The 57671-nt window shown below is 67.9% G+C and carries 41 protein-coding genes, 1 tRNA gene and 2 pseudogenes (2 of these 44 only partly in view); 13 read left to right on the top strand and 31 right to left on the bottom strand.

Annotated features, from left to right (window positions below):
• The 3 genes in view from ACN26Z_RS05040 to ACN26Z_RS05030 are tightly spaced (each overlapping or abutting the next) and all read right to left on the bottom strand, a layout consistent with a single transcriptional unit that may run on beyond the window.
• Nucleotides 1-1962 carry the 5' portion of a pPIWI_RE module domain-containing protein gene (locus ACN26Z_RS05040; RefSeq protein ID WP_421460077.1) on the bottom strand. 639 nt of this gene lie to the left of the window's left edge, so 1962 of the gene's 2601 nt are visible here — the first part of the coding sequence; the start codon lies at nt 1960-1962; the stop codon falls past the left edge of the window.
• Nucleotides 1963-5304, bottom strand: coding sequence for a transposase (locus ACN26Z_RS05035; RefSeq protein WP_421460076.1), 3342 nt, complete (start codon nt 5302-5304; stop codon nt 1963-1965).
• A complete protein-coding gene (locus ACN26Z_RS05030) occupies nt 5301-6419 on the bottom strand; it encodes a hypothetical protein (RefSeq protein ID WP_421460074.1) in 1119 nt (372 codons plus the stop codon). Before ACN26Z_RS05030 ends, ACN26Z_RS05035 begins: the two co-directional genes overlap by 4 nt.
• A gap of 245 nt (nt 6420-6664) precedes the next feature.
• On the opposite strand from ACN26Z_RS05030, the gene ACN26Z_RS05025 reads away from it, so the two are divergent.
• From ACN26Z_RS05025 to ACN26Z_RS05000, 6 genes are all read left to right on the top strand, one after another.
• A complete protein-coding gene (locus ACN26Z_RS05025; protein ID WP_421460073.1) occupies nt 6665-8560 on the top strand; it encodes a hypothetical protein in 1896 nt (631 codons plus the stop codon).
• 2 nt (nt 8561-8562) lie between these two features.
• Complete coding sequence (locus ACN26Z_RS05020; protein WP_421460072.1) at nt 8563-10185, top strand: type I restriction-modification system subunit M; 1623 nt, start codon at nt 8563-8565, stop codon at nt 10183-10185.
• Complete coding sequence (locus ACN26Z_RS05015; protein ID WP_421460070.1) at nt 10182-11408, top strand: restriction endonuclease subunit S; 1227 nt, start codon at nt 10182-10184, stop codon at nt 11406-11408. Before ACN26Z_RS05020 ends, ACN26Z_RS05015 begins: the two co-directional genes overlap by 4 nt.
• On the top strand, nt 11409-14624 hold the full coding sequence (locus tag ACN26Z_RS05010) for a type I restriction endonuclease subunit R (protein ID WP_421460069.1): 3216 nt from the start codon (nt 11409-11411) through the stop codon (nt 14622-14624).
• Nucleotides 14625-14844: 220 nt separating this feature from the next.
• Nucleotides 14845-15528, top strand: coding sequence for a hypothetical protein (locus ACN26Z_RS05005; protein ID WP_421460068.1), 684 nt, complete (start codon nt 14845-14847; stop codon nt 15526-15528).
• 31 nt (nt 15529-15559) lie between these two features.
• Nucleotides 15560-16234, top strand: a complete 675-nt coding sequence (locus tag ACN26Z_RS05000) for a hypothetical protein (protein WP_421460067.1) — start codon at nt 15560-15562, stop codon at nt 16232-16234.
• A gap of 134 nt (nt 16235-16368) precedes the next feature.
• Here the strand turns inward: ACN26Z_RS05000 and ACN26Z_RS04995 are convergent.
• From ACN26Z_RS04995 to ACN26Z_RS04925, 15 genes and pseudogenes are all read right to left on the bottom strand, one after another.
• Nucleotides 16369-16441: transfer RNA gene (locus ACN26Z_RS04995), tRNA-Arg, on the bottom strand.
• A 419-nt stretch (nt 16442-16860) separates the two neighbouring features.
• Nucleotides 16861-17318, bottom strand: a pseudogene (locus tag ACN26Z_RS04990) (SitI3 family protein).
• A 160-nt stretch (nt 17319-17478) separates the two neighbouring features.
• Nucleotides 17479-17928, bottom strand: coding sequence for a SitI3 family protein (locus tag ACN26Z_RS04985; RefSeq protein WP_421460066.1), 450 nt, complete (start codon nt 17926-17928; stop codon nt 17479-17481).
• 13 nt (nt 17929-17941) lie between these two features.
• Entirely contained in the window at nt 17942-18328 is a 387-nt protein-coding gene (locus ACN26Z_RS04980) for a hypothetical protein (protein ID WP_421464529.1), read from the bottom strand.
• 209 nt (nt 18329-18537) lie between these two features.
• Nucleotides 18538-19065 carry a DUF6244 family protein gene (locus ACN26Z_RS04975; protein WP_421460065.1) on the bottom strand — a complete coding sequence of 176 codons (528 nt, stop codon included), beginning with the start codon at nt 19063-19065 and terminating at the stop codon, nt 18538-18540.
• Nucleotides 19066-19178: 113 nt separating this feature from the next.
• Nucleotides 19179-19856: a histidine phosphatase family protein gene (locus tag ACN26Z_RS04970; protein WP_421460064.1), complete on the bottom strand. Its 678-nt coding sequence runs from the start codon at nt 19854-19856 to the stop codon at nt 19179-19181.
• A gap of 17 nt (nt 19857-19873) precedes the next feature.
• Nucleotides 19874-20986: a glycosyltransferase family 4 protein gene (locus ACN26Z_RS04965; protein WP_421460063.1), complete on the bottom strand. Its 1113-nt coding sequence runs from the start codon at nt 20984-20986 to the stop codon at nt 19874-19876.
• A gap of 3 nt (nt 20987-20989) precedes the next feature.
• The gene (locus tag ACN26Z_RS04960) at nt 20990-22078 is read right to left on the bottom strand and encodes a glycosyltransferase family 4 protein (protein ID WP_421460061.1); all 1089 of its coding nucleotides are present in this window, start codon (nt 22076-22078) and stop codon (nt 20990-20992) included.
• Nucleotides 22079-22113: 35 nt separating this feature from the next.
• Nucleotides 22114-23016, bottom strand: coding sequence for a phosphotransferase family protein (locus ACN26Z_RS04955; protein WP_421460060.1), 903 nt, complete (start codon nt 23014-23016; stop codon nt 22114-22116).
• Nucleotides 22997-23938, bottom strand: a complete 942-nt coding sequence (locus ACN26Z_RS04950) for a glycosyltransferase family 2 protein (protein ID WP_421460058.1) — start codon at nt 23936-23938, stop codon at nt 22997-22999. The genes ACN26Z_RS04955 and ACN26Z_RS04950 overlap by 20 nt, the downstream gene beginning before the upstream one ends.
• Nucleotides 23935-24942 (bottom strand): hypothetical protein, encoded by a 1008-nt coding sequence (locus tag ACN26Z_RS04945; RefSeq protein ID WP_421460056.1) that lies wholly within the window; start codon nt 24940-24942, stop codon nt 23935-23937. Before ACN26Z_RS04945 ends, ACN26Z_RS04950 begins: the two co-directional genes overlap by 4 nt.
• Complete coding sequence (locus ACN26Z_RS04940) at nt 24884-25627, bottom strand: hypothetical protein (protein WP_421460054.1); 744 nt, start codon at nt 25625-25627, stop codon at nt 24884-24886. The genes ACN26Z_RS04945 and ACN26Z_RS04940 overlap by 59 nt, the downstream gene beginning before the upstream one ends.
• A complete protein-coding gene (locus ACN26Z_RS04935; protein WP_421460053.1) occupies nt 25581-26252 on the bottom strand; it encodes a hypothetical protein in 672 nt (223 codons plus the stop codon). The genes ACN26Z_RS04940 and ACN26Z_RS04935 overlap by 47 nt, the downstream gene beginning before the upstream one ends.
• Complete coding sequence (locus tag ACN26Z_RS04930; protein WP_421460052.1) at nt 26239-27045, bottom strand: hypothetical protein; 807 nt, start codon at nt 27043-27045, stop codon at nt 26239-26241. Before ACN26Z_RS04930 ends, ACN26Z_RS04935 begins: the two co-directional genes overlap by 14 nt.
• Nucleotides 27042-28241 (bottom strand): hypothetical protein, encoded by a 1200-nt coding sequence (locus ACN26Z_RS04925; RefSeq protein WP_421460051.1) that lies wholly within the window; start codon nt 28239-28241, stop codon nt 27042-27044. The genes ACN26Z_RS04930 and ACN26Z_RS04925 overlap by 4 nt, the downstream gene beginning before the upstream one ends.
• A gap of 221 nt (nt 28242-28462) precedes the next feature.
• Between ACN26Z_RS04925 and ACN26Z_RS04920 the strand changes: the two genes are divergently transcribed.
• Complete coding sequence (locus ACN26Z_RS04920; protein WP_421460050.1) at nt 28463-29125, top strand: hypothetical protein; 663 nt, start codon at nt 28463-28465, stop codon at nt 29123-29125.
• A 23-nt stretch (nt 29126-29148) separates the two neighbouring features.
• Complete coding sequence (locus ACN26Z_RS04915; protein WP_421460048.1) at nt 29149-34485, top strand: sacsin N-terminal ATP-binding-like domain-containing protein; 5337 nt, start codon at nt 29149-29151, stop codon at nt 34483-34485.
• 173 nt (nt 34486-34658) lie between these two features.
• Here ACN26Z_RS04915 and ACN26Z_RS04910 read toward each other — a convergent pair whose 3' ends face one another.
• The 7 genes from ACN26Z_RS04910 to ACN26Z_RS04880 all read right to left on the bottom strand — a co-directional run bounded on the left by ACN26Z_RS04910 (nt 34659) and on the right by ACN26Z_RS04880 (nt 43694).
• Nucleotides 34659-35588, bottom strand: a complete 930-nt coding sequence (locus ACN26Z_RS04910) for a hypothetical protein (protein ID WP_421460047.1) — start codon at nt 35586-35588, stop codon at nt 34659-34661.
• Between the two features lie 138 nt (nt 35589-35726).
• Entirely contained in the window at nt 35727-37259 is a 1533-nt protein-coding gene (locus ACN26Z_RS04905; RefSeq protein ID WP_421460045.1) for a hypothetical protein, read from the bottom strand.
• A gap of 187 nt (nt 37260-37446) precedes the next feature.
• Nucleotides 37447-38670 carry a hypothetical protein gene (locus tag ACN26Z_RS04900; protein ID WP_421460043.1) on the bottom strand — a complete coding sequence of 408 codons (1224 nt, stop codon included), beginning with the start codon at nt 38668-38670 and terminating at the stop codon, nt 37447-37449.
• Nucleotides 38671-38834: 164 nt separating this feature from the next.
• Nucleotides 38835-39578: a TatD family hydrolase gene (locus ACN26Z_RS04895; RefSeq protein WP_421460041.1), complete on the bottom strand. Its 744-nt coding sequence runs from the start codon at nt 39576-39578 to the stop codon at nt 38835-38837.
• 5 nt (nt 39579-39583) lie between these two features.
• Nucleotides 39584-40942: a Qat anti-phage system QueC-like protein QatC gene (gene qatC, locus ACN26Z_RS04890; RefSeq protein WP_421460039.1), complete on the bottom strand. Its 1359-nt coding sequence runs from the start codon at nt 40940-40942 to the stop codon at nt 39584-39586.
• A complete protein-coding gene (locus ACN26Z_RS04885; protein ID WP_421460038.1) occupies nt 40939-41667 on the bottom strand; it encodes a hypothetical protein in 729 nt (242 codons plus the stop codon). The genes qatC and ACN26Z_RS04885 overlap by 4 nt, the downstream gene beginning before the upstream one ends.
• Nucleotides 41667-43694, bottom strand: a complete 2028-nt coding sequence (locus tag ACN26Z_RS04880; protein WP_421460036.1) for a P-loop NTPase fold protein — start codon at nt 43692-43694, stop codon at nt 41667-41669. The genes ACN26Z_RS04885 and ACN26Z_RS04880 overlap by 1 nt, the downstream gene beginning before the upstream one ends.
• 600 nt (nt 43695-44294) lie before the next feature.
• On the opposite strand from ACN26Z_RS04880, the gene ACN26Z_RS04875 reads away from it, so the two are divergent.
• On the top strand, nt 44295-44855 hold the full coding sequence (locus ACN26Z_RS04875) for a hypothetical protein (protein WP_282240148.1): 561 nt from the start codon (nt 44295-44297) through the stop codon (nt 44853-44855).
• Between the two features lie 65 nt (nt 44856-44920).
• Nucleotides 44921-45156: pseudogene (locus ACN26Z_RS04870) on the top strand (hypothetical protein); the annotation flags it as partial.
• A gap of 452 nt (nt 45157-45608) precedes the next feature.
• On the opposite strand, the gene ACN26Z_RS04865 reads toward ACN26Z_RS04870, so the two are convergent.
• The 4 genes from ACN26Z_RS04865 to ACN26Z_RS04850 all read right to left on the bottom strand — a co-directional run bounded on the left by ACN26Z_RS04865 (nt 45609) and on the right by ACN26Z_RS04850 (nt 48739).
• On the bottom strand, nt 45609-46358 hold the full coding sequence (locus ACN26Z_RS04865) for an ABC transporter permease (protein ID WP_093408418.1): 750 nt from the start codon (nt 46356-46358) through the stop codon (nt 45609-45611).
• A complete protein-coding gene (locus ACN26Z_RS04860; protein WP_282240149.1) occupies nt 46355-47296 on the bottom strand; it encodes an ATP-binding cassette domain-containing protein in 942 nt (313 codons plus the stop codon). The genes ACN26Z_RS04865 and ACN26Z_RS04860 overlap by 4 nt, the downstream gene beginning before the upstream one ends.
• Nucleotides 47293-47727, bottom strand: coding sequence for a hypothetical protein (locus tag ACN26Z_RS04855; protein ID WP_210941493.1), 435 nt, complete (start codon nt 47725-47727; stop codon nt 47293-47295). Before ACN26Z_RS04855 ends, ACN26Z_RS04860 begins: the two co-directional genes overlap by 4 nt.
• 211 nt (nt 47728-47938) lie before the next feature.
• A complete protein-coding gene (locus ACN26Z_RS04850; RefSeq protein WP_421460033.1) occupies nt 47939-48739 on the bottom strand; it encodes a GNAT family N-acetyltransferase in 801 nt (266 codons plus the stop codon).
• A gap of 189 nt (nt 48740-48928) precedes the next feature.
• On the opposite strand from ACN26Z_RS04850, the gene ACN26Z_RS04845 reads away from it, so the two are divergent.
• The gene (locus tag ACN26Z_RS04845; RefSeq protein ID WP_093408428.1) at nt 48929-49816 is read left to right on the top strand and encodes a LysR family transcriptional regulator; all 888 of its coding nucleotides are present in this window, start codon (nt 48929-48931) and stop codon (nt 49814-49816) included.
• A 61-nt stretch (nt 49817-49877) separates the two neighbouring features.
• Here the strand turns inward: ACN26Z_RS04845 and ACN26Z_RS04840 are convergent, their stop codons facing one another.
• Entirely contained in the window at nt 49878-50849 is a 972-nt protein-coding gene (locus ACN26Z_RS04840) for a helix-turn-helix domain-containing protein (RefSeq protein WP_421460031.1), read from the bottom strand.
• 123 nt (nt 50850-50972) lie between these two features.
• On the opposite strand from ACN26Z_RS04840, the gene ACN26Z_RS04835 reads away from it, so the two are divergent.
• On the top strand, nt 50973-56543 hold the full coding sequence (locus ACN26Z_RS04835; protein ID WP_421460030.1) for a fibronectin type III domain-containing protein: 5571 nt from the start codon (nt 50973-50975) through the stop codon (nt 56541-56543).
• Between the two features lie 101 nt (nt 56544-56644).
• On the opposite strand, the gene ACN26Z_RS04830 is transcribed toward ACN26Z_RS04835, so the two are convergent.
• Nucleotides 56645-57472 carry a bacteriorhodopsin gene (locus tag ACN26Z_RS04830; RefSeq protein ID WP_282240154.1) on the bottom strand — a complete coding sequence of 276 codons (828 nt, stop codon included), beginning with the start codon at nt 57470-57472 and terminating at the stop codon, nt 56645-56647.
• Between the two features lie 174 nt (nt 57473-57646).
• Here ACN26Z_RS04830 and ACN26Z_RS04825 point away from each other — a divergent pair, with 174 nt between their 5' ends.
• Nucleotides 57647-57671, top strand: partial view of a bacteriorhodopsin gene (locus ACN26Z_RS04825; protein ID WP_421460028.1) — the start only. The gene runs 671 nt beyond the window's last position; the window shows 25 of its 696 coding nt (coding positions 1-25); the start codon lies at nt 57647-57649; its stop codon lies beyond the right edge, outside the window.

Raw genomic sequence — 57671 nt, 5'->3', positions numbered from 1 at the left:
CTTGATGAAACGCACGACGTCATCGGGTCCGCATTTGAGGTCGGCGTTGACGTACCGCTTGCCGATTTCGATCAGGCCGGTGTACAGCGGCTGCCAGGGGACCTGCGGCGCGCGGATCTGGACGTGTTGGCCGGTGGGGTCAGCGAAGACGGCGACGGGTACCTGCCGCTGAATGCCCCACACCCGTCCCTTGTTCTGACGGATCATCCACAGGGCCAGCAGTGCCGGCTGCCCGTCGAGGGTGCCCTTGGTCGGCTTGGGCAGCGGTGACGGACGTACACCGAGTTGGCGGAAGAGGTCGTCGACGGCGGCGGCAAACCGCTCCCGGTTCGCATCGGACGGCTCCTTGCCCTCCCGGACCCGCGGAGGACGTTTCGGCTCGGCGACCGGCGTGACGAACTGACTGAGGCGGCCGGTGCGCACGAGGCCATGACGGATCGCGAACTTGGGGTCATCGCCGCGGCGAGCACCCTCATACGTCTTCGGGTGAGCGATCTCAACCAGGGTCACCGTCGGGTGGACGGCTTGGCCGAGCATCTGGGCAATGTGCTCCACTCGGGCTTCCACTGCCGCCTGCGTGCGGCGGCCCGTGCGCTCAAGGTCGGCGCGGACCGTTGGAGCCGCGTGATGCCTGATTCCTACCTCGACCGCATCGAGATGGACCCGGACCTCTCGGCCGACAAGTTCGGCGGCACTGGGTAGTGGGACGCCGAGGCGCGAAGCGAGCCGGTCGAGGGCGTACTGCGTAGCGGCGGTTGTGTCGGTGAGCAGCTCGATGTCGAGCCTGGGACCGACCACCTCGCGGAGGTACGTGGCGGGAATCGCACCCTCGCTGATGCCGGCAAGCTTCTTGTAGACCGCCCCCTTCTGCCGTGGCAGAGGATCAGTGGGCCGCAGATACGGTGCCAGCTCGGCAACGATCCACCGCATGATCGGCTCCCGGTCGGCGATCGACAGCCCGGCGCTGACCTTCTCGGAGGTCAGCATGCCGGTCTTGTACACCAGCGCGGCGGCGTCACCGTGTCGCTGCAGGTAGTCCAGCGGCTTGTCGGTCAGTTGCTGTGGATCAGGCAGCCGGTCGAGGCAGCCGGCCTCGGCGAGAACCAGCGCGAGTCTGTCGTCCCATCGCGGCGCGTACCGGTTCGTGCCGTCGGCGTCGGTCACCCGCATCCTTTTGATCCGGGCGATCCCGAAGTGGCGAGAGTTCTCCAGGCCGGTGAGGTAAGGCACCGTCGGTGCCAGGTAGACGGAGTGACCGTGGTCGGAGGCGAGCTTGCCACGGGCAGGAAGCCAGCGTCGGACTCCGAAGGACAGGTACACCAGCACCTCGTCGCTGGTAGGGAGCGTCTGCGCGGTAATGCCAATCTTGACCGAGAACGGGGTCTGGTCCTCCAGGCGTTCCGGCGACCATGACATGAGTTCGGCGCCGTCGTCGCTCGGGCAACGGAGAAAACGCAGGCCGCCGTGCGGGCACTGGGCGTCGGGGCGGGACAGCACGGCAGCGATTTCCATGGGCAGCAGCCGCATGGCGCGTGCCCGCTGATCGGTGGCGGCCAAGTTGATCTGGACAGGCGACCAGCTGAGGTCGGCTGCGTTGAGCTGGGACAGCGTGAGGGCGATCTGTTCGGCGGTCGCCTTCTGGGAACGGATCCACGCGGCTACCAGGTTGAAGATCGCCTTCGGGTTTACTTCGCGGTAGGCGAGCAACCAGTCCTGGTCGTTGTCGCCCTTGCCGGCATAGGGCAGGGTGACCACACAGTCGGGCACGAGTGCGGTGATCGCGTCGTTGAGAGAGGCAATGGGGATGCTGGCCACCTCGCCGCCGCGCTGGGCCTTGGCCAGCCTGCGCAGCGGTTCCTTCCACCGGCCGGGGAACCGCATGAGGTGGTAGTCGCGGGTGATGGGCGCGGCGGGATCGAGGCGCAGGACGGTAACGGCGAGTTCGTCATACTGCGGTGCCATTCAGCGGTCTCCCATAGTGGTGAGGGCTTGGTGCAGGGGCTTGTAGAGCGCCCGCACCAGGTGGCGGTCCGGATCGGTGCTGGTGGAGGTGAAGTACGGGTTGAGCACGTCGCGCATGCCGTAGAGCAAGCTGGTGCTGGCGTCGTCGAGGCCGGCATCGACGTCGCCCCGCCGGGCGGTGTGCGGTGCGAACGCCGCGTCACAGAAGTAGACCTTGGCGGATTGGCCGCCGCGCAGCAGCCGGCCGATCACCTGCCAGATGGTGACCAGCTGGGTCCAGGCGACGCGGTTGCGTTCATCGTCGCGGAGCTGGCTGTAGGCGACCATGGCGTGTAGCAGGCGTCGCCACTGGCGCTGCGCGGACCGGCGGCGCTGCCTGCCCGCCGTCAGGAGGCGTTCGTGATCGGCGCAGTCCTCGTCGATCGGTCGCGGCCCCAGCTGCTCCAACGCATACTGGTTGATCCGCTGGGTGACGTAGCTGAGGTCCTTGGGACGGGGATGCGGGCGTACCAGGAAGAAGGCGGCGCCGATTGCGGCCACGCCCTCGACGTTGAGGATGTTGTGCCCCCGCTCTACCGCGAGGATTGGAGCAACCAGCAGCCAGGCGTCGTCGGTGCCGAACTCGGAGACGTCGGTGCGTCGCAGCAGGTGGCTGTCGTCCCAGCCGGTCTCCAGCTCGTCATCGCCGACGAGGCAGCGAATCTGACCTTGCCAGGATGCCTTCAGCCGCAGCAGTTCGTCGGTGACGATCCGAGCTTCGGCGTAGCTGCCGACCAGCAGCATGATCTTCTGTCGGCCGGGGGGTAGGGCCGCGCGTTCACGTTCCAGCCGGTTCGGCCGGCCCGGTCCGGCACCCGGTCGGGTCAGCGCCGCGATCATCTGTCGCAGGGCGCTGGTCCGCTCGGCGCCGTACCGGCCAGACACCCAAATGGGGGTACTGCGCTCCCCGGCGTGTTGGATGTCGAGGGCGAACGTCGTCTTGGCGATGGCGTCGAGCTTCTTCTTCGGCGGTCGCAGGATCGCCGTGACCGGCACGTCGATGTGATAGCGGGGTGAGGTGCCGGCCCAGCTGGTTCCGGACAGAAGCAGCACGTTCGGCCCGGGTCCGTCGGCGGGGAAGAGATCTGGGAGTCGGACCAGGAGGGCACGCCCTACTCCGCTGTACCGGAAGAACCGGAACTCGCCCAGCCGTCCGTCCCGCCGGCTGGTCTCGTCCTCGACGTACTGGAACCCGAGCACGTTGCCCATTGGGGATTCAGGGACGGCGACCGCCAGATCGGTTGGGGCGCGCCGCACCTCGGTCGGCAGCGCGTCGTGCATACCGAGCTCGGCCGCCACTTCTGGCCAGAGGGTGAGCATGAGGTCGAGCCGGTGCTCCATCACCGCCACGGCGACCGCCAGCTCCACCCGCCAGACGTTGCGGTCGAGATCCGACAGCGCAATTTTCTGGCCGTCAACGAACTCCCGGGCACTGAGGTCGATCAGCCACTGCCGGACACCAGCCTCCCGCACGTCCTCCTCGGTGTCGGACAGCTGCACCTCGGCCAGCCGAGCCAAACCGGCGGCAATGTCGCCGCTCGCGCCGGTCGGGTCGTCGATAAAGGCGTTGAACTGCTCGCGCAGCAGGAGGAACAGCGGGTTGCTGTCCCAGCCGGCGGCGGGCCTGCCCCGTTCCGACCGGGCGAGCCCGGTCCAGTCCTGTGCCAGGTTGCCGAACAGCGTCCACGCTTTGAAGTAATCGGCGTCGAGCCAGTTCAGCACCGGCTTCCCGGGGCGGGCCCGGTCGCGGTGCAGCAGCTGGTAGATAAGGTCGGCGACGGTACGGGCGTGGCTGAGCGCCAGGGTAAACCGCCGGATCAAGCGAGAACTGGCCGGTGCACGTCCGGTCGCCCGCAGTTTCTCTGATACCCGGGCTCCGATCTCGTCGATCCACGCTTCCTCGCTTGGGCCGAGCAGGACCTGGGCGGTGGCGAACATCTCATCGAGGTTGGCCTGCACCTGGTCGGCCTCATCCACCAGGATGAGATCGCTGCGTCGCCAGGCCGCCTCCAGGTACCGCATCTGTTCGCCGGCGAGAGGACCGGGTACGGGAGTGTGAACCAGGCTCCAAGGGGTGGCGATCCAGACGTTGGCGTTGACCAGCAGGCGCGCGGCCTCGTGCCGCTGGCAGCGGTGCCACAGGGGGCAGGTCCGGCGTGGACGCTCACGCCAGCCCTCCACCGGCGCATCCGGGTCGATGCCGATAAGGTGTTGGCACGGCGACTCGCGTACCTCCAACGGAGCCGCTTCGCCCCGGATACCGTCGAGCGCGCAAGCGGTGCTCAGCAGGTCGAAGCCGTAAGGCTCGATGGGCAACACGCGCCCGGGCGCCGGCGGCTGTAGGCGGTGCAGACGCTCGGTGTGGCGGGATCGGTTACTTCCCATGATCGGAGCCGCGCATACCCCGTCGTACCGGCACAGTTCCTCGACCGCTCGCAGCGCCGCCGAGTTATCACCGACAACGATCGTTACCCGGTGCTCGTGCTGCGCCGCCCAGGTCGCGAGGATCATGACGAGCGTGCTCTTACCGACGCTGACCAGACCAACGAGGTGCAGCATCCGGTCGATGCACAAGATCTCCGAATCCTCGAACGAGTGGTCCACCGCGCGGACCTGCAACGTGACGTCCCGCAACCGCTCCTCCCAACGGTTATCCCGCCCGGCGCGATGGTCGATCTCGTCCATACGCTGGGCGGTCTCCAGGAGCTTCTGCCAACTGACCTCGATCGGTTTCCGGTCGCGAACCATCAGGTCGTGTCGGGCGGGAGCCGAGGCAGCGGGAAGATCGTCGGGGATGTTCACCCCCACTCCACGCGCCGTGGAAGCCATGCGGTGCGGCCCCGGCTCGGCGAACCGGACAGCGGTCGTCCGAAACGGCAGAGGCTCGGTGAGCAACTGCTCGTACCAGTCCCATCGAGCGCCTGCCACGCGGCAGTCCCGGCGTACTGGCCGCCCCAGCGGGTCCAGCTCGTAGCCGCGTACCTGTTCGGGAACGGACAGGTACGCCCGCAGCACGTCGTCCCAGCCGTAGGGACGCTGGGTGCGCCACAGCAGGGTACGCGCGTTGGCCAGCCGTACCGACGCGTCGGCGGGGGCATCGGGTACCGCGTCCCACAGTGACAGGTAGCCATCCAACAGCGCCGGGACGCCCGTCGCTGATTGACCGTTGGCGACCGTCTCCAGCAGGTACAGCGTCAGTTCGGTCTCCAGCAGACGGGTCGGCGATGGTTGGCTGCCGGTGGGGTTGTAGTGGCCGGACATCTGCCGCCGGAACCGCTCGCGGATGGTGTCGATCTGCCTCACGCCGCCGACACCTCCGCCCGCTCGCGCACCGTGCGAACGAACTCCGCCTCCGATACCGCCACGACCCGCTGCCCACGCCGTACCTCTGGGCACGCCTTTCGAAGCCGCTCGAGGTATCTGGGGTGGGCATGCACCTGTTCCTTGCCGATCACGATAAACGCCTTCTCTGCCTCGGCCGGCACGGTGAACAGGCGCTGTCGTAGCCGGTGGGCGAGACGGAGAGGGTTGCGCCACGCCTTGATGTCGGCGACCCAGGGACGTTCGTCGAAGACCGCAATGTCGCAGGCATCGAAGTCGGGCCAGAGCCGGACCGGCACTGTCAACCCGGTCAGCGTGTCCGCGATGCGCAGCTCGGCCCGTCCCGGGGCGGTGATGAAGGTGCGTAGCTCGCGTCGCAGCCACCACACGCCCTCAGCAGCCGGGTGGTCGACGCCGGCGGTTCCTGGGGCGGGGCAGGTCTCGTCCTGGCACACCCAGGTCCGGTCGTCGTCCAGCGGTAGCCGTAGCCCGTTACAGCCGCGGCAGGTACGGACCACCCCGTCGGCGATCGCCTCTGGCGGTGCGGGACGGTAAGCGTCGCGGACCTCGCTGGCCAATAGGGCGAGGTCCGGTTCGGCCAGCCGGGTATCGAGGTCGAGCGCGGTGATCGCCGGGTGCCTGATCAGCAACTCGCGGAAGGCAACGTATGACCCGGGTGCGTCGGCCGCCCGCGCCTTGTCCATCACGGCTCGCATCAACGCGTTCTCGCGGATCTCACCCTCGACGTCACCGCGGAGGCTGCCCAACTCCTCGCAGGTAACCGTGGGCCGGCCGTATGCCAGCAGCGACTCGTCGGGGTCAACGTCGGCCTCGACGAGGTTGATTTTCCAGTCGCCGAACGGCTGTTCGGCGAGCTGGAGCAGGTCGACCACGCCGGTGGGAGCGGGCGCGCCCTGCTGCCAGGCGAGCAGGGTGAGCCGGTCCAGCGACAGCTGAAGATTCGAGGGGTACGGCAGGCGGAACGAGCCACCAGCCGCGATCTGCTGCGCGTAGTCGATGATTCCGCTGGCCAATTGCGCGAGCACGATCTGTTGCCTCGGCAACCAGGACGGCGGTGAGGGTTGAGGGTCAGACATCGGGTACCGCTCCGAGGACTCAGGTCGGAATGCAGAGCTGTTGGTCGCCATCACGGAGTCTCGATGGACGGCTGGCCGGACTCTATCGTCGCCGCAGGGTGCGACATGACTCCGGAGAGTGCCATAGGCAAGGCGGGCTCGGCCATATGAGACGCTGATAAGCCCGCTTATCGGAGATTTAGTGGCAAGGAGGCTAGCTCGACCTACGCTGAGGGGCCACGCAGCGAGACGGGAGGTGTCCGATCATGAACAGCGTCGCCACGCTGACTTTGCGGGACATTGCTCTTCTCGCCGGGGTGAGCCGGTCCGCCGTGAGCATGTGGCGCAATCGCCCCGTCGTGCGCGGCGAGCACCATCCCTTTCCTGCCCCCATCGCGGTCATCGACGGGGTGGAGCAGTTCGGCCGCGATGAGGTCGTGCGGTGGCTGGGGCGCACGAGGCGGGGCCTCAACCCCGACCAGCCGCTGGACGCGCCGACCCTGAGCGTTCCCGACAGCGTGTCGCTGGAAGACCTCGTGACGCTGCTCTGCCTCCAGACGATGTCCGGCCAGGAGCTGACGGACACAACCGCGGCGGAACGGGAACACCTTGCCGTCGAGCTTGACCCGGAGGACCTCTTCCTGCTTCGCGAGGTTCGGACGCTCGACGTGCCCGAGGAGGTCCTCAACTTCATCGACGATCTCACAGAGGCATCGTTCGGCCCCGCTGAGGCGCTCACTCGACTGGAACAGGGGCGTGCCGGGCGCGCCAACGGCGTCCGTGACCTCACCGACGAAGCCGTTGAGCTGCTTCGCGCGGCGGTGCACACCTGTCGTCTGCACGTCGATCCCGAAGGCGCACCGTTGATGATCACCGGCGGGACGGCGCGATTCGCCTTGAGCCTCGCCGGCGACCTCGGTCGGCTCATCGTCCGCCGGGACGGCAGCCATGATCGGGCCACACTTCGACGCGCGAAGATTCGCGACCTGGATGTGGTGAGCGACGCCTCTGCTCCGCGGGTCCGTGTCGTCTCTCTCCTTGGCCGGGAGCTGGACGCTGCTGTCGACGCCCTGGATGAACTGGTTCTCGACCTCGCCAAGGACGACGTCGGCGTGGCAATCGGTCCAGCTAGCGTCCTGTGCGATCGGCTTACTGGTGTTCAAGAGCGCAAACGGGCCCAGACACTGCGATCCAACGCTCTGGCCGTAGCAGTACGTCTCCCCAGAGGGCTGTGGCGTGAGGCGCACCGGCAGGCGTTGGGCCTGTGGATCTGTGTAGGTGACCGGAGCGCTTCTCGACCCTTCGTTTCGGATCTGGCCGCCTTCTTCGATAACGAGCTGTCCAACTCCGACCTGGCAGCGGACGTGGCCGCGTGCCTGATGGGGGATGGCCGCCGGTCGTACCGGTACCTGCGACCTCATGACCTCTCCCGGATCCTCAGCGGCTCAGCCATCGTTCCGCGCGGGGTCCGACCGCCGCGGTGGGGCACGGCGAGCGCCACAGCTCAGCTCGACCGGATCCAGGCTGCGGCTGCGGTGACCGCTGGGTCTGCTCCGGCCTTTGACGTCCTGGTGGTCGCCGCTCCAGGGGCAGTCTTGCTGCGCCAGCGTTCCCTCGCCGAGCTGAAGGACGCCGGCTCACTGAAGATGTGCCGTGGGAAGCGAATTGATGCTCGGCACTCGTCGGACAACGGAACGGTCCCGGTGCTGTCTGCGGACGGAGCCACCGCGGGAATCGCGCTCGATCCGTTCGACGCGGACCGGCTATACGCAACGGCGCGCCGCACCGAGCCTGGCGACGTCGTCTTCCTCGAGAAGCCGCGACCCCGCGCGCTGGTCGACCCGCATGGCGGGGCCCTGGTCGGTGCGCCGTCGAGGATCTTGCGCCTGGCATCGAATGCCGGGATTGGCCCCCACACGCTGGCTGCGATCATCAATCAGCTGCCGGACGGACCGGGCGAGTGGCAGACCTGGAACATCCCCACACTCGACGCTTCCGCAGCCGAACAGTTGGAGGCGACCCTCATCGCGGCAGCCGGGTACCAGTCCGCCCTTGACCAGCGCCTGGCTGCCATCCGAACGCTGGTTTCGGCCTTGATCGACGGTGTCACGGCAGGCACCGTCGCCGTTATCCCACCGACGGTCACACCGGAAGGACGATAGAAATGCCCCCGCGTAAAAAGCAGGAGTCGTCGGCGCCATCGACGATGAAGGAACTAAAAGACACCCTCTGGAAAGCGGCCGACCGGCTTCGCGGTTCCCTGTCCGCGAACCAGTACAAGGACGTCATCCTCGGACTGGTCTTCCTCAAGTACGTGTCCGACGCCTACGACGAGCGGCGTGAGCAGATCCGCGCGGAGTTGGCTGCGGAGGGCATGGACGACGAGCAGATCGCCGACCTCATCGACGACCCGGAGGAGTACCAGGGATACGGCGTGTTCGTCGTGCCTGAGCGCGCCCGCTGGTCATACCTGGCCCGCTACGCCAAGGGCAAGCCGGCCACCGGCGACGAGCCCGAGCGCACCATCGGCTACCTCATCGACGAGGCCATGAGCGCCGTCATGACGGTGAACCCGGCGCTGGGCGGCACCCTTCCCAGGTTGTACAACAAGGACAACATCGACCAGCGACGCCTCGGCGAGTTGATCGACCTGTTCAACAGCGCCCGCTTCAGCCGGCAGGGCCAGCACCGGGCGCGCGACCTCATGGGCGAGGTGTACGAGTACTTCCTCGGCAACTTCGCCCGCGCCGAAGGCAAACGGGGCGGCGAGTTCTTCACCCCGCCCAGCGTCGTCAGGGTCATCGTCGAGGTGCTCGAACCGTCACGCGGGCGCGTTTACGACCCGTGCTGCGGCTCGGGCGGCATGTTCGTGCAGACGGAGAAGTTCATCTACGAACACGACGGCGACCCGAAGGACATCGCCATCTATGGCCAGGAAAGCATCGAGGAGACCTGGCGGATGGCGAAGATGAACCTCGCCATCCACGGCATCGACAACTCCGGTCTGGGAGCACGCTGGGGTGACACGTTCGCCCGCGACCAGCACGCGGACATCCAGATGGACTATGTAATGGCGAACCCGCCGTTCAACATCAAGCACTGGACGCGACGGGAGGACGACCCTCGCTGGGTGTACGGGGTGCCGCCGGCCAACAACGCCAACTACGCCTGGATCCAGCACATCTTGTCCAAGCTCGGTCCGGGCGGCAGTGCCGGTGTCGTGATGGCCAATGGCTCCATGTCGTCGAACTCAAACGGCGAAGGTCAGATCCGCGCCCGCATCGTCGAAGCGGACCTGGTGTCATGCATGGTGGCGCTGCCGACCCAGTTGTTCCGTAGCACCGGCATCCCGGTGTGCCTGTGGTTCTTCACCAGGGACAAACGGGCGGGAAAGCTGGGTTCCGTGGACCGCCGCGGCCAGGTGCTCTTCATCGACGCCCGCGAGCTGGGCTATTTGGTCGATCGGGCCGAACGGGCACTCTCGGATGACGAAATTGTTAGGATCGGTAATACCTATCACGCTTGGCGTGGGACGGATTCGGCGGCTCAGAAGCAGTTGACGTACGCGGACGTCCCCGGTTTCTGCAGGTCGGCTACTCTCGCCGAGATCAAGGACGCGGACTACTCGCTTACTCCTGGACGGTATGTCGGCGCAGTTGAAGCCGAAGATGACGGCGAACCAATGGATGTGAAGATCAGTCGGCTGACGAAAGAAACCTTGGAGGCATTCGACGAATCTGCCCGCTTGGAAGAGGTCGTTCGCCACGAGTTGGAGCGGCTGTCATGAGCGGCGCATGGCCGACCGTTCGCCTTGCGGGATTGGTTGAAAATGGGGACATATCTTACGGCATTGTTCAACCTGGTAGTCCTTGTGACCAAGGTGTGCCGATCGTTCGCGTGAAGGATCTGCGGAATGGCGTTGTGGACACACGAAGCCCACTGCGCGTAGCACCCAGCGTTGCGGATGCCTACCGACGGACCAGTCTACGTGGCGGCGAACTTCTGCTCTCAATCGTTGGCACAATCGGCGAAGCGGCAGTTGTGCCTGAGTCGATGGCCGGCTGGAACGTTGCGCGCGCTATTGCCGTGATTCGTCCGACGGAAGTCTCATCTGCCTGGATAAGGCTCTGCCTACAAACTGCGCCGGTCCAACGTGCGCTTGATGCCGCGCTAAATACAACAGTACAAGCGACGCTTAACCTCGCCGACCTCAAGCGTCTTGAGATTCCTGTGCCACCTCGTGGTGAGCGCGAAGCGATTACCGAAGTGATCAGCGCACTCGAAAGCAAGATCGCGGCGAACGAAAGGACGATGCGGCTAACCGAGGAGTTGGCAGACGCCAAGTTCCGTCACGTAGGAACGATCGCTAGAGTCGAACGTCGCACCCTGGCTTGGCTAGCTGACCGAAAAGCACTTCAATACAGCGACGGTTATCGAACCAAGCGCTCGGAGCTCGGCTCTCCAGGACTGCGGATTCTGAGGGCGGGTGACATCCGTAGCTACAGAATTGTGCCCACTGGACCGGATTTCGTCTCGGACCAGTACCGCGCCAGTATCGGCGCCAAGGTGTCGAGGGAGGGCGACATTTTGCTCACCACTAAAGGAACGGTTGGGCGGGTGGCGGTCGTGCCCGCCGCCATGGAGGCGGTCGTCTACAGCCCTCAAGTTTGCTACTTCCGCGTGCTTAATGAGAGCCTGATCGATTATGGATATCTGACTGCCTGGTTCAAAGGGCGCGATCTTGTCGATCAACTATCTTTAGTCATGCACAAGAGCGACATGGCGCCATACGTAAATCTGCAGGATATCGGTAGGTTGCAGGTTCCAATTCCAGATATTGAGACACAGCGGGCTAAAGGGGAGTTTCAGCGGTTGGCAATTGGGCTTCTGCACGCGTTAGGTCGCGAAAATAACGTGCTCTCCAATACTCGTACGAAGTTATTGCCAATGTTGATGTCGGGGCGCATCCGAGTTAGGGACGCCGAGAAGCTAGTGGAGGAGGTGGTCTGAATGGTTGCGCAGTCGGGGCCGAGCGAGGCCGAATGGGAGGCGATTGCGCTCGAAACGCTGGCCGAGCAGGAGTGGCAGCCGCTGCTGGGAAACGCGATCGCACCCGGCGCGGACCTCGGTCGCCGCTCGTGGACGGACCTTGTGCTGCCTGCCCGCACCCTGGCCACGATGCGTAACCTCAACCCTGGTGTGCCGCTTGAGTACCTGGAGCAGGCGCTCGCGGAGCTGTTGCAGCCGAAGTCGCAGGACGCGATCACGGAGAACTATCGCACCCATCAGGCCCTCACGAAGGGTTACCGTGGGATCTCCTACATCGATGCGGATGGGGTGGAGCAGAACCCGACCATTCGTCTGGTCAGCCACCGCCCGGAGGACAACGAGCTGCTCGCGGTCAACCAGGTGATCGTCAGATCCCGCGACGCCGAGCGTCGGTTTGACATCGTCTTGTACCTCAACGGTTTGCCCATCGCCATCGTCGAGCTGAAGAGGGCCGGCGCAGCGGAGGCGGATCTGCCGGCGGCGCACGCGCAGCTGGCCACCTACTTGCGAGAGTTCCCGATGGCGTTCCGGTTCGCGGCCGTGACGGTGATCAGCGATGGAATCACCGCCCGGTACGGCACTCCCTGCACACCGCTGCACCACTACAGCCCATGGAACGTCGACGACGATGGCAAGCCGGTACGGCTGGGCGACGTCATCGATGACGCACATCTCGGCACCGAGCTGGAGTTCCTCATCGAAGGCGTCTTCAACCCGGAGCGGTTCCTACAGATGCTGCGCAACTTCGTCGCGTTCGACGGTGGCGCGGAGGGGTACGCCAAGCGGGTCGCCAAGCCGCACCAGTACTTCGCGGTGACCAAGGCGGTCGGCACCACCGTCGACGCGGTGCACAGCGACGGCCGGGCTGGCGTGGTCTGGCACACCCAGGGCTCGGGCAAGTCGATGGAGATGGAGCTGTACGTCCACCTCGCCGCCCAGCGTCCTGAGCTGCGCAACCCGACGTTCGTAATCGTCACTGACCGCAAGGAGCTTGATGGGCAGCTGTTCGAGGCGTTCAACCGGTCGCTACTGCTCGACGAGGCGCCGGTGGCCATCACCAGCCGCGAACTGCTGCGCGACGAGCTGACGAACCGCACCACCGGCGGCGTTGTGTTCACCACTCTGCAGAAGTTCGGCCGTACCCGCGACGAACGCGACGCCGGTGCGGACCACCCGCTGTTGTCGGAGCGGCGCAACATCATCGTGGTGGTGGACGAGGCGCACCGCAGCCACTACGACGACCTGGACGGGTACGCCCGGCATATCCGGGACGCGCTCCCCAACGCCTCGTTCATCGCGTTCACCGGTACCCCGATCTCGTTCCACGACCGCAATACCACTGAGGTGTTCGGTTCGATCATTGACACTTACGACCTGACTCGGGCGGTGAGTGACGGTGCGACGGTGCCGGTGTACTTCGAGCCGCGCCTAGTCAGGGTCGGGCTGGTACGCGACGTCACCGAGGAGGATCTGGACCGGGCCGCCGATGAGGCCACCGTCGGGCTCGATGAGGTGGAGCGGGCACAGATCGAGAAGTCGGTGGCGGTGATCAACGCGGTGTACGGGGCGCCAGCCCGGCTGCGCGCGCTGGCCGCCGACATCGTCGAGCACTGGGAGAATCGCTCGGCCGAACTGCTGAAGTTCGTCAGCGGCGACGAGTCGGAGGTGGGGCCCGGTAAGGCCATGATCGTCGGCGGTACCCGTGAGATCTGCGCGAACCTGTACGAGGAGATCATCAAGCTACGTCCTGGCTGGCACAGCGACGCCCTGGATCGGGGCGTCATCAAGGTCGTGTACTCGGGCACGGCAGGGGATCAGCCACCGGTTTCGCGGCACGTTCGCCGGTCGTCGGAGAACAAGGTGATTCAGAAGCGGCTGCGTAAGCCCGCCGACGAGCTTCAGTTGGTGATCGTCAAGGACATGATGCTCACCGGCTTCGACGCCCCGCCGCTGCACACTTTGTACCTTGACCGGCCGCTGAAGGGCGCGCTGCTCATGCAGACCCTCGCCAGGGTCAATCGGACCTTCCGCGGTAAGCCCAACGGTCTGCTTGTGGCTTACGCGCCGCTGGCCGAGAACCTAGCCAAAGCCCTTGCGGAGTACACCGACGACGACCGCGAGAACAAGCCCGTCGGCAAGAACATCGACGAGGCAGTCGCGCTGACCACCACGTTGATCGCTACCCTCGACCAACTGTGCGCCGGCTATGACTGGCGCGCCAAGCTCGATGCCGGCCCGAAGAGCTGGATCAAAGCAGCCGTCGGCCTGACCAACTACCTGCGCTCTCCGCGAACGCCGGGGAACCAGGTCGCGGAAGGGGAAGAAAGCCTCGGCGACCGGTACCGCAAACTGGCCAACCAACTCGCCCGCGCCTGGGCGCTTTGCTCCGGCAGCGACACCCTCGATCATCTGCGTCTCGCCGCTAAGTTCTACGAAGAGGTACGGGTGTGGATGGCCAAGTTCGACGCCCAGGAGCGTCAGGCGGCCGGTCGTCCGGTGCCGGAGGACGTCCAGCGGATGCTGTCGGCGCTGGTCGCGACGGCAACCGCATCTGGTGAGATCGTTGACATCTACGACGCGGCCGGCATCCCGAAACCGAGCTTGTCCGACCTTGACGCCGAGTACGAGGCCAGAGCCCGCACCGCCACGAATCCTCATCTGGCGATCGAAGCCTTGCGGGCGCTGCTCACTGCCGAGTCTGCCGCGGTTACCCGCCACAACCTGGTCCGGCAGCGGGCGTTCTCGGAACGGATCAAGGAGCTGATGCTCCGGTACACCAACCAGCAGCTCACGTCAGCCGAGGTCATCGCCGAACTCATCGAGATGGCGAAGGAGGTCGCGGCGGAGGGTAACCGGGGCACCCGGTTCAGCCCGCCGCTGTCCGGCGACGAGTTGGCCTTCTATGACGCGGTCAGTGCAAATGAGTCGGCGGTCAAGCTGCAGGGTGAGGAGGTCCTGGCTCAGATCGCGAGGGAACTCGTGGCCATCATGCGCCGAGATGTCAAGACCGACTGGACTGTCCGCGACGACGTCCGTGCCAAACTGCGCTCGTCGATCAAACGGCTGCTGGTGAAGTACAAGTACCCGCCGGACAAGCAGCCCGAGGCAATCCGGCTCGTGATCGAGCAGATGGAGGCCATGGCCCCGCACTACGTGGCGCCCTCACGAGGGTCCTGATCAGCGCGGGGTGCCGCGGCGATGGTGCTGACCAGGGCCTGCGTACCGCTGATGCCGCAAATCCAGTCGTCAGAACCATGACCTTCGCCGGATTGTCAGCCCAGACGGCCCGAGTCGGCCGGCGAATCGACGTGCTTTTGTGATCACTTGACAAGATGTTGACAAGGACACAAAGGCTGGTATGGTGCATCTCTGTCACATGGATTTGAAAGGATCGAACATGACGGAGATGGCGCTCGCACTGGCTAGGTTTGCCCGAGCGCAAGGCGAGCTCTTCCATAAACTGGCCACCGACCTGGAGGCCGCAGCGCAGGTCCCTGACCTCACCGTGGACGCCGAAGTTGAGATCCCAACCGGACGAGGCCAGCGCCAGCAGCAGATCCTCGCCGTGCCCGGTGTCAGTACCGAGAACGGCATGAAGACTGCCGACATAGCCGCCGCCATCAGCTACGACGGACCGAACACGCACACCTCGCTGCAAGCCCTGCACAAGGCCGGCCTCGTCGAGCCGGTCCCGGGCGCGTCCCCGCAACGATGGCGGCTGGCCCCCCGCTATCGCACCACCAGCGTCGTCTTCATGCGCGTGGCATCCCGCGTCCGTGAAGGCGAGTGGACAACCTACGGAGACATCTCGATTGCCGTGCGCGGCGACACTAAGGCGGCCCGAGGCGTTGGGCAGGCCGCAGCAGCCCTCGCCAACTTCCCCCACCCCGAACGAATCCTCATGGAGGGCGGGCGCATCAATCCGAAATGGCGCGACAGTCAAGATCGTGGGCCGGAATACTGCCGTCAACTGCTGGAGAGTCAGGGCGTTCGGTTCGACAACGATCTCGCCGATGCGCGCCAGCGCGTGACCTGGGACGAACTGCGTCGCCGCGACGAGTCCGAACCCGTCACCGAATGACCGCGTCGACGACGTAGCCAGGACGGAGCCCATGGCACACGGACCGAACACCATCGAGATCAACGGCACCGCGATGCTTCTCACAACCGTCAGCGGCGGCACCGCGGTACACCTCACCGCTACCACGGCACCCGACGCCGGCCGCGAAGCAGTACCCGGCTTCTACTTTGACGGCAACGACCGCGTGCCGTCCGACTACGACCTCATGGCACTGCGCGAACGTCGATGGTCCGACAAGACGATCTGTGGCCGCGTCTGGGCGGTCATGGTCGGCGGCGACGGCGGTGCAGTTGGCCGGTACGGCGACGTAGCGTACGCCCCAACCTGCCGGCGCTGCCTGACCTTGATCGACCGCCATTTCCCGAAGCCCGAACCCGACGATCGGCTCGCGCTCGTCGCCCAACTCGCTACCGACGTGGTCATGGACCGACGAGGCTACGTCGAGATCCACCACGTACCCGGTGACCAGCAAGATGCGCTGCGCAAAGCCGTCCGCACCGCGATCCGGAGGCGCGCCGATCACCCCGTCCGGACCTACTCGATCAACGGCGTCATCTACGTCGAATGCCAGGCCATGTACGACCGGTACGCCCGCCAGAACGACCGCGAAGCCGCCGACGCCGTGGGCGCGGTACTGCGAGGCGAGCCGCCGCCGCAGCGCGAACGCGATTGGGTCATCTCATGGGCCACCTGGGGCGTCAGCTGACGCCGAGGCCATGAGACGAGCGAACGGCTTCCCGTCGATCTGGGCGAGGAGCCGTTTATCACGATCCGAGCGAGAACTGAGCCTCAACGGTCAGATGTCGGTCGATGACCACGCGTTGTTGCAGTTCTGTGACGTGCCCCCGGCAGGATTCGAACCTGCGACACACGGTTTAGGAAACCGATGCTCTATCCCCTGAGCTACGAGGGCGCGAGGGCACAGTCTAGCGACCTGGGGTTCACCTGGGGTGGCAGGGAGTGGCCCGCGTTCACCCACGTCACTCGGACCGCCGTTGTCGCAGCCCAGGAGCACACCCCGAGCACACGGACCCCGATTTGCGACCGGCGGTCGGCCGCCGTTACCCGCGTTGGTACCGGTTCACCCGGGTTGGCATCCGCTGGAGAGCACACACCGCGCACATCATCGAAGATCATGTGGGGTTGCCCGCTTCCCCGGCTGGGCGCCGCCTCCCACGGTGGATTCCGGCCAGGTCGCCATCAGCCGCGCGGTGGCTGGTCGTCGTTGTCGCGGGTCAGGTCCGTCGGGTCGAGGAAACGACGTCAACGTCGACCACGGACGACGGGTCGAAGTTGCGTCGTTCGTCAGCGGGTCACCCGCGCTCGGCTGGTTCATTGGCTGATGATGAGGTCGTCTATGCCATAGTGGCTCCACCACGTAGGCCGGTGTCTGCGAAGTTCGCCCCGGACGCGGGTCAGCAGGAGCCAGTTTCCGTTCTGGACCAGCGCCGCGTCCTCCTGCCGGGCAGCCAACACACGGGCCACGGCATGCATCATGTTCGGGATCCCCTTGTCGACCACGTCGTCTGCCCGCATGGAGAAGTCGATGTCGACGTATGTCTCCGGCTCCCACTCCCAGCGGGCACCGTCGTCGGCCTCGGCATCGAAATAACCTGGCTCCCTGAAGAGACGGTCGGCGCTTACCCGCGGGTGTCGTAGAGGCGAGCACTGAACAGCCGCAGGTTGGTGCCGCTCGGCCTCGGCCTCTCGGCGGCGTCCGCCGCCATGAGATCAGCCACCTCGTCCAAGGGGAGGTCACCCGCCAGGGTGAACCTGAACTCGACAGCCATCTCGACGGCTCTCCTCAGCCCCGACCAACGATCCGAACAATCGCGCCACCCGGCATTACCAATCCGAGTTTCTTCGCGATACGCGCGATGCTGCTGCAGACGACGCAGCCCAACGACGGCGAGCCAGAACACGCCCTCGCCGCACCGACTGATAAACACGTCAGAGGTGAAGAATCCTGTCGTAATCCTCGTCGTACCAGCCGTCAGTGTTGTGCTTCTGCATGGTCCCCGCGACGCGCGTCAGCATCAGCACGTCGCCGTTGAGAGTCAGGGCCGCGTCCTCGGCCCTGCCGGCGAGGATCCTGGCCACGGTGGCAAGCATGTGGGACTTGCCCTTGTCGGCCAGGGTGTCCTTGCGCATGTAGAAGCTGACGTCGACGTAGACCTCCGGCTCCCACTCCCACAGAGCGCCACCGTCGTCCTCGGCGCTGCAGTAGCCGTGCCGGCCGCCGGTGATGTCTACGACGTAACCGTGCTCGTCGTTCAGGTCGGCGCTGAGCATCCTGCCACCGGACGCCGTGGACGTCTCGACCGCTTCGGGAGCAGCCAGTTCCGCCACCTGCTCGAGTGGGATGTCGCCTGCCAGCGTCAGCCGGTACTCGACAGCCATCTGCACCCCTTCATCAGTCTCGCCGGATGATCTGAATGATCGCACCGTCGCGCGTTACCGCCGCCAGTTCCTTCAGCCCTGCGATGGGCCAGTCGTCGAACTGCTTGTGCAGGGCGGTGAGGTCTCCCCGCCAGTCGTGGAGGTTCAACATCACGCGTTGGGTCTGCTCCGTTTCGACCTTCCTGGACACCGCGCTCCAGACGGCGCGCGCTGGCACGGGAGGGGTGGGCGCGTAGCAGTCAAAGACATGCCCCTCGATGAGGAAGTCGGGCGCCTTCTCCGGCCTCCCAGAATCCCCGGTCTCGCGTCGCGCGTCCGCGACCTCCTGCCTCGTGGGGTTCTGGTGAAGCCGGTACCCCTTGCCGGCGACCCTGTCGGCACACTCGTTCTCCAACTCCAGGGCACGCCGCTCCCGTGGCTTCTCGTTCGCGGAGATCCGGGTTCGATGCCCAGTAGGGGACCCGCCGACGACGCCGGTGGGACGCCTGGCCCACAGGGTTGCTGCGTCAGTGTCTGCGGAGACGGCGCCGTCTAGGGTGCGGGCCGTCGGGGATGGGCGGCCGGTGGTAGCAGGGGCGGGGCTGGCCGGTGGGTGTCCGCCAGCCCCCGTCAGTTTCCCGACGACCCCAACTGCCGGGCCTGCGCGATCGCCGCTTCGACAGCCTGCCGGGCCCCGCCGGTGCGTTGAACGACCAGCACCAGGACCTGCTTGATGCTGTCCAGGGCCTGCAGCAGCGGCCCAGGCTGCCCGCCCTGCAGGACCATCGCGACGAGTTGCTGCGCCTCACCGACTCCGGTGATGGCACCGGTCGCCGCGTCACGAGCGGCGTCAACGGCGTTCTGTACGGGCGCCAGCCCGGCGATCGTCTCCTGCGGGGTGGCTTCGTTCGGCACCGCCGCGGTGGCCTTCGTCGCCTCACCGATCGAACCGGCGAGCCTTTCCAGGCCGCCCTGGATGCCCGTGATCGCGTTGCGTACCCGGGCCACGCCCGCCGCCACAGCGACGAAGCCGGCGCCCGCGGCCCGCAGCGCCACCTCCTGCGCCTGACTGTCGGCGGCGGCTGCCAACCCCTGCGCGCGTTCGACCCCGGTCATCACTGCGCGGAGTTCACCGGTGATCTTCTCGATCTGCGACACGTGGCCCGCATCCCCAATCGATGAAAGTGAGAGCGCTGGATAGCTGAACCTACCGGGCTCCTCGCGAGGCCACCAGACACCGGCGAGGCGGTCGGCACCGCAGACAGACCCCGCTAACATTCGGTCATCTCTACATCTGCGGACAGATGCCGGGTGTCGTTGTGGCTGGTCAGGGTCCATCGCCAACCAGCTGAGGGTCGGGTCCACGAGAGCGGTTGCTGCACCCAGGTCGTGACGCTCGCGTGGTACGCCGCGACAGCCGCGGTGACCCGAGCGGCGATAGGCACGGCCAGGAAGTGGTGGAAGGCGGCGTCGATGGTTTCGCCGTGGCCGACGACGAGGACGCGCTCACCTACATGCCGAGTCGTGATCTCGCCGATGGCGACGCTGGCCCGATGCAGGTAGTCCCGCCAGGTTTCGCCGCCGGCCGCGAGCGGACGGTCCGCATCGAGGGCAGGGATGTCCCCGTACTCAGCGACGACGTCGGTCCATGGCCGGCCGTCGGCGGTGCCGTAGTCCTGCTCGGCGAGGTGGGCGACGGTCTCGGCGTCCAAGCTGAGGTACGCGCCGATGATCGCGGCGCTTTCCTGGGCTCGGCGCAGCGGCGTGGTGTAGATGGCGTGAATCGGGCGCTCGTGGTGCTCTTGACCGAGTCGTTGTGCCAGTCGTTCGATCTGGCGTCGGCCTCGGTCGGTCAGTCCGCGACACCCTTGCGGGCCCCCGACGATCTGTTCGCGGTTGCAGTGGGCCTCGCCGTGGCGGGCGATGATCAGTTCAGCGGGGAGTGTCATGGTCGCTGGTCCCGTTCTCAGCGTCTGATGAGGGTGTCGTAGAACCGGAGGCACTGGGCGGCGTGGTGGACGGCGCTGAAGCGGCGGGCGTGGCATCGGGCAGCGCTGGCCAGGGTCTTACGGTGTTGAACATCGTGGATGAAGCGATCGACCGCGTCGGCCAATGACTGGGGATTCGCGGGCTCCATGACCACTCCCGCGTCGCCGATCAGTTCGGCCATGTTGGCAACGTCCGTTGCGAGGACGGGCACACCGTGGGCGAGGTAGTCGGCGATGGCACCGCTGCCCTGGAAGGTCGGCTGGGTGCGGTAGGGGAAGATCGCGAAGTCCGTCGCCGTGACGAGCGCCAACCGAGCAGCGGCATCGAGGTACGTCGGTACGACACGCAGCTGTGTTGATCCGTGCGTGGTGCCCTTGACCTCGGCGGCGAGATCCAGTCCTGCCTGTGATGGGTCGTCCCAGAACGGGCCCGCGACGATCATGCGGCCGGGTTCCTTCGTCCGCTTACATGCGGCGATGAGGTTCTCGGTGTCTTTCCAGGGGGTGGCGTAGCCGTAGAGGCTGCCAAGCGGCCGGGGGTCTGAGGGTTCCAGGGCTGCGGCAAGGTCCTTCGGGTATCTCGGCAAGGTGCCCGATGGGATGGTGGTTGGCAGCCAGGAGACAAGGCGTGGTGCGTCGGGCCCAGCGAGGGTCTCGAGGCGCTCGGCTCCGTAGGTGCCGAAGCATACGAAGGCGTCCATTCCGACGACTCCCCTGTTCACCGCCTCGCGTAGGTCCGGCTCTGGGATGTGGTCGGTGAACAGGGTCCAGTCGAGGCTGTGTAGGTGGTAGACGGCCGGAGGTCGGCGGGCCGGCCACAGCTGGGGTAGCAGTTGTTCGACGTCGAGGTTTCCGAAGTGGACAGAGAGTAGGTCGTACGCGTTCACGTCGACGTCGGCAAGCATGCCCTCGGCCTCCTGGCGGACGCGCTCGGCCGTCCAGAATCGGTCCTGCTCCTTGTCGTAGGGCACGCCCGATGTGCCGAGGTGGTCGACCTGCACGCCGAGGAATCGCAGCGCGGCGGTGAAGACGTCGAGGTAGGGCGGGATGCTTCCGCCGGCGTGGTGTGGGCCGATCAGCAGGATTCGCACGGCTCACCTGCCGACGAGCGCTCGGTAGAGCCGGAGGCTTTCGGCCGCGTTGACTGCCCAGTCGAAGTGGTCGGGAAGGCGGCCGGCCGGGCGTTCGGCCCGGGTCAGGATGTCCGCGAGGTGATCGAGGTCGCGGTACGTGTAACCGCCACCGGCGGCGAGCAACTCGGGCGCGGTGCCGAGGTGCTCTGGCAGCAGGACCGGGGTGCCACAGGCGAGCGCCTCGGCGATGGCGAGGCCGAAGCCTTCCCAGCGCGACGTGGACAGCAGCCAGTCCGCCGCGCGGTAGAGGCCCGGAAGGTCGGTGTCGTCCAGATCTTGAAGGACGGTGAGTTCGCTGCTGGCCGATGTGACCGGCGCGAACGTTGGTGAGTGGCCGAGCAGCACGGAAATGGAGGCGATGTCCCGAAGCCGAGTCGCGGCGGTCTCGAGCACGTCCCAGCCCTTCATCGGCGTGATCTTTCCGACCCATACGAGCCGGAGGCGTCTCGCCGGATCGGGCGACCATGGCGAGACTGTTTCTCCGGCCGCGAGGAGGTCGGGTATGGGCTTGCGGCCTGCGACGTGGCCGTCGGCCCCGAGGTCGATGTGGAAGCCGCTTGCGGGCGTGGTTGGCCTCCCAGGATGGAACCGTTCGCGGTCGACTGCGTTGGCCACCGCGAGTGGCAGAGGAATGCCGTACTCCGTCGCGAGATCCTGGGCCGCGTACTGGCTGACGGCGATGACCTGGTCGGCGGCCTGGACGAGTTGGTGTTCGTCGCGAGCGAGGTCACCCGCGTCGAGGCGGGCGGCGCTGAACTCGCCGCGTACGAGGACGGGGGCTCGGTCTTCGCGAGGTTTGGCGAGATACCGTAAGGTCTCCGCCTCCCAGGTGGAACAGTCGACGACAGCGGGCCTGACCGCGTCGAGGGCGTCGGCGACGGCCTCGCGGTGCTGAACCAGGTCTTCGGTGCGGGGAAGCGAGACGACGGTGACGTCCTTCGCCTGCAATGGGTGGGGTGATTCCTGCGTGATCATAGTTACCGATGCGCCCAGGTCGGCCAGTTGCCGGGCCAGGGAGCGGTAGAGCGTGCAGATGCCGCCGCGGCTCACTTCGTGGAGGTCCCGGTGGACCAGGGCTACGTGGATCATGCTGGCCTCGCCGCGGCGAGCTGTTGTAGGCGGGTGCTGGCCGAGGTCCAGGCGGCCTCGATGATCGGCAGACACCGCGTCCGGGCCGGGTCGTCCTCGGGCAGTTCGTGGTGCAGGCGCAGCTCGCGGGTCAGGACCACAGCGAGGTTGAGCGCGAATGCGGCCTCGATGCCCGTCTCACTCACGATCGCCTCGATGCGCTCGCGGATCACTGGCGTACTTGCGCCGACCTGGGTGTGGAGCATCGCAAGGTCGAAGCCAGGAAGGAACAGCCCGGTGAACTCCCAGTCGACTAGCACCACCGTGGTCTCGGCCTCGTCATCGCTGTCGGAACGGCCGGCATCGAGGAGGATGTTGCTGGCCAGCGGGTCGCCATGGTTGAACTGTGCCGGCGCGTCGCAGCGGGCCAGCAGACTGTCCAGAGCCTCTCGCTGGCCCTCGGTGAGGTACCCCTTGGCGTGGTACCGAGCGATGCGGTCGGAGTAGTCGAAGGTGGGCGAGAACCGGGCGGCGGGGTAGGTCCATTCATTCAACGCGGTGATGCTGTCCAGGACGGCATCGACCTCCCGGGTGTCGAGCTCTCGCTGGGGGTAGCGTTCGACCGCGAGGGGCGATGCGTCGACCCATTCCAGGACCAGCAGCCGGTCACGGTCGGTATGGAGCAGCCGAGGAACGCGGACAGGCGGGGTGGTGTCACCGAAGACCTCGTACACGTCCAGCTCGTGCCGCCACTTGGCCGCCCAGAACGGATCTGGGTCAATCAGATACTTCACCGCTGCCGGATCGCCGCGGAACGAGCCTCGCGCCAGCAGGGTCTTGTCCGTGCGCCGTAGCACCGTGTCGATGGTCAGCCCGATCGTGGCTGCTGCGCCAGGCAGATCAGGCGGCGTGTGCGACATCGGCGGTCTCCTTGATCGAGTCGATGATCCGTTGGCGAAGGCCGGTCTCGGAGCGCTCCCCGTGCCAGACCGCGGCGATCTCTGCGACGCAGCGTTGAAAGTACTGGTCGCTGAGCGCATGACCGGCCGCCAGGCGCGCCAACGAGTGCCAATACATGACGGCGATGTACAGCCGGAAGTGCTGCGCCTTGGGCGTGCGGGCGGGCCAGCGACACCACATCTGTTCGGTGAGGGTCCCGAAGTGGGCGAGGGCATGCCCATCGCCGACGGTCGCGCCGACCATGCTGGCCTCGCTCGCGATGCGGTGGTAGACGACGGTGGGCTCCGGGACGTGCACGAACCGGTAACGATGATCGCGGGCCAGACGCAGCCACATGTCCCAGTCCTCCAGCGCGGGAAGGTCAGGGTCGAACCGGGCCGACTCCGGTGGACGCCGAAGCACCGCGGTATGGACCGGCATGAAGTTGGCCACCGACAGCAGGTCCGGATCGAACGAGAACGTCGTAGGGGTGCTGAATGCCGGCGGGTTCGTGGGGTCGACGCGCGCCTCCTGGACGACGCACACCGTGTACGCGAGGTCGGCATCCCCCGTGCTCAGCGCTGCGAGGGCTGTGCCGAGGTGGCTGGGCAGGAAGATGTCGTCGTCGTCGAGGAAGGCGAGGTAATCACCTCGCGCGACCTGAATGCCGACGTTGCGCGCTGAAGGAAGACCACCGTTCTGGTCCAGATCGATGAGGCGGACGACGAGGCCCTGCTCGCGGGCTGCGTTCGCGACCGTGCTCACGTCGCATCCGCCGTCATTGACGACGACTACCTCGACCGAGCCGGGTACGGCGCGCTGGGCGGCGACGCTGGCCAGGGCATGCCGCAGAGGGCCGGGTCGGTTGTACGTGGGGACCACGACCGTGACGAGGGGTTTCATGCCAGTCTCCGATTGGCGGCGAACTCCAGGATCGGGGCCGGATCACCGCGGTGAGTCCAGCGAACAACTGTCGACCGCTCGGCCAGGGAGGTGACGAGGCGGCGGGCGTCAGCGAGGTACTCATCGCGCCCGCGCTCGGCCCGCGGAAGGTACCGCTGGTTGAGCGTCGGATCGAACATCCAATCGGTACGCACGTGAGCGAGAAGCCCCGTTACGGGATCCGCGACGGGTTCGGGTTCGGGTTCGCCAGCGTCGCCCGGTGAGTAGCTCGCCAACACGATCAACGTCGTCACCGGGGAGCGGCGGGGGCCGAGGTCTACCGTGATCGGGTTGTCGTGACCCAAACGGCGGTACGTGTACAGCATGCGCCGATCGAGCGAATAGACCTCGGATCTCGGCGATGCCCGGTGTGCCTCGACATCGAGCCCGTCACGATCCCACGGCTCCGGCAACGCGCCTTCGAGGTCCAGAAACGTGCCAATCTTGAGCGGAATCAGCGTGGGAAGCGATGTCAACGTGAGGGTGCCCGCGCCGTCACTCCCGTACATGATCAAGTGGTCGTTGGACACATACCGCATCCCGTGCCGGAGAGCGGCCTTCAGAGCGAGGGTGGTCTTGCCGCTTCCCTTGTCTCCGACAACAACGATCGTGCGGGCCTCATCAACGACCGCGGAGGCGTGCAACATCGTGTACCGCCGCTGCTCGCAGTAGTCGACCAGGACTTCCCGTACGCACTTCCGGGCAGTGATCGAGAGGCTCTCGGCGGCCTCGGCACGCAGATGGACCGTGTGGTCAGAGCGGTCTATCCGCCAGGAAACGCCCCACTGGTTGGTGTTCGCATCTGGTTCTGGCAAGCCAACCTGAGCGTCGACCGTCCAGCCGTGGCCCGGCAAGGCGGCACCCGTCGCGGTGTAGAACTCGGCAAGATAGTCGAGGACCGATTCGTCATTCGAGTTCACCTGCACCTCGACCGGCCCGACCGCGAATCGACGCGCGTACCTCATGACGCCTCCTTGATCGAATCGCGCCGCCGCGCGGCCCGGACGGTGATCCGGACGCCTTCCGCGAGCGGGGTCGTGGGGTGCCAGCCGAGCAGATCCCTCGCCCGCGAGATGTCCAGAACGTCATGGTGATGCGGCCGGCGCAGATGGCTGCCTCGACGACCAAGCGCAGCAGGCCGCGACGCTGGTCGAACCATTCGCGGCGCACGTGTCCTGCGTCGATGTTCGGTTTCAGCCACCGGTCGAGCCAGTCGTCGATGGCCAGTGCCACCGCGGCGTCCGTCCGTGGCTGGCGGGTCACTTGGGCGACGACGTCGTCGAGGCTGTGCGGCTGCTCGCTCAGCGGGCTCTCCGCGAATTCCTGCAGCTCGTGGCGGTAGAAGTCGTCGGCGAGGTCCTCGACGCGCTTGTTCCCGTCACCGCGCGAGGGCAGGCCGAACAGGGTGCGGGCGACGCGGCGCAACAGCGAGTGCGCCGTGAACGGCGCGTCGCCGAGCAGCTCCTTCAGCCGCTGTCCGGATGGCGAGAGGGCCAGCCGGTTCAGGACGAAGACCGCGTTCTGGTGGATCTGCAGCTGCGTGTGCCAGCGGTCGACCTCGTCGTCGGCGGCCGGGGCCATGCTCTGGTTGTCCAGGGCGGCGTTAGTGTGCTGGACCATCCGGTGCGTCCAGCCCTTGCCCGCGGCCACCAAGGGCTCGGTCTGCACGAACCGGGAGTCCAGCACCTGCTGGACCGCGTCCGCCTCGTCGATGACGAGCAGGTCGGTGCGGCTGGAATGCTTCGAACCAGCGCATGGACGCGTCAGCGGGTTCCGCGCGGCTGGCGATGAGGCACTGCGCGGTGGTGACCCAGACCTGCGCGTTGGCGATCTCGCGGTGAGCCTTCTGCGCCGGGCAGATCGACAGCAGCGGGCAGTCGTAGGTGGTCGGCTCGTCTGACTCGGCGTCGCGGAGCTTGCCGTGGCACGGGAACTCGTTCGGCTCCAGCGGCTTCCAGTCGGGGTTGGCCGAGCGCCGGAAGGGTTCCAGCAGGCAGGAGGCGTTGGCGTAGGCGGCAGCCGGGTCGGCGGGGTTGTCGTCGTCGGGCACGAGGACGGGAGATTCCTCGATCGCGGAGCGCCAGTACCGTGCGGCGTGCTCGGCTCGGTTGCTGTGTCCGATCAGGGGCACGGCGTCGATGCCGATCGACCGGAGGAACGACACCTTGGCGTAGACGTCACCGACCGAGCCCAGGACCATGCCGACCCGGTTGCCGTGCTTCAGCACCCGGTTGACCGTCAACACGTCGGTGAGGGTGGTCTTACCGGAGTTCATGAGCCCGACGATGTGGGACACGCCGTCGAGGACGAACGTCTCGGGTCTGTCGAGCAGGCCGGGGCCGTTGCGGTCGACGGAGCTGAAGCGCATGTTCTCCGTCAGGCGCTTTGTGCCAGTTCCGGTTCGTGATGTGGGGCTTGCCGACGAGCCTGCGGTCGATCTCCTTCGCCGTCTCCAGCAGTTCCTTCTCGAACGACACCGTCCAGGGTTCCCGGGAGCGGCGGGGCACGAGGGGAAGCCGCGCGACGGGCGGGGCCGGCGGCAGCGTCGACGGCAGGTGCACCACCTCTACACCGTCTCCGACGCGGAACTCGTACCGCCGCCCGGCCGGCGCCGGCGGTCGCGACGGGGTCAGCCTGTACTGCAGCGGGTCAGTCAGCGCCGCGTCGTACGTCGCCACACGGTCCTGGCACAGCGCCGAGCCCGCGACGGTGAACACCGTGTTGTCGTTGACCTGCCCGTCCGCGGCGTCCGTGCGGGCGAAGCGCCGCCATTCCTGCGGCACCCGCAGGTAGTGGTTGAGCAGCCTGCGCCAGTAGCCGCGCCGGGCAACGTCACCCATACGGTGCCGCGCCCGCCGGCACGCCGCCACGAGCTCGGGCGGCAGGTCGACGTACCCGGACAGCAGTGGCTGCAGCGCCCCCACCGGCTCGCCCGGGAAGTGCTTCGTCAGGAAGTGCAGCCCCAGCTCGACTCGGCAGAACGCGTCCCGAGCCATCACCGCTTCCGGGAACTGCTCCCGGCGCATCTGCTTCATCAAGCTGTCGCGCCACGACGACGTCTCTCTCACGCGGCCAACTCCTTCACCCGCTCCTTGACCCGAGCCACCAGCTGGTTCTCGTCGATCACGCGCACGCCCGCGATCCGCCCGTCGAGCTCGGCCTCCAGGTCGCTGATGTATCCCGGCTGCACCGCCCGGTGAGCGGGAAGCGCCAGGTACCGCCGGTCGCACGCCGGTGCCTGCGGCCAGGTGAAGCCCCGGCCCAACAGCCGCGCGCTGACCTGGTCCTTCGCGTCCACGCCCCAGGTCTCGGCAACCTCCGGCACGCCACTCGCGCCTGGGCGCAGGAACTCGATCAACACGTCCAGCGCGTCGACTCCCGGGTACGGCGTAACCCTGATCACCGGCGCCAGCGCGTCGACCGACAGCGCGTCGATGATCCGCGCCTCCACTAGGCCCGGGTCGTGGATGTACTTGCGGGTCGCCCGGTGCTGCTCGTAGACCACCGCCATTGGCACGGCCGTCCACGTCTCCGGTGACCCCCCGGGACAACCCGCGGTCGCGCAGCACGCCGATGGATCGGCCAGCACGTTGCGGCACGAAGGGCACAGCAGGTAGTCCTGCGGCTCCCGGGCGGGCCTCGAGTGGTAGGCGAGGCTGATCAGCCGGTGGACATGCGTCTGCCCGCTGTTGTCCGTCGCCGGAAAGCGCCGCTCAAGGCCGCGGACCTCACGGTCGGCGACGACCGCGTGGTCGATGAGGTAACGCCGCAGCACCGCGTACGCCCCCGCGATCTCCTCGTCCGAGGAGCCGTTCGCGGCCGCGGCTTCCCGCAGTGCCAGGTGCACCTGGTTCTCAGTCCACTCGGCCTCCACGTCGTGCCGCGCGAGCCGAGAGCCCTGCACCGCGAACTCGGTCAGGTCACCGTCGGCCAGCAGACTGTTCTGTAGGTCGGTGATCGACAGGTCGAGCTGCACAGGCCACGTCGCCAACGGCTGCGCACAGAGTTCCAACAGGACGAGGTCGCTGTCGAGCGGCTGCAGACCCTGGTCGGCGAAACGCCACCACAGACGCGAGAAGCCCACCCGCCACGGGGCCGGCAGCAACCCCACCTCCTTCGCCGACCCGCCCGCCGCCTGTCTCCTCCGCTGAACGATGCCGGCCAGTCCGGCGGACAACATCATCACCGTCAGGTAGTCGTCATCCGGAGTCCGAACTCGTCCGAGATGCCCGCCAACGATCGGCGCCTGAGCATGAACGTCCATTGAAGCCGTTCCTCACAGCTAAGTCCGACCGGTTTCCCCTGCAAGGGGCGGCGGCTCCAGTAGACACCCCGTCCCTGACACTCTCGGGGCTCACACGCCCGCGACTTACCGTTCGGGCGCCCTCGACGGCACCCGGGGAACCTGAGGCGGTTCGACGGCTGGCTCCATGTCGGACCCTGCTGGTTCACTTGGCCGCGAGTGACTGACGAAAGAGGCGTGGAGTGACCGATCAGCCGGACGAACCCTCGCGGCAGCACCCGAGCCTGCTGCGGGTCGCCGCGTGGATCCCTGACGTCGACGAGAACCTGGAGCGGTGGGAGGAACTCGAGCAGATTGCGGTGCAGTGGATCGAGGAGCAGGCCGCCTCCGACGGGGTGACCCCGGTGGTGTTCTACAACGCGGCGACGGCGCACGGGGGCCCCGGCCCGGTCCACCGGCTGGCGAGCCGCTACCGGTTCAGCTACCCGCTCGACCGAAACCGGCCTCGTGGCGCTGTAGTGGCGTTCCACCCGGACGCCCGGTCGCTGCGCCAGGCGACTGACCTGGCGCGCGGATCGGCGCTGGTGGTCTTGGAGAGTGCGATGACCCCGCTGGCCGGATGGGCTGCCGGGACCCGGGCAGAGGACCTGTCCGGGGTGTATCCGCAGGTGCCGGCGCTGGATCCCGAGGCGCAGAAGGCCCTCGACCGTGCCCTGTTCTTCGGCGGGCACAACAACTGGACCGGAAGTCACGAGCGTGAGCACGCCCGCAAGGCATTGGACGCCGTGCTGCGCGGCGGGCTGATCGACGTCGACACTGCCGTGGGGTATGCCCTGGCACACGCAGGGGTCTCGGAGGTGGGCGCGAAGAACCTCCGCAGCAGCCTGGAACACAAGAGGCGGTAGTTCCACCCGGGGAGACAGAGCAGATGAAAGGTACCGAGCCGGCCTCACGTGCCGAGGCCGACGCGCAGCTGCGTGACCGGGCCGAGCGCCTCGTCCAGGCACAGCTGATGACCCGGGAGGATCAGGACTTCGCGCGCAGCCAGAAGAGCATGATCGGCCAGACGATGCGGGAGTACGGCGGCCGCTTCCTGTTCGAGCTGATCCAAAACGGGTACGACGCGCAGCCGCCGGACGCCGGCAGCGGGCGCATCGCGGTGGTGCTGGCGCGCGGCGAGGGCACACACGGCACTCTCTACGTAGCCAACACCGGGCGCGGATTCACCGCCAGCAACGCCCGGCGGATCCGCTCACTCGGGCTGAGCGACAAGCCGATCGGCGAGGGCATCGGCAACAAGGGGGTCGGCTTCAAGAGCGTCCTCCAGATATGCGCGACTCCGGAGGTCTACAGCACCCTCGACAGCGGAGACCCGGGGTTTTGCTTCCGGTTCGCTACCGAGGACGACGTGCCAGGGCTGGTCGGCGCGGATCCGGTGCTCACTCGGCAGATCATCGACGAGGTTTCGCTCTACAGCATCACGTTGCCGGCCGAGGGGACGCCCGCTCGGGTGGCGGCGCTGTGGGCCGACGGCTATGCCACCGTGGTGCGGCTGCCGCTCGACGAGGGCGCCGTCGAGGCGGTGGCCGAGCGCCTCGACGAGCTCGAAGCGTCAGAGGTGCCGCTCATGCTGTTCCTGAAGCGGCTGGAACGGGTCACTGTACGGAGAGAGGACGGTTCCGCCAGCGAGGAGCGGGTGCTGACCCGGGTGCGCAGCAGTGCGCCGGTGGTGGCCGGTGACTTCACCTGCGACCTTGTGACGTTGGACGAGGACGGCACATATCTGGTGCTGTCTCGGCGGGTCGATCCGGCCGCCTACCGGCGTGCGGTGCAGGAGGCGATCGACCGGCGTCAGCTCGACCCCAGGTATGCCGAGTCGACGGCGGCGGTCGAAGTCTCGGTCGCCGTGCCGTACTGGGCTGCGGACGCGGACGTCGGCCGGTGTTACACCTTCCTGCCGATGGGCCGTAAGGCGCCGTCGCCGTTCGCGGGGCACCTCAACGCGCCGTTCTTCACCGACCTGTCCCGCACCGACATCGACGAGACGAACGCGCTGAATCGGCTGCTGCTCACCTCGGCGGCGGAACTCTGCCTCGACGCGGCCGAGGCGCTCACCGGCTGGCCGGACAACGCCGCCCCCACCGCTGTACTCGATCTGTTGTGTTGGGATGACGACCGTCTGGGCCTGCTCACCTCTCGCGCCGAGGAGCAGGGCCGGCCGCTGGGCGAACGCCCCCTGCTGCCCGCGCAGGCGCCCGGCCGTTGGCTCACACCAGCCGCGGCATGGCGCTGGCCCGTACCCGACACTCGCATGCTGACCGCGGCGTTCGCGACGGCAGCCAGCGGCGCGGAGTTCCTGCGGGAATTGCCGACGCGCCGGCAGGCGCGGCTGAGGAGCCTGCTGTCGCGGCTCGGACTTGACGTGACGCCGGAGCCGGAGCGTCTGGCCGGCTGGGTCGAGCAGATGATGGCGGTGATGCAGCGCGACCGCCGCCCGATCAGCGACTGGGACCAGGCCTACGCGGACATCGCGCGCCTTTTCGAGAAGGCGCCCGAGGCGTTGCGGGCGCGGCGCATTCTGCTGACCGACTCGGACGAGCTCGCGCGGTGCGCCGGTCGGCGGACCGGCGAGACGCCCGCGAGCCGGGAGGCCGCGCCGTTCTTCCCGCCGACGACCCAGCGGATCGCCGACGAGGACGACGTCGACCCCGGCGCCGACCTGTCGCTGCCAGCGAGCCTGTCCAACCGGCTGTTCTATCTGCACAGCGAGCTGACCTGGCACGTCAACCGGCAACAGACCCCGGCGCGCAAGTTTCTGCAGGACAACCGGCTTGTGCGCGGCTTCGAGACGCGGGGCATCCTCGAACACATCCGTGCCGTGCTCGCCGACAGTCGGGCGCAGCGGGTCTCCCGGGACGCGCTGACGTTCGTCTTCAACCTGAGCCGCAGCGGTGCCCGCATCAAGACCGACCTGGCCGCCTTGGGCCTGCGACTGCCGACTGCGAACGGCGCTTGGACGGCCGCCGAGGACTGTCTGTTCTCGTCCGACTGGCCGGGCACCACCGGCAAGGAGCTGTCCGCGATCGCGGCAACTCCAAAGGACCGGTCGGCCGAGCTGTACTCGCTCGCGGGCCGGTTGCTGACATCCCCAGCGCAGGTTATGCGAGCCGGCGACCGCGTCACCGACTGGGTGGCTTTCCTGCGGCGTATCGGCGTGCGCGAGGTGCTGCCGCTCGCATCGGTACACGACAGCCGGGAAATCAACGGCCGCGACCTGACCCGTGATCGGCTCACAGCCGTGCGCGGGCTGCCCGATCCGGTCCGCGAGCAGTGGGCGAACGTCCTGCCGACCACATCGCTCACGTGGTCACCAAAAACGCCCTATGTGGCAAAAAGCCCGCTCTGGTGGATGCCGGGACAGGCCGACTGGGAACGGCTGACCGACCGGGTGCGCTTGCACTTGGCACGGCAGATCCTGCGCGGGCTCAAGGGCGCCTGGCCGGCCGACGCCTTGACGGCCGTCTGGGAACGCGACCGGCCCGGCGACAAGAACCCGCAACGGCGATGCACGCCGCTCGGCGCGTTCCTGCGTACGGTGGCCTGGTTGCCGACGCAACGACCCGGCCAGAGCGGCGGGGCTTTCGCGACGCCGGCCGAGTGCTGGACGTTCCCGGTTCGCAGTGACGACGTGCCGCCGCGGTTCGCGACGCTGCTCGCCAAGCCGATGCGGGACCTGCTCGACGACGACACGCTGGCGCTGCGGCGGCTGACCGAGCTGGGTCTGGGCGTGTGGGGCCGGGACTCCGATGCCCCGCGCCTGGTGCGCCACCTGGGCGCGCTCTTTCACACCGGTGCGGTTGCCGAGATGCACGCGGCGCAGTTCCACAACACGTACCGGGCGGCGTGGGCGGCCTGTGCCGCCCGTGGCGCCGAGGTGGAGCCGTTCCCGCCGGACACCCGGGGCTACCTCGTTGTCGACGTCGGCGGCTCGTCGACAGCGCTGCCGCTCGAGCCGGCCGGTGGCGACCAGGAGCCGCCCGACGTGGTAGTCGCGTCGCGGGAGGACGAGCAGAGCCTGCTGCGGCTGATGGCCGACTTCGGGTGGCGGGTCCTCGAGGTAGACGCGCATCCCGAGACGGTGACCGCCATCTTGCGTCGCCGCCTCGGCGACCGGGTCTCACGTGCCAGCGGCGTCACGCCGGTCGTGCTGCTGGACGGACACGAGTTCGGCCCGCCATCCGTCGCCGGCGCCCGACCGATCGTCGGCATCCTGCCGTGGCTGCCGCTGTTCGTGGCGACGCTGCTCGACCACCAGCGCAGCCACTTCACCCGCCTCGGCCAGCGGGCGTTCGACGACACGCTCGACGCGTTGCGGCGGGTGCGGGTCGCCTTCGCTGGCACGGTCGAGGTGCGCCTCGGCGAGGAAACAAGGCGGATCCCGGACCGGCTGCACGGGGTGCTGCCGATGCCGCACGCCGCGAACCCGACCCTGATCGTCGAGGGTGCGGAGCCGGAGCTGGACTGGGACATGCTGGAGGCGATGGCGGAGCCGCTGGCATACCTCATCGGCCGGCGGGACTACGCCCGCACCTTCCGGTGGGCCGCAGAGCGGACCCGGCGGATCGGCGTCCCCGTCGCCCAGCTCGCCGACGACGACGTGGCCGAGATATGCGACGTCACGGCCGAGGACGTCCGGACGATGGCGCGGCGCATCCAGTCCTCCCTGCGACCCTTACTACATCGTCTATATCCCGTCGTCGCGCATTACCTGGACGCCGAGTCGGCCGCGCCGTTCGACCCCGGCTCACCGTCAGTGGAAAGCGAGCAGGAGGCCCGAGACCGGCTTACTGCGCTGGCCGACCGACTCGACCACGAGCCGGACGAGCTGTTCGCCGCCGCGCTCGACGCACCGACGCTCGCGGCGCTCCAGCAACAGCTGAAGATCCCGGTACGCGAACTCAACGCCACCCTGTCCGGCATGGGCGGGCGCTATCCGCTCATCGACTACGGCGCGCAGCACTCCGAGGACTTCGTCGACTTCGTACGCCACCATCGCGACTCCCTGCTCGACCGGCTGCGCTGGCACCGGTGGGACCGCTTCGCGGCCGGCGACCCCCAGCCGGACTGGCCCCAGCTCCGGCGGGTCGAGTTGCTCGCCCCGGACCCCGGCTGGGCCACGACCGTCGACGTGCTTTCGACCGACCTCATGGCGGCGCGCGTCGAGGAGGAACTCGCCGCGCGGCTGGGCGAACAGCCGCCAGCCAGCGGCCCCCCTCTGCCGCGCCGCAGCGACTGCGCCAAGGCCAACGCCGAGCTGGTCGATACCGCCGCCGGCAGGCTGGCCAAGCTCGTGCGCGCCTGGCTCGAACGGCACAGCCGGCCGGTCCCCGCGCCGTGGACGGACGAGGCGTCGGCAGGCCCGGCGCTGCGCGCAACGCTCGACTCGGCCGGCGCGCTCGACTTCGCCATGCTGAGGCTTCCGGACGTGCTCTGCTGGCTGCAAACGCTTGGCGTCTGGCCGACGGACATGCCCGCGACCGACGACGTTGACGCGCTTGGTCTCACCCCCGACGACCTCGACCGCCAGAAAGCCGAGGAGCGGCAGCAACGCGCCGAACGGGAACGGCAGCGGCGGACCGTGAACATCGACGACAAACCATTCGACCTGGACGACGGCTTCACCTCGCTACGCGCGGCTCTCGACAATTCGCTGGACCGAACACCCGCGTTCCTGGCCACTCCGCGCAGGTTCAGCGGCCTCATGGAAACCGACGCTCGGTCCGGCCCAGGCGGCCGGATCGCCGGTGGCGGCTTCGGCGGCGGTGGGTTCGCGTTTGAGCTGTCAAGCCTGCAAAAGCTGGGGGTGGGTTTCGCTGGCGAGTGGTTCGCTTATCGATGGCTGGAGCGGCAGTATGGCGCCGACTTCAGCCCGGAGTGCTGGGTGTCGGGATACCGTGAGCGGGTCTTCCCCGGTACCGGTGACGACAGCCTGGGCTGGGACTTTGAAGTCCCCGGCCGGCGCGGCACCTGGTACTACGAGGTCAAGGCCACCCTCGCCGAGGGCGGTCGAATCGAGCTGGGCGAGACTCAGGTCATCGCGGCGCAGGAGAACGCCCGGAACCGGCGGTGGCGGCTCCTAGTGATCACCAACGTCATGAATGAGAACCGCCAAATCCGTATGCTCCCGAACCCGTTCGACCCGGCGAGCCGCGGCCGGTACCGCTTCGTCGGCCAGGGTCTGCGTCTGGAGTACCGCTGGTTGTGACCGCCGGCACGGCAGCGGTGGTCACCAAGCTGGAGCGGCGAAATAGACGTTACAGGGTTCGTAGGTCGGCTTGCGGGCCACGCCAACGCCCGCTTATCCAGATCGGAGGGCGGCCACCGTCGCTGCCCGCTCAACGCGGGGACAACATCGCGGTCCATGCCGCGCGGGGGTGTTTACCACCAGCGGCGTCTGACCTTGATCTCGCGTACGGGTATCTCGGAGGGGTGTAGGGGGCGTTCGACGACGGGGCGCATCGTGTGGGGTGTGATGCGGTCGCGTTCGTGTTCCTCGGCGAAGCGGGCGGCCTGTTCGTGTTCGCCGAGGTTGTCCAGGGCCTTGAGGAGGTCGGTTATCAGGATGTCGAGGCGGTGGGTTTCGGCTTCGGCGGCGAGGAACCGTTCGTGGTGGGTGACTGCTCGGTGGCCGCACCACTGGCGTAGTAGTTCGTGACGGGGTCGGTCGTGGCGACGGTACCAGTCGTACTCCCATTCCGGTGTCGTCGACCGGCTGTCGCGGCCGACGCGGTGCTCATCGCCGAACTTGCATTTGTGGCGGGACTGGGCTTCCTGCTCGATGACGAGGTCGAGGACCTGGGTCGGATGGGCGTGGCACGCGGCCTCGACCAGTTGGAGGGTGCCGGCCGGTGACAGGATGGTCCGGCCGTCGTGGTCGAACCATTCAGCCGAGGCGAGGATGTCGTCGACCGGGCCGTCGATGATCTCGCTCAGCCGGGCCCTGTCGTGGATGTCGGTGGCGCATGACACCGGGGACCAGAGCAGTTCGGCTACGTCTTCGCTGATCAGGAGGCCGAAGATCTCCTCGATGCAGGCTTCCTCTGTGTGATCGAGGCTCAGGTCGTCGATGCGTTGCCAGTTCGCCATCAGCGCGTCGAAGGTCCCGACCTCGTTCCACGGCACCCGCAGCCGCGATCCGGGGACCTTCTCCACCCGTTCGTCGGGGTCGTCGAGGAATCTGATCTCGAGGCGGGCGCTGGTCTTCTTCGGCTCGACGGCCAGGATGCGGACGCGTTCGGACGGTCCGTGGTCCGACTGCCGGTACGCCCATTCGTCGCCGACGGTGAAGCGGGAGGGGTCGATTCTCATCCAGCCGTCCTTCGGGTGAGCGTCGCTTGTTGCGTGGTACCGGGTCGTGCTGGCGGTTCGCGCCGCGATGGCGGCAGGTCCCGGCGCAGGCTCGTGCGCATCCGGCCGGAGGGTGGTGGAGGTTGAGGTGGACGCACTTCAGGCGCCGCGGTCGAGCAGCCCGTGGTGCCACGATTCGGCCTGTCGGCGGATGCCGGCGTGGGCCTGCCGGTCGTGATCAGGGCGGTGCTCCTTGCGCGGCCCATGGGGGCTCCAGTCACCGAGGAACGGGCGCAGATCGTCGGGTCCGGGTTCGGGGTTGTAATCGATGTCAGCTAGCACGCGGGGATTGCGAATGGGGTCGATCCGGTCGGCGGCGGCCCTGCCCCACGCGACCCAGCTGGCGAGGTACCCGACGACGCCGGTCCGCCCCTCGGCCGCTTGTTCAAGGGCGGTACAGAACGCGCGGATGCCGGCTGCGGTGGTCCACGCCTGGTAGGCGTTGCGGAAGGTTTCCGCGCGGATCTTGTCCGCGGCCTGGACGCGGGCGTCGGCCATCGCGGCGTGCCATCGGGCGAGGGTGGCCTCCTCCTGCCGTCTGCGCTCGGCCGCGGCTTCCTCCTGCCGCCGCCGGTGTTCGGCCTCGGCCTTCTCCCTCGCGGCCTCGGCTGCCCGCCTTCGCCGTTCGTCGGCGGTGACGCCAGCCTCGAACCCTTGGATGATCTGCGCGACGCGCTGTTCCAGACGTACGCGTGGGGTGTCGGTCCAGGTGTCCCGGTTGTCGTGGCCGGCCCGGGTGATCTCCAAGCGGAGCCTGCCGGAGTCGACGACGTCGAACTCCGCGGGTTTCATCCACGGCCGCAGGCGCAGCACCTTCAGCTCCTCGGCGGTGGGTTCGTGCGGGACCTGGTCGCGTTCCTCGGTCAGGGTGACTGTGCGTCGGACCTGCCCGGCCTGGAGGAACATCCGCGGGTGTTTCGCCTTGGTGTTGACCCCGAGCCGGTGCCCACGTCGGGCCGCCTCGCCGGCGAGCTGCCGGATCAGCAGTAATGCTCGGGGCAGTAGGTCGGAGCTGACGGCGAGGTTGGTCGGATCGGCCTCGAGGGCGCTGAACGCCAGATGCGGGTCGGTGGTGACACGTCGGGTGTTGAGCCGGATCCGGTTCCAGTCGGTCTCGTCCGGGCCGGCGTCGGTGTACAGGCGGATGACGATGTCGCCGGCGTCGCGGCCGGTGTGGCGCAGGTGGTGACCTGATGGCACAAGTCCCTGCTGCTTGAGCGCGTGAATGATCCGGCGGTACCGGGCCCGCGTTCCGCTGTCGGGGCTATCGATACGGACCATGCCGCCCTCGTGCTGTAGGCGGTCGAGCAGGTCGCGAGCCGATCGCAGCAGGTCCGCCGACGAAGCGCCGCCGGTGTCGTCGCCGGGTGCCGGCGTCTCGGATCGCGGGAGGGAAGCACGGTGGTCGGGATGATCGGGATGGTGGCCATGCTCGAGGTAGAAGCGACCGGCGTCGGTCGAGGACGCCTTCCACACCCCTGCCTTGCGTGTCACCGTCACCAGGTTCCGGTCCTGGAGCGCGCGCGCCGACCGGCGGTACTCGACGCCGTCCGGGCCGCTGAGGTCATCGCCGCCGTGGATCCGGCGAAGCAGGTCGAGCTGCCGCTCATTGAGCGAATCCCATCGCTGCACCACCCGACAGTAAGGGGCACGGCGTACTCGATGGAGCTGGACACGGCCGTATGTGGCAGCCCGGTCCGGAAGAACGAACCGAGCTGTCGGCTCCGCCTGAAACGGGCCCGTGGTTTCGGAACCCGCCCGAACAGAGGGGTCAAGGTTGAAGCCGCGTTGACACCGAACAGGATCGGGCTGCCTGTAACTACGAGCCTGTAGGCGGGTTTCCCCTCGACTCTTTTGGCCGGGAGAAGCGGCCGGGCTCGTCGTGCGCGATCAGGCTGTGCGGTGTGATGAGCGGTGCAACGCTGGTTCCGAGTGCGGCGCCGACTTCTGCGGTGGGGGTGGTCAAGCCTTCGTGAAAGTGCGCCACGGCGCGTCCCGCCCCCGCTACGAGGTCAGCGAGTTGGATCGACGGATGATCCAATGAGTCACCCCGTGCCAGCCCTCGCGGCCTGACGCCAGCCCAGACAAATCGGAAGTCTGGGTGACCCGCCGTCATGGCCTTCCACAAGATGTCGATGCGGTCGTCGGTCAGAACCTTGTGGGCGTCCATGAGCAGGCTTGCCGGCCCGATTTGCCGTGACCACTCGTTGAGCACGGCGGGCATCGCCGGGATCAACGGTTCCATCGCCAGAAGGAAGTCCGGTTCAAGCATCGTCTTCTGCAGTTCATGAGCCTGCGCGCGGCACCGTAGCAGCATGCTCAGGATGTCCGTGACCGCCCGGCGTCGCGATCGGCGCTCGGCGGCATCGAGTACCCCGAACAACTCGGCTACCTCGACCAACGCCTGTCCACGGTTGCGGATGCCGGCGAAGCGGACGAACACTCTGATCACTTCGTCGAACATGGGCGCCCCAAGCGCCCGCGGGCCCTCTTCGATCAGCTTCTGTGCATACCGCCGAGCCTGATCGTCCGCGTGCAGGTCCATCCCGTTCTCGTGCGCATACTCCTCAAGCAGCAAGTCAATGATCTTGGCTGCGACGAAGAACCGCTTGTCGATCATGAAGATGCTCGCCCTGCCGGCAAGCATGCCGCCGGGTCGCAGCGCTCCGGCGAGCACCTCAAGTCGTCGCTGATTACGGCCCCGGGCGAAGTGGCCGAACTTGAGCTCAGCGGCCTGCTCGATCCCGGCGTCGCGGCGCAGCAGGGCCAGCACCGTGTCGGCGTCGCCGTCGTCGATGGCGACCGAACCGATGGTCATGTACGGCTCGGTGGGCTGAAAAAGGGCCTCGCCATCCCAGCCGGACTCGTCTGCGGCGATCCACCGGCCGTCCGACCCGCCGTCCGTCGTTGGAGCGTTGCGGGAGTACTTGACGTAGTTAGCACCAGAGAGGCCACCTGGCGTGGCTGAGGCACCGGGGACCGGATGGACGGGAGGGCTGCCATCGGGGCCGGTCGGATCTGCCGTGCCGGGCAAAACTGCCACGCAGCCCATTCTGATGCCTTGGCGCAACGTTGAACATCCCGGAAGGCGGAGCAACCCGGTCGGAGAGCTGCAGTCAGGCGCTGCGTGGGGTCACGCTACTCAGCCTATCGTCTTGGCCGGCTGCCCAGGGCGGAGCGGACGTTTGTAGGTGCTCGGAATCGACTTCAAGGCGACTCGGGTCGGAGCATCGCGGCGAGCCGTTGTTGATTGGAAGCGATCTGCGCGAGGGCAGCTCCGCGGGGAAGGCCCCAGACACCGGCAAGGTGTTCGGCGACGGCTGGTAGGTCTGCTGGGTGTGCCGGTCTCCCGGCGCAGCGGGCGTATGGTCCGTCGGTTTCGAGTACGACATGGCGCGGAGGGATTGTCCGGAGCAGACCACCGGCCCGGGATGACCGGATCATGGCAGGATTCACCGAGAACCAGAGTCCGCCGGTGACGGCTTGCTCGGCGACGGCGATGGATCCGGTGTACCAGTGCAGGACGGCCACCACATTCGTTTGGAGCAGCCGGGTGACCGTGTCGCGTTCAGCGCCGCGGCTGTGCACGGTGATCGGTTTACGGAGGACCGCGTCGATCGCGAGCAACGCCTCGAACGCTTCCATCTGCAGGGCCTTTGTAGCGGCGCCTGCCTTGGAAAAGTCGAGCCCTACTTCGCCGACCCAGTCGGCATCCGGCAGTAGGCGGCTCAGCCGGTCCAGGTCACGGCGGTAGTGGGTGGTGACGCGGAGGGGATGCAGGCCGATGCCGAGGTGGATGCCATCTCGCCGGCCGAGCCGTGTGCGGAGGAGCCGGAAACGTCCGGGATCCTCGGTAACCGCGACGACGTGGACACCGGCCGCTTTGGCTTGGTTGAGCACAGCGATCGGGTCCGGGTAGACGTCGATGTGGCAGTGGGTGTCGAGAAGCATTGGGGTCACGAGGCGCCCAGCAGCGCAGCGAGATCGCCCTTGGCACCTTGTTCGAGCCAGGTCCGCAGTTCGACCAGACCCTGACGCCAGACCCGGAGAAATGCGGTCCCTTCGCCGCGTGGAAGCGGCCCGTTGCGCAAGATGTCGCGGTCCGGGCGGTTGGTGAATGCGCCGCTAATAATGGCGCGGAGGTCTGCCCCGCGCCGGGTACGGGGCTCGAGGAGCGCGCCCTCGGCAAGCACATTCCAAGCGTAGGTGTCGGTGTCCCAGCCGACGTGGGCCAGTGACGCCCGGCGGATGAGGCACGGGAAGCAGTAGCCGCAGTTGCCTTGGGGCCGCTTGGCGTACCGAGCGGTTTCGGGGTGGGCGCAGGAGACGCTGAGCGGGGCAAGCCGTCGCAGGAGGCCGGGGTTGCGAGACTGGGCGAGGATCTCGCCCTTCGTGGTGAGGCGGTACGGGTTGATCACCAGGTTTGGCACGCCGACCGTAGTGCTGGCTTCGGCGAGCAGGTGCATGAAATGCGGGTGGGTGGTGCGGGTGCTGAGGCTGCCGGCGCGTGCTCTGGTAAGCGGGACGTTGATGCCGATGAAGCCGTTCTCGGGCACGTACACCGGCACGTCGGGCCCGGTCGCGGTGGCCATAGCCAGCGCGGTGGACAGGAACAGCAGGGACCGTGACCGGGTGGTGTTTTCCCGCCCGGTGGGCAGCGGGCGGGCTTGGAACTGGTTCGACGGTGCCGGGCGCAAGTAGAGGCGACGCGACGTGATCCGCTCGCGGCCGTAGTGGGCGACGAGCTCACCCAGTAGGGCGACCTGGGCGGTCGACGCTTGGCCGCCCTCGTGGTGTGACAGCAGACATAGTCGTCGCTGCGGGTCTTCTTCGAGAAGGTCGATGACGCCGCAGAGAGAGTCCAGGCCGCCGGAGAACAGGCAGATGCCATCGGCTTCGAGTCCCATCGGCCGGTCGCCTCTGGGAACGCCTGGCACTCGGACGAGTGGATGGCGGCGTTCGTAGTAGGGCTCGATGTGCCAGTCGTCGCCGGTCAAGAAGCCCAGCGCTGTGTCCCACTTTGCGCTGGCCCAGACATCAGCGTCGGCGACAGGCACCCGCAGTTGCAGGCTGCGGGTCCAGGCATCTGCGGTGGGGCGTCGGCGGGCGGTTCGGTCGACGCAGTAGGCGCCGGCGCCCAGCAGCATGAGGTCGGCACCGGCGCGGGTGGGCCGCCAGCCGGCGAAGAACTCCGGCCCTCGCTCCCCGGTCTGCATCGTGGCCGCGCGGTTGCCGGGTGCCCAGTCCAGGATCCGGACGTCCGGTGAAGGCGGCAGGGGATGGGCAAGGTCGGTACGTAGCAGGTAGGAGGTCACTCGTCGCTCCCATCCAGGGCTTCCAGCGTCTCGTAGACCGCGCCGATGGTGTCGTCGGCGATCTGCCGGCCCTGCGATCCGGCCCAGTCGATGGTGAACGGGTCCTCAGGCAGGCGCAACGCCACGAGGTCGGTGATGAGTTGGCGCATGTCCGCGTCGGCCTGCCGGGCCGCCTGCTGGTCGGCCAGGCGCCCGAGCCGTTCGGCGATCACCGGCATCCGGTTGTAGATGTAGCGGGCCAGGAACATCTCCAGCATGGCCTGCATGTCGTCGCGGGTGACGGTCGCCGCGGCAAGATCCTGCCAAGTGTCGGCGTCGGCGAAGACCTCGTCCAGCACGTCGCACGCCGCGTCACGCGCGGCTTGCGAGTCTAGGTCGTCTCCGTCGCCGGCGAGCAGCGTGACGAGGCCGTCGAGAACGTCGAACCGGTCCCGGCCGACGAGCTCGGCCAGACCGAGTGCCTCCAGCGTCGGCGCCAGTCCTGGCCCGCCCATCCCGGCAAGCAGACCGCCAAGGCGTTGCATCCCGGCGCGACCGGCGCTGGCCGACCCGGCAGCCGCACCGGCACCGCCGAGCACCGGAACATGCCGGGCCAGGACCCGTAGCGCGCGGTCCCGCTGCCGGACATCGCCCGAGCCGAGCCCGCGCACGTAGGAGGCGGTGGCATACTTAAGCGGCGTCCAGGCGCCACCACTGCCCGGTGTCCGGTCGGCGGAGGTTCCCATCAGCGACCGCTCTGCGCCGCCAGCCGACGAACGGTCGTGACCGCCCGCTCCAGCCCGGAAACACCGCTGCCCTGCCAACGATCGAGCAACGCCACCACGGCCGGGTGGTCCAGCGGAAGGTTCCGCGCCACCGACGCAACCCGCTGCGCCGGCACGGCACTCACCGGTACCTGCATCAGCGCCTCGCACACGATCTGGACAACGTCAGGAATGCGCGCCACCAGCTCTGCAGCGGCGGTGAGTGCCAACCCGGCGGGGTTGCGGACGACGGCGTCGAGCAGCGCCGGCATCAGCTGCTCGCGTTCCTCGACCTCCAGCGTCGTGACCGTGTTCACCGCGGCCCGCCGGGTCGCAACGACGTCGGACTGCAGGTTTGCGAGCAGCTCTTGCAGGCGAGGCGCCAGCCGCGTCGCCACCACACCCAAGGACAGTTTGTCCCGCGCGTAGGTGAAGTACGGTCGCAGGTCGTGGCCGGCCAACGCCGGCTCCAGCTGCAGCCATGCCCGCATGTGCTCCCGCCCAACCCACTCGGCGACCTCGGACGGCAACCGTGGTCCTGGATCAGGGTCCGCACCACGGCGAGCCCGCACCCGTGAGCGCGGGACGGTCGGCGGGTTAGCGCCTTCGGCGTCTGAATCGATTCGGTCCGGCCCGTCTGCTGGCGTGTCCGGTTGATCGCCATCGGCTGAATATGCCGAGCCACGAACGTGAGTCTCGGCCAGGCGCAGTTGCTCGACCGTGCCCGTGGCTGCCATCTGCCAGTCGAACAGCTTCTTGAAGTCGCCGAAGTGCTGTTCCTCCAGTACCAGCAGCTTGGCGATCACGGCCGGGTTCAGGTTGATCGACCGCCGCTGCGCGCTGCGGAGGCGCAGCATCACATTGTTGAGGAATCGCTTGAGCTGCCGTGGATTGCCCCGCAGCCCGCCGGTGAGCGCAGGCGCGATATGTCCCGCCCACATCAGGTCGTCGACCAGCGGCTTCGGCAACTCCTCGACGCCGAGGCATGCCTCGGCAACGCCCAGGTTGAATCCGACGCCGAGCGGGTTCTGCACCCGTCGTTGCCGCACCGTCTCACGAACGGTGGTGAACTGCTCGTCGGCCAGCCACAGCTCGGCCAGCAGCAGGTTCATGTAAGTCTCGGCCTCGGCCGCCGACAGAGCGGGGATCGTGACCTTCAACTGCAGCATCTTCTCCAGGTAGTCGGCACCGATGCCGCTTCCGTCGGCTCGGCGCAGCTCCGGATACCGCGAGTCGATCGCCGACTCCACCACCAGTTGGTGCGCAGCCACCACGAACGCCGTCTTCGGGCTGTTGAGGAAGAGCCGCACTGCCTCGAACGTATCGACCACCGACTCGGGCAGGCATCGGTCCAGGTCGTCGATGAGCACGACGACGGCGCGCACGTGTGTCAGGTTGCCGACCAACGTGGCGAACTGCTCCTTGAACGCGCGGACCTCACCGGTCGGATCGGCCCCTGCGCTGCGCTCGGCGTCGTTCGGCGGATCCTGCAGTGCCTGCTCGCCCGCGCCGGCCGCCGCGCCGAGAATCGATGTCCCGGCCTGCACCAGTTCTGGCGACGCCAGCGACGGGTCGACGAATCCGGCCATCCCGGACAGCACCCCGGGTGCGGTAGTCAGCGCCATCCGCCCAAACACGCGGCCCCGCCCCCGGAAGGCCCGAAGCCTCCGCCGCAGCCACGACACACGCTCCTGGTCCTCGGTGTCAGTGACCTCGCGTTCCAGGCGGTCGAGGACGGCGGCCATCAACGCCACCTTGACGTCGTCGTAGTCCTCGTATTGCCACGGGCTGAACTCGACGCAGACGTAGTGACCGGGCTCGTCGCCGTCGCGCAGCGCTTCGAGCTCGGCATGCACGATCTTCAGCACGCTGCTCTTGCCGGACCCCCAGTCACCCAGCAGCCCGATCGTCAGCGGCAGCAGCCGCGGCTCGGTCAACGCAACGAACAACGAGTCGACCACGAAGTCGAACCCGAGCAGGTCCTCGTCGGTCTCGTTGTCCGCCCACATCACAACCTCCGCCAGCACACCAGCGTGCGTAGCCGCGCCACACGAGCGGGCAGCACTCATCTATACACGGCGGGCCGGCGGACAGCCAGCGGGGCACCGAACTCACCGGTACCAGCGCTGTCGGCGCGCCTCGTTCGGTTGCTGAGCTGCCCCCGCCACCCCTCCTTCACACCACCGCCGAAGCGCGGGTCAGGCTAAGCCGAAGCCAGACGCCGAGTCGGGCGCAGCACGTCGCAAGAGGACGAAACAGCGGTCGATGGGAAAGTGGAGCCGAGCAGCTCTTATGCGCTTCCGCTGAGCATCAGCAGGCGATCACAGCGACATACCCGTGCGACAGGGGCAGGAGGCCAGCAACGGGAGAAGCCGCAGGTCATCAGCCTGCAGACACAAGCGGAGCGTCGTCTTAGGAAACCGATGCTCTATCCCCTGAGCTACGAGGGCGCGAGGGCACAGTCTAGCGACCTGGGGTTTACCTGAGGTGGCAGGGAGTGGCAACCTTCCCCCGATCATCGTTGTCCCAGCCTGCCGCCGTCGCCGGCCGCCGTTGCACGACCGGTCTGGCTCCTGGCCAACCGACGCTGCAGCGGCTTGAATGGCGGGGTGCAGGTCAGCAAGGACGGGCGGAGCTGGCGCATCGGCACCGCCGCCGACGTGAGTTGGATCGCTGGTCACACCACTGCCGGCGTCTCGATCACCACCGCCATCCCGCCGGTCTTCGATGCCTACGCCACCACGTACCAGGCCGACGACGTCACCGTCGCCAGCTACGAGCACGCCTTGGTCGAGGACCTCATCACGCACACTCCGGACCAGCCCTGGTTGCTGGCCTACCTCGACACCGGCGCCCACGACGTCGTCTTCCCCCACGCCCGGAGGGTGTTCCTCTACTGGGACTGGCCGTACGTGCTGGTCGAGGCCGGTCCCGAGCAGGCCCTCACCTGGCGCACCGGTGGGCACATGCGCCACGGCCGCGGAGCGCTACCCGATCTGTTCTTCCCCGCCGACCGGTCATGGCTGGTCTCCGCGCTCTGGGACGACACCTGGACCTGCGTCGGCGGCCCGACACCCGTGATCCACGCCCTCGAACGCGACCCCGTGGCCAACGCCCGCCAGGTACGACCCGGCGAAGACGCGCTGCCACCGGGACTGGTCCGCGAGTAACGACCAACGCCGACGTCGCGGTCAGTCCCGACCATCGCGATCACCTTGCGGCCACAGAGGCATGACGAAGAGCCGGATACGGCCGGGAGACGATCCGCCAGGCGCTACGACCGGAGGTCCGACGAGCAACCAACCGCAGCCAGCGCAGGATGCCAGTACCGTCGAGGATCTGAACACCTGGCTCGACGCTGACCTGCTCCGGCGGCTCTGGCCGCCCACCCTCTGGCTGCCGCCCCAGCTCCGCGATCGCTGGAAGGATGCCTTGCCCGAACTCGCCGCAACCCGCAGCAACGCGGCGTAGCGGTGGACCCCTTCCACGAACGCCTCGCCCGCACCGGGCTCGGGGCAGCCGAACGATACGGCTTCGCCCTGGCCGGCGGCTACGCCGTCCAGGCCGCCGGACTCCTGGAGCCTCCCCTGTGCTTTGCAGGTGTGCCGAACCAGCGGGAGAGCCCTTCTCGCAACGTGGCCTCGGCGGTGGCGGTGGGTTCGTCGAGCGTCGCGGCCCAGGCGACGTGCCGTGATGCCCCGGTCGGTGTGCAGGGTGAGGTCGGGTGCGAAGGTGCCGGCCAAGGCGTGGTGGCCGGCACCGGGCATCGGGTAGCGGACGTCGGCATGGGCGACGAGTGCTCCCATCCGGCGTTCGGCCGCGACGGCCGGGTGCCGAGCGGAAGGGCTCTCGATTCGTTGCGGCGCCGCCTCGTCGGATCACGTTCACCGAGACGGCGCCGCAACGCCCCACACCGGCCCGGGTCACGCTCGCTTCGTGAAGGCGGAACGCGCCCACAGGTAGCCGACGAGGGCGATCGCCACGCACCAGGCGACGGCGACGGCCGCGTCGGTGGTGTCGGGCGCGCTGTCGAGCAGGCCGCGCACGGTCTCGATGATCGGCGTGAACGGCTGGTACTCGGCGAACTGTCGCAGGCCCGGCCCCATCTTCTCCGCCGGGACGATCGCGCTGCTGAAGAACGGCAGCATGACCAGCGGCACGGCGGCCATGCCCGCCGTCTCCGGCGATTTCGCCGAGAGTCCCAGCGCGACAGTGAACCAGCCCGCCGCGAAGGCGAGCAGCACGACGACACCACCCACGGCGAGCCAGTCGGTCAGGCCCGCCTCCGGGCTGAACCCCAGCAGGAAGGCCACTCCGACGAGCGCCGCGATGGCGATCACGTTGGTCAGCACGCTGGTGACGACGTGGCCGGTCAGCACCGCGCCGCGGGAGACGTCCATGGCCTTGAACCGGTTGATGATGCCCTTGGTCATGTCGGAGTTCACCGCTGTCGCGGTGGCTCCCAGCCCGTAGCAGACGGCCAGCAGGATCAGGCCCGGCGTCGCGTAGTCGATGTAGTCCATGCCGACGCTGAAGGCGTCGCCGAACATGTAGACGAACATCAGCATGATGATGATCGGCATCAGGACGGCGTTGAACACCGAGGTCGGGTTCCGGGTGAGGTGTTTGAGGTTGCGGCGCAGCATGACCAGCGAATGGGACTGGGCGCTCATTTCGTGTCGACCTCCGTGGCGTGGCCGGTCAGGGCGAGGAAAACGTCGTCGAGGTCCGGGGTGCGCACGGAGCATTCCTCGGCGCTGAGGGAGTGCTCGTCGAGCCGGTCCAGCAGGGCCCGCAGTGACTTCGTGCCGCCGTCGGCGGGAACCCGCAGGGCCAGCGCGTCGTCGTCTCGGGTGGCCTCGGGGAAGATCCCCGCGGCGGCGTCGAGTTCGGCGGCGGTGGAGAACCGCAGCCGTACGTGTGTTCCGGGGATGAGGCGTTTGAGCTCTTCCGGCGTGCCCTGGGCGACCAGGCGGCCCTGGTCGAGCACCGCGAGGCGGTCGGCGAGTTGGTCGGCCTCCTCCAGGTACTGCGTGGTGAGGAAGATGGTCGCGCCGTCGGCGACCAGGTCACGCACGATCGACCACATGGTGCGGCGGCTGCGCGGGTCCAGGCCCGTCGTCGGCTCGTCGAGGAAGATGATGCGCGGATCGCCGACCAGCGTCATCGCCAGGTCGAGCTTGCGACGCATGCCCCCGGAGTAGGTGGAGGTCGGCTTGTCCGCCGAGGCGGTCAGCTCGAACCGGTCCAGCAGGTCCGTGACGATTCGCGCGCCGCCGCCGGCGACCCTCCGGTTGAGGTCCACCATCAGCTGGAGGTTCTCGCGTCCGGTCAGTAGTTCGTCGACGGCCGCGAACTGGCCGGTGACGCCGATGGCCGCGCGGACCGCCTTGGCGTCGGTGGCAAGGTCGTGGCCGGCGACCCGGACCGTGCCGCCGTCGGCCTGGACCAGGGTGGTCAGCACGTTCACCGTCGTCGTCTTGCCCGCGCCGTTGGGGCCGAGCAGACAGAACACCGTGCCGGCGTGGACGTCGAAGTCGACGCCGTCGAGGACGGTCTTGTCCTTGTACGCCTTGCGCAGGCCCGAGACCGAGATCGCCGGGATCGTCACGTGGTCACCTCCGGGGTTACCGCGGCGGCGTCGAGCGCCGCGGTGATCTTGTTGGTCATCTCGGCGACGGTTGGACCGGGTGCGCCCTGACGGGTACGGACGGCGGCGTCGAGGGCGACGACGACGGTGCGGCGGAAGTTGTCGGCCTCGGCCGGAGCCTGCTCGGCGAGCAGGCGCATCGCCTCGGTCAGGGCGGGCAGCACGCGGTCGGCAAGCTCGGCCACCGACCTGCCGTTCAGGTCGACGCCCGTGGACTTCTCCGCAAGCACGTGCCCGACCAGGCCGGTTGCCGAGGCCAGGGCGATGGACCCATCGGTGGCGATCTTGTGCGGCGAGCCGCCGGCGGCTCCGGCGGCCGACAGCAGTGCGACCGCACCGTACGCGGCCGTGCGAAGCGTGAGTTTGTCCTGGGTGGAGAGGTTGACGGGCACGGTGGTGAACTCCTTGACGTTGACGTTGACGTTGACGTTGACGCGGGCAGGTGGCGACCGCCGGGTGACGACCCCGGATCACTGGGCGGGTCCCGGCTCCCGACCGGGGCGGCCCACGTCCGAGGGCGGACAGGATCTTTCATGACAAACCTCTATTCTTTGGGCACGGGTCGGCCCGGACGTGCCACTGGATCGGAGTCAGGGCCGCCGGTTACGGCAGGGTGAGTTCGTAGCGGAGACGCCGCCCTAATGGGCGGAAGCCCAGGTGTCGACGCAGGGCGACCAGGTCGGAGTCCTCGTCGGCGGTGCGGGTCTCGATCTCCTCGAGGTGTGGATGGATCTCGCGTAGTCGGGTGAGCAGAGCGGCGTTCACCCACAGCCCCAGCCGCTGGCCGCGATCACCGACGAGCACGGCAGGGCCGTACTGGCGGGCGCGGACCTGCGGCAGTGCGCCCGTCATCGCCACGACATAGGCGGCCACCCCGCCGTCCGCCTCGGCGGCGCTCACCACCGCGGCACCGGGCCCGCTCGGATGCCGGAGCAGTTGCTCGACGCTGGTCGCGCCGCACGGATCCCCGGTCCAGTGACGCAGTCGGTATCCGGGGTGCTCGACATCGACCAACTCACCCAGCCAGGCATGGTGGACATCGCAGTAGCTGAGCAGATCATGGCTCCCGGATCCGGTGCGCCGAAATCCGTGCCGCTCACAGAACGACTGCGCGGCGGAATCCGGGGCGGTCTCCACGATCAACCGCTGGCCCACGGCGTGTGCGCCGACGGCGGCCAGCAGCCGCGATCCGATCCCTCGACGACGCCACTGCGGCTGTACGTACAGGTTCAGCTCGAGGGTGCCCGGCTGCGGGGCGGTCTGCGGTGGCAGTTCGTACTCGAACGGCATGACCGGCCGCAGTTCGGCGACCCCGGCCACCGAACCGGGCGACGTCACAGCGTGCCAGCGTGGGATGCCGAGATGATCCGGCGCCGCCACGATGTCGATCACGCTTTCGCTCATGCGTTCACCATCGCCCGGCCGCCCCGGCCGAACAACGCAGAAGATCGCATCGCCGCATTAGCCAGCGGTGATCGATCGACGACGACCCCGCGACGGCCGGTGGTCCGAGCCACGCTCGTGCCGCCCGTTCTCGGCGGGGCCGTAGACTGCCCAATCCCAGGCCGCAGTGATCGAAGGTAGGGCCGTCTGGTGGAGCTGCGCGACATCGAGATCTTCCTGACGCTGACCGAAGAGCTTCACTTCGGTCGCACGGCCGAGCGTCTGCACGTGTCCCAATCGCGGGTCAGTCAGTCGATCAAACAGCAGGAACGCCGGATCGGCGGGGGCCTGTTCGAGCGTACGAGCCGCGCCGTTCGGCTCACCCCGCTCGGCGAACGGCTGCGCGACCGTCTCCGCGCCGGCTATAGCGAGATCATCTCCGGCATCGAGGAGGCCACCGCCACCGCCCGCGGCCAGGCCGGCACGCTGACCATCGGCACGATGGCCACCCAGTACCAGTCGGTCGAGTCCACCCTCGACCTGTTCCGGCAGCGGCACCCGCAGTGCGAGCTGCGCCTGCGCGAGATCCTGCCGACCGACCCGCTCGGGCCGCTGCGGGCCGGTACGGTCGACATCGGGATTCTCTGGCTGCCGATCCGCGAGCCCGACCTCACGGTCGGGCCGGTCCTGCACCGCGAGAAGCTGGTGCTGGCGGTGGCCGCCGGTCATCCGCTGGCCGGCCGGGGCAGCGTCGAGCTGGAGGATCTCGGCGATCATCCGGTGGTCTACCCCGAGGGACCCATTCCGGACTACGTGTGGGAGGCGCACACCCCGTCCACCACCCCGGCTGGGCGGCCCGTCCGGCGCGGACTGGGCATCGTCACCCTCGAGGAGGCCTTCCAAGCGATCGCCGGCGGCAGCGTCGTATCCCCGATCGGATCGGACGTGGGAGCCACCCGGCAACGAGGCGACATCACCTTCCTGCCCATCACCGACGGACCGGTGCTGCACTACGCGCCGGTGTGGCGCAAAGGCGGAGAGAATGCCCTGGTACGCGCCTTCGTTCAAGTCGTCACGAAGGCGCAGCAAACGACGTAGCCGGGCCGGGCACCGGCTGGAGTGCACACCCCGCACACATCCGCGAAGACCATCCACACGTTCATCGCGGTGTCCGGCGGGCACGGAACGTGGCACGGTACGCCTGGGGTGAGGTGCCGAGTTCCCGCCGGAAGGTGTGCCGCAGGTTGGCGGTAGACCCGATCCCGGTCCGCGTGGCGATCCGTGCGATCGGCTCGTCGCTGGCCTCCAGCATGCGCTGGGCGGCGAGCACCCGCTCCCGGGTGAGCCACTGGTGTGGGCTCATTCCGGTCAGCCGATGGAAGTGCCGCGCCAGCGTCCGCGGACTCATGTGCACCCGTTCGCCGAGCGATCGCAGCGACCATGGCTGGTCCAGGTGGCCGCGCATCCAGTCCAACAACTCCGGCAGCGGATCGTCGGGATCGGGGCTGAGCGGCGAATCGACGAACTGGGCCTGTCCGCCGCTGCGGTAGCCGGAGAGCACCAGCCTGCGGGCGAGCGCGGCAGCCACGTCCGCGCCGTAGTCCCCGCGTACCACGTGCAGGGCGAGGTCGATACCGGCGGACATACCGGCGGCGGTAAGGACGCCGGTGTCGTCGATGAACAGCGCCCGCGGATCCACGGTCGCGGCGGGGAAGAGCGAGGCCAGCAGCGGTGCGGTCGTCCAGTGGGTGGTGACGTGTCGATGGTCGAGAAGGCCGGCGTGGCCGAGGATGAACGCCCCCGTGCAGATCGACATGATGCGGGCCCCGCGCCCGTGCGCCCGCAGCAGGGAGGTCAGCAGCGGCCGGGGTGGCACCTCATGTTCCCTCGTCCAACCCGGCACGACGAGGAGGTCAGCGGCCTCCGCCTCGGCCAGCCCGTACGGGGCGGACACGGTGATCCCACCGTCCAGCTCGATCTGCCCCGGTTCGATGGCGCACGTCCTGGTCCGGTACCACGATCCGAACCGGTGCGCATAGTCCACGCCGAAGATCTCGTTGACCGTGACGTAGTCGAAGCTGCCCGCGCCCGGGTAAGCCAGCATCGCCACGCTCGGTTCCTCGACCGGCATCGCAGACCTCCCTACCGCACCCGCCGCGCGGCCCCCGGTGACGCTGGGTGACTGTCCACATTCTTGCGTTCGATGTCCAGATCCTTCACCCCGCTCCACATATCGATGGCACATTATTCGTGGATGGCGAGCGTGACGACCGACCGCAGCGAGTATTCGATGGGCGTATCGCTCAACAACCAGGTGATGTTCGCGGCGAAGGCTCGGCGAGCCGCCGTCGCGATGCTCGTGACGGTGGCGATTCTGCTGGCGCCGGGCGCTGTGGCGAAGGCCGAGATCCCTGCGGGCGGGATGTCCGCGGCCCAACTCAACGACGCCTTCCGCACGTACGGAGACACCAGCGGCAGGTGGAACGGAGGCGACAGCACCGCCTCGGTCAAGCTGCCCGACGGCCGGATGGTGTGGCTGTTCTCGGACACCTTCGTCGGCTCGGTCAACCCCGACGGATCACGTCCCGACTTCCAGCCGATGATCCACAATTCGATCGTCGTGCAGGACGACGCCACGCTCTCCGAGACGCTGACCGGCGGCAGCGTCGACGAACCGATGTCCCTGGTCGGCGCCGAGCGGGACGGGGATCCCACGAGCGCCGGCTACTGGGTCGGTGACGGCACGGTCGAGGACTCCACCCTCAAGGTGCTCTACAACCACTACCTGCGTTCCGGCCCGAATCCCCTCGACCTGAAGTTGACCGGCACCGCCCTCGCCTCGTTCGACCTGCCCGAACTGACCCTGCGCTCGCTCACCCCGCTCCCGGTGGCCGACCGGATCGCCTGGGGCTCGGCCATCCTGGAGGACGGCGACACCACCTACATCTACGGCACCCGGCTGGTCAACGACTCGGGGCCGGTGAAGCCGATCTACCTCGCCAAGGTGCCGGCCGGCGAGCTGGCCGGGCCGTGGCAGTTCTGGACCGGCGACGGCTGGTCGGCCGAGGAGTCGGAGGCCACCCGGCTGATGGCCGGCACCACCACCGCCTTCGGCGTGCAGAAGATCGGAAACCAGTACGTCCTGGTCACCGTCGACGGCAACCTCGTGTTCAACCCGGACACCGTCGCCTACACCGCGCCGGCGCCGACCGGCCCCTTCAGCGGACCCGTGCACCTCTTCCGGGCGCCCGAACCGCAGCCGGGCAAAGAGATCATCGTGTACGACGCCCGACTGCACCCCGAGTTGGCGCGCCCGGGCAAGCTGCTCGTGTCGTACAACGTCAACAGCCTGGCGAACGCCGACAACCAGGCGGACGCCCGCCTCTACCGACCCCGGTTCGTGGAGGTCACCTGGCCACGGCCGGCGCCGGACCCTGCGACCCTGCCCCCGACGCCGACCGAGCTGTCCGCCACCGCCGACGAACAGCGCAACGTTCAGCTCACCTGGACCGCCTCGCCGGGTGCCACCGGCTACCGCATCCACCGGCGGGACCTGTCGTACGGGCAGAGCCACCCGGTCCGGCTGCCCGGCCAGGTCGCGGCGCCGTCCTTCACCGACGCCGGCTTGGTGGACGGGCACCTGTACGAGTACGCCGTCTCGGCGGTGAACGGCAACGGCGAGAGCGCCCCGACGACCGTGGTGTCGGCCACCGCGCGCGGCGGGCCCACCCAGCAGGGGGAATTCCTGCCGGCCCCGGACGGCACCGCCGTGGCCGGTAGCTACCTCGTCGACCTGCGCGACGGCGCGGCCAGCGGCGAGTACGGCATCCGGGAGATCGCAACCCGCCTGGTCGCTCGATACGGCGGCAGCCTCGACGGGGTCTTCGGCGCGGCCCTCGGCGGCTTCTCGGTCACCGACCTGACCGACGCGAGGGCGCGCGAACTCGCCGCCGACCCGGCCGTCGAGGCGGTCGAGGAGGACCGCACGGTCAGCTTGGACGACGACGGCGATGTCTCGGCGTCGGACAGCGGTGGCGTCCAGGAAAACCCACCCTCCTGGGGCCTGGACCGCATCGATGGCGCCCTGGACGGCAGGTTCGTCTTTCCGTCCATGGGTGAGGGCGTCCACGTGTACATCCTCGACAACAGTGTGCGGACCACCCACACCGACTTCGGTGGCCGGGCCGACGTGGGAGGTGAAAAGCGCTCCCGCAACGTGGAAATGTGCGGCGCGCACGGCACCCACGTGGCAGGCACGGCCGGTGGAAAGAGCTACGGAGTGGCGAAGAAGGCGCACATCATCGACGTGCAGATCGGTTGCCAGATGGCCACGACCGCCGCAAGGATGACCGGGGGCGTCAACTGGATCACCCAGCACGCCGCCCTGCCCGCAGTGATGAACATCAGCCTCAGCGTGGCTACCCGCTCGCGGGACCGGGACCGGCTCGGCAAAGCAGTGCAGGATGCGATCGACAAGGGCATCACCGTGGTCGCCGCCGCCGGCAACGCCGACGTGGACGCGTGCACGGAGGTGCCGGCCGCCCTGACAGACGTCATCACCGTGGCGGCCACCGACCAGGACGACAAGCGCGCCCCGCGCAGTAACCACGGGTCGTGCGTCGACATCTTCGCGCCGGGCGTCGGCATCACCTCGGCCAGCAACATGGACGACACCTCATCCCGCGTATCGGGTGGCACCTCGATGGCGACACCGCACGTCGCCGGTGCGGCGGCGCTGGTGCTGCAGGCACACAAGAACTACCGGCCCGAGCAGGTGTCCGCCGCGCTTCTCGGCCTGGCCGAGCCGGGCGTGATCCGCGATCCCGGCGTCGGTTCCCCCAATCGGTTGTTGCGGGTGGCGCCGCCGCTGGACGATACGCCCACCGGCCTCACCGCCACCCCGGCCGACGACGGCACCATCAACCTGGCCTGGGAGCCGGTCGACGGCGACGGGATCAGATACCGGGTCTCGCAGCGGGACGTGACCGCCGGGCAGCGCGATCCGGTGGAACGGCAACCGACGATCTGGAGCGGCACCAGCGCGGTCGCCGACCACCTCGTGCCCGGGCACACCTACGAGTTCTCCGTGGTCGCGGTGAACAGCATGGCGGTCAGCCCTCCATCGGAGCCGGCCACCGCGACGTCGACAATCGCGGCGCCGCCCGCACCCGGCGGGTTGACCGCCACCGCCCAGGGCAACGGCACCATCGAGCTGACCTGGACCGAGCCGCAGTCGGACGTCTGGTACTGGGTCTACCAACGCGACACCACGATTGACGAGCAGGAGTTCACCAAGCTGCCGCTGCCGCTCACCGAGTGCTGCTCGATGGAAGCGGGCTTCCTCACCCACGGCCACACGTACGAGTTCAAGGTCAGCGCGACCAACCGTGGCGGTGAGGGGCCGACATCGGCACCGGCCACCGCGACCGCGTACTTCGACGCGCCGGCCGCCCCGACGAACCTGCGCGTCACACCCGGCGACGGCATGACCACCCTCACCTGGGACCCGTCCGCCACCGAGGATGTCTGGTACTGGGTCTACCAGCGCGACGCTACCGAGAACGAGGAGTGGGAGCAGCTCCCGATACCGATCTCCGAATGCTGCACCATGCCGGCGCAGTACCTCGCCAACGGCCACGAGTACGAGTACAAGGTGACCGCGACGCGGGGTTCCGAGAGCCTGCCCAGCAACGTGGCCCGGGCCAAACCCATGCCACCGCTGCCCGGCCAGCCGACGAACCTGACCCTCCGGCCGCTGTCCACCGGCGACATCACCCTGACCTGGGACGCGCCCGGCCCGAACCTCTACTACCGAATCTACTGGCGGGACGTCACCGCAGGGGAGACCACCTTCAAACGATCCGAGGTCCCCACCGACAAGACCACCGCCACCTGGGAATACCTCACCCACCTGCACACGTACGAGTTCAAGGTGACCGCCGAGAACCTTTCCGGCGAGGGCACGGCGTCGGCGCCGGTGCAGGCCCGGAGCACGGTGGCGCGGCCGACGGCACCGACGAACCTACGGACCGTGCCGTCCGGCAGTCTGCAGATCCGGCTGACCTGGGACGCGCCCGGCCCGAACGTCCTCTACTGGGTGTACTGGCGGGACGTGACCGCGGGCGAGACCACCTTCCGCAAGTCGCCGTACCCGACGGAGCTGACCGAGGCGACCTGGCAGTACCTGGTCAACACCCATGTCTACGAGTTCAAGGTGAGCGCCACAAACGTGGCGGGGGAAGGGCCTGCCTCGGCGACCTCCCGGGCCACCGCCATCGGCATCGCCCCCCAACCACCGAGCAACCTCAAGGCGACAGCCGGGGACAGCTTCGTCCGGCTCAACTGGACGGCCAGTCCGACCGCTGGCGTCATGTACGTCGTCTACCACCGCAACGCCTCTCGCAACCAGTCCTGGCGGAAGATGCCGTACCCGGTCGACGGCTGCTGCACGTTCACCGCCGAGTACCTGACCAACGCAGAGCGGTACGAGTACCGAGTCGCCGCCACCAGTGCCGCAGGCGAAAGTGATCCTTCCAACGTGGCCGGTGCGACGCCGATGCCGGTCTTCCCGAAGCCGCCGACCAGCCTGCGGGCCACCGCCGGAAACGGCAAGGTCTCCCTCACCTGGTCGGCCAGCCCCACCCCCCGGGTGTACTACCTGATCGAGTACCGCAAGTCCGGCGGCTCGTGGAAACGCCTGCCGTATCCGGTCGACACCTGCTGCTCGTTCGCCGTGAACCTGCTGAACAACGGCACCACGTACGAGTTCCGGGTGCGGGCGACAAACGTGGCCGGCGACAGCAGCCCGTCCAACACCGACTCGGCCCGACCGCTGCCGCCGTTCCCGCAACCGCCGTCGAACCTCAACGCGAGCAACGCGGGCAACGGCGCGGTGAAGTTGACCTGGACGCGGAGTTCCACGGCCAACGTCTACTACTGGATCGAGTACCGCAAGGTCGGCGGCTCGTGGATCCGCCTGCCTTATCCGGTGAGCACCTGCTGCTCGTTCACCGTGAAGTACCTGAACAACGGCACCACGTACGAGTTCCGGGTGCGGTCGACGAACCTGGCCGGGACCAGTTCGCCGTCGAACACCGACACCGCCCGGCCGATGCCGCCGTTCCCGAAACCGCCGTCCAACCTGCGCGCGGTCGCCGGGGACAGTTCGGTCAAGCTGAGCTGGTCGGCCAGCCCGACCCCGGACGTGTACTACCACGTCTACGTGCGCGACGCCACGCTCAACGGCTGGTGGGAGAAGCTGCCGTACCCGCTGAACAAGAGGTCGATGACCGTCGGATACCTCGGCAACGGCCACTACTACAACTTCAAGGTCACGGCGATCAACGCCGCTGGGGAGAGCGCGTCGACGAACATCGTCACCGCGTTGCCCCAGTGGGCCGACGGCACCACCCGGACCGCCGAGATCACCAGCAGCTGGATCTTCGCCAGTTTGGGGAAGTTCGACCCCATCCAGCGGTTCGACGTCACCGCCGGTGTCCGCGGCACCCGCACCGGCGACTACATCCAGGTCGACGGCTACTGGCGCATGAACAACGACAAGCGGTTGCTGTCCGGCATCTTCTGGTACCTCGTCATCGACTGCACCGAGAACTACACCGTCATGCACCGGACGTTGGCATATCCCACGGGCGGCCCGACCAGCGGCAGCCTGACCTTTCACTACAAGAAGAACCCGCAACGCAAGTACCGGGTGCAGGTCTGGGGCGTCGGGGACATCACCTACAGCGGAGGAATCCATGGCAGATTCGCCCGCTACCCGTCGTCAGGCATCATCCCTTTCATCAAGGGGACGCCGTGCTTCTGACGACAGAAGCCTGCCTGGTAAGGCTCTGCATCCGGCATTGCGTATTTTGCCTGACCCACGTCCGGCTCGGCCTCGTACGTGCGCCGCGACCGGCGAAGCCCTCAGCTGGCCGTGGCGGAGGTCAGGCCGCCGCGCGGCTGGGCCACGTCCTCCTCGATAGCGGCCTGGCAGTTCTCGGCGACGCTGACCTTCCGGGCGATCACCCCGATCAGCACTCCGTAGATCACTTTCGAGGTGATGTCGGCCAGTGTGTAGGTGATCTGCCGGGCCACCACCCCGTCGGCGGATTCCCACATCGCCGGCATGAGATATGCCCCCGGATAGAGCATCCAGGAGACGAGGATCAGCCACCACACGGACCGGGCCGGCCCGCGGGCGGCGCGGGGCAGCCGGCCCAGGTTGCCGAAGATGAGGCGGGCGACCAGGGCGAGCAGGAACAGGAAGAAGACGGTGCTGACCAGGCCCCAGATCCAGAACGGCCAGGACCTGTCCACCTCGTAGAACTGGCCCGCATAGCCCGTGTAGATCATCGCCAGGCCGGCGGCGACGAACAGCGCCCACGTGCGGTGGAAGCGCCGGCCGGTAACACCGAGCACCACCAGCAACTGGATCAGCAGCACCGGCACGTCGATGGACCAGTTCATGTACCGGTAGCCGTTTGAGAAGAGGGTGTCGGTGTTGACGAACGCGCTGCCGTTCCAAGCGAACGCCTCGGACCAGCGCTGTGACAGCACCCAGAGTTCGAAGAACGCGGAGATCATGACCACTGCTGAGAGCACCGAGGCGAGCCGGTACCGCGGAGCAATACCGGACATGGTCAGCAGGAAGTAGAGGAGCCCGGCCGCCATGACGGCGTAGCCGAGGGTCAGCACGTGCGAGACCAGCGTGTACTGGATGACGTTGTAGCCGAACTCGTTTTCGAAGTTCATGCCGCTGGCCCGCCCTTCCGGCCCGGGATCGTCTCCGATAGCGGAACGTGGTGCCCCGTCTCCGCGATCGGGGTTATTTCCCCTTGTAACCCAAAAACGTCTATACCCATCCTAAGCTGACATCTGGGGAACGGTCCCTCAATCCAGCGAGCCGGGATTGGCTAGGGAGTTGCCGTGGAGTTCTGGCTGTGGTTCTACG

The sequence above is a fragment of the Verrucosispora sp. WMMD703 genome (assembly GCF_049178935.1).
In the GTDB taxonomy this organism is placed as follows: Bacteria; Actinomycetota; Actinomycetes; order Mycobacteriales; family Micromonosporaceae; genus Micromonospora; species Micromonospora sediminimaris.
The sequence above is the reverse complement of the archived record's forward strand: the minus strand, read 5'-3'. Positions and strand labels throughout refer to the sequence as shown.

Bases quoted from the DNA above. Each gene is read 5' to 3' on its own strand.
- ACN26Z_RS05020 (WP_421460072.1), top strand. From the start codon at position 8,563: ATGCCCCCGCGTAAAAAGCAGGAGTCGTCGGCGCCATCGACGATGAAG.
- ACN26Z_RS04840 (WP_421460031.1), bottom strand. From the start codon at position 50,849: ATGCCGGTCGAGGAACCGAGCGTGGCGATGCTGGCTTACCCGGGCGCG.
- ACN26Z_RS04935 (WP_421460053.1), bottom strand. From the start codon at position 26,252: ATGAACTCCGGTAAGACCACCCTCACCGACGTGTTGACGGTCAACCGG.
- ACN26Z_RS05025 (WP_421460073.1), top strand. From the start codon at position 6,665: ATGAACAGCGTCGCCACGCTGACTTTGCGGGACATTGCTCTTCTCGCC.
- ACN26Z_RS05005 (WP_421460068.1), top strand. From the start codon at position 14,845: ATGACGGAGATGGCGCTCGCACTGGCTAGGTTTGCCCGAGCGCAAGGC.
- ACN26Z_RS04950 (WP_421460058.1), bottom strand. From the start codon at position 23,938: ATGAAACCCCTCGTCACGGTCGTGGTCCCCACGTACAACCGACCCGGC.
- ACN26Z_RS05030 (WP_421460074.1), bottom strand. From the start codon at position 6,419: ATGTCTGACCCTCAACCCTCACCGCCGTCCTGGTTGCCGAGGCAACAG.
- ACN26Z_RS04910 (WP_421460047.1), bottom strand. From the start codon at position 35,588: ATGAGAATCGACCCCTCCCGCTTCACCGTCGGCGACGAATGGGCGTAC.
- ACN26Z_RS04850 (WP_421460033.1), bottom strand. From the start codon at position 48,739: ATGAGCGAAAGCGTGATCGACATCGTGGCGGCGCCGGATCATCTCGGC.
- ACN26Z_RS04985 (WP_421460066.1), bottom strand. From the start codon at position 17,928: ATGGCTGTCGAGTACCGGCTGACGCTGGCAGGCGACATCCCACTCGAG.
- ACN26Z_RS04925 (WP_421460051.1), bottom strand. From the start codon at position 28,241: ATGGACGTTCATGCTCAGGCGCCGATCGTTGGCGGGCATCTCGGACGA.
- ACN26Z_RS04835 (WP_421460030.1), top strand. From the start codon at position 50,973: ATGGCGAGCGTGACGACCGACCGCAGCGAGTATTCGATGGGCGTATCG.
- ACN26Z_RS04945 (WP_421460056.1), bottom strand. From the start codon at position 24,942: ATGAGGTACGCGCGTCGATTCGCGGTCGGGCCGGTCGAGGTGCAGGTG.
- ACN26Z_RS04970 (WP_421460064.1), bottom strand. From the start codon at position 19,856: ATGACACTCCCCGCTGAACTGATCATCGCCCGCCACGGCGAGGCCCAC.
- ACN26Z_RS05010 (WP_421460069.1), top strand. From the start codon at position 11,409: ATGGTTGCGCAGTCGGGGCCGAGCGAGGCCGAATGGGAGGCGATTGCG.
- ACN26Z_RS04895 (WP_421460041.1), bottom strand. From the start codon at position 39,578: ATGCTTCTCGACACCCACTGCCACATCGACGTCTACCCGGACCCGATC.
- ACN26Z_RS05000 (WP_421460067.1), top strand. From the start codon at position 15,560: ATGGCACACGGACCGAACACCATCGAGATCAACGGCACCGCGATGCTT.
- ACN26Z_RS04880 (WP_421460036.1), bottom strand. From the start codon at position 43,694: ATGTGGGCGGACAACGAGACCGACGAGGACCTGCTCGGGTTCGACTTC.
- ACN26Z_RS04885 (WP_421460038.1), bottom strand. From the start codon at position 41,667: ATGGGAACCTCCGCCGACCGGACACCGGGCAGTGGTGGCGCCTGGACG.
- ACN26Z_RS04865 (WP_093408418.1), bottom strand. From the start codon at position 46,358: ATGAGCGCCCAGTCCCATTCGCTGGTCATGCTGCGCCGCAACCTCAAA.
- ACN26Z_RS04955 (WP_421460060.1), bottom strand. From the start codon at position 23,016: ATGTCGCACACGCCGCCTGATCTGCCTGGCGCAGCAGCCACGATCGGG.
- ACN26Z_RS04830 (WP_282240154.1), bottom strand. From the start codon at position 57,472: ATGAACTTCGAAAACGAGTTCGGCTACAACGTCATCCAGTACACGCTG.
- ACN26Z_RS04915 (WP_421460048.1), top strand. From the start codon at position 29,149: ATGAAAGGTACCGAGCCGGCCTCACGTGCCGAGGCCGACGCGCAGCTG.
- ACN26Z_RS05015 (WP_421460070.1), top strand. From the start codon at position 10,182: ATGAGCGGCGCATGGCCGACCGTTCGCCTTGCGGGATTGGTTGAAAAT.